This is a genomic window from Williamsia herbipolensis (assembly GCF_036153515.1).
In the GTDB taxonomy this organism is placed as follows: domain Bacteria; phylum Actinomycetota; class Actinomycetes; order Mycobacteriales; family Mycobacteriaceae; genus Williamsia_A; species Williamsia_A herbipolensis.
On the sequence record NZ_CP108021.1, the window covers coordinates 2,763,721 to 2,819,971 of the forward strand.

The 56,251-nt window shown below is 68.9% G+C and carries 60 protein-coding genes (2 of these 60 running past the window's edge); 27 read left to right on the forward strand and 33 right to left on the reverse strand.

Annotation, left to right across the window (positions count from 1 at the left end; all coding sequences use genetic code 11):
- Positions 1–181 carry the 5' end (the start) of an MFS transporter gene (locus OG579_RS12410; protein WP_408068672.1) on the reverse strand. 1,244 nt of this gene lie to the left of the window's left edge, so only the first 181 of its 1,425 coding nucleotides appear in the window; its start codon is at positions 179–181; its stop codon lies off the left edge, out of view.
- Positions 182–311: 130 nt separating this feature from the next.
- Between OG579_RS12410 and OG579_RS12415 the strand changes: the two genes are divergently transcribed.
- Together OG579_RS12415 and OG579_RS12420 are read left to right on the forward strand one after the other, a co-directional pair.
- The gene (locus OG579_RS12415; protein WP_408068673.1) at positions 312–974 is read left to right on the forward strand and encodes a YqgE/AlgH family protein; all 663 of its coding nucleotides are present in this window, start codon (positions 312–314) and stop codon (positions 972–974) included.
- Between the two features lie 5 nt (positions 975–979).
- Complete coding sequence (locus OG579_RS12420; protein WP_328856173.1) at positions 980–1,894, forward strand: 2-dehydropantoate 2-reductase; 915 nt, start codon at positions 980–982, stop codon at positions 1,892–1,894.
- Positions 1,895–1,924: 30 nt separating this feature from the next.
- Here OG579_RS12420 and OG579_RS12425 read toward each other — a convergent pair whose 3' ends face one another.
- On the reverse strand, positions 1,925–3,304 hold the full coding sequence (locus OG579_RS12425; RefSeq protein WP_328856174.1) for an HTTM domain-containing protein: 1,380 nt from the start codon (positions 3,302–3,304) through the stop codon (positions 1,925–1,927).
- 224 nt (positions 3,305–3,528) lie between these two features.
- On the opposite strand from OG579_RS12425, the gene OG579_RS12430 reads away from it, so the two are divergent.
- Both OG579_RS12430 and OG579_RS12435 read left to right on the forward strand, forming a co-directional pair.
- Positions 3,529–4,089, forward strand: a complete 561-nt coding sequence (locus OG579_RS12430) for a molybdenum cofactor biosysynthesis protein (RefSeq protein ID WP_328856175.1) — start codon at positions 3,529–3,531, stop codon at positions 4,087–4,089.
- 49 nt (positions 4,090–4,138) lie between these two features.
- A complete protein-coding gene (locus OG579_RS12435; RefSeq protein ID WP_328859231.1) occupies positions 4,139–4,570 on the forward strand; it encodes a nuclear transport factor 2 family protein in 432 nt (143 codons plus the stop codon).
- Between the two features lies 1 nt (position 4,571).
- Here OG579_RS12435 and OG579_RS12440 read toward each other — a convergent pair whose 3' ends face one another.
- The 6 genes from OG579_RS12440 to OG579_RS12465 all read right to left on the reverse strand — a co-directional run bounded on the left by OG579_RS12440 (position 4,572) and on the right by OG579_RS12465 (position 11,167).
- Positions 4,572–5,921 (reverse strand): FAD-binding oxidoreductase, encoded by a 1,350-nt coding sequence (locus tag OG579_RS12440; RefSeq protein ID WP_328856176.1) that lies wholly within the window; start codon positions 5,919–5,921, stop codon positions 4,572–4,574.
- Positions 5,918–6,943 (reverse strand): hypothetical protein, encoded by a 1,026-nt coding sequence (locus tag OG579_RS12445; protein WP_328856177.1) that lies wholly within the window; start codon positions 6,941–6,943, stop codon positions 5,918–5,920. Before OG579_RS12445 ends, OG579_RS12440 begins: the two co-directional genes overlap by 4 nt.
- Positions 6,940–7,344: a RidA family protein gene (locus OG579_RS12450; RefSeq protein ID WP_328856178.1), complete on the reverse strand. Its 405-nt coding sequence runs from the start codon at positions 7,342–7,344 to the stop codon at positions 6,940–6,942. Before OG579_RS12450 ends, OG579_RS12445 begins: the two co-directional genes overlap by 4 nt.
- Positions 7,341–8,447 (reverse strand): alpha-hydroxy acid oxidase, encoded by a 1,107-nt coding sequence (locus OG579_RS12455; protein ID WP_328856179.1) that lies wholly within the window; start codon positions 8,445–8,447, stop codon positions 7,341–7,343. The genes OG579_RS12450 and OG579_RS12455 overlap by 4 nt, the downstream gene beginning before the upstream one ends.
- A complete protein-coding gene (locus tag OG579_RS12460; protein WP_328856180.1) occupies positions 8,444–9,895 on the reverse strand; it encodes an amino acid permease in 1,452 nt (483 codons plus the stop codon). The genes OG579_RS12455 and OG579_RS12460 overlap by 4 nt, the downstream gene beginning before the upstream one ends.
- A 78-nt stretch (positions 9,896–9,973) precedes the next feature.
- Entirely contained in the window at positions 9,974–11,167 is a 1,194-nt protein-coding gene (locus OG579_RS12465; RefSeq protein ID WP_328856181.1) for an MFS transporter, read from the reverse strand.
- Between the two features lie 102 nt (positions 11,168–11,269).
- Between OG579_RS12465 and OG579_RS12470 the strand changes: the two genes are divergently transcribed.
- The 4 genes from OG579_RS12470 to OG579_RS12485 all read left to right on the forward strand — a co-directional run bounded on the left by OG579_RS12470 (position 11,270) and on the right by OG579_RS12485 (position 14,676).
- The gene (locus OG579_RS12470) at positions 11,270–11,869 is read left to right on the forward strand and encodes a TetR/AcrR family transcriptional regulator (RefSeq protein WP_328856182.1); all 600 of its coding nucleotides are present in this window, start codon (positions 11,270–11,272) and stop codon (positions 11,867–11,869) included.
- Positions 11,870–11,977: 108 nt separating this feature from the next.
- Positions 11,978–12,694, forward strand: coding sequence for a TVP38/TMEM64 family protein (locus tag OG579_RS12475; RefSeq protein WP_328856183.1), 717 nt, complete (start codon positions 11,978–11,980; stop codon positions 12,692–12,694).
- A gap of 85 nt (positions 12,695–12,779) precedes the next feature.
- On the forward strand, positions 12,780–13,913 hold the full coding sequence (locus OG579_RS12480; protein ID WP_328856184.1) for an epoxide hydrolase family protein: 1,134 nt from the start codon (positions 12,780–12,782) through the stop codon (positions 13,911–13,913).
- A gap of 40 nt (positions 13,914–13,953) precedes the next feature.
- Complete coding sequence (locus OG579_RS12485; RefSeq protein ID WP_328856185.1) at positions 13,954–14,676, forward strand: DsbA family protein; 723 nt, start codon at positions 13,954–13,956, stop codon at positions 14,674–14,676.
- A gap of 16 nt (positions 14,677–14,692) precedes the next feature.
- Here OG579_RS12485 and OG579_RS12490 read toward each other — a convergent pair whose 3' ends face one another.
- Positions 14,693–15,358 (reverse strand): peroxiredoxin-like family protein, encoded by a 666-nt coding sequence (locus OG579_RS12490; RefSeq protein ID WP_045824895.1) that lies wholly within the window; start codon positions 15,356–15,358, stop codon positions 14,693–14,695.
- Between the two features lie 107 nt (positions 15,359–15,465).
- Here OG579_RS12490 and OG579_RS12495 point away from each other — a divergent pair, with 107 nt between their 5' ends.
- On the forward strand, positions 15,466–16,107 hold the full coding sequence (locus tag OG579_RS12495) for a TetR/AcrR family transcriptional regulator (protein ID WP_328856186.1): 642 nt from the start codon (positions 15,466–15,468) through the stop codon (positions 16,105–16,107).
- Here the strand turns inward: OG579_RS12495 and OG579_RS12500 are convergent.
- The gene (locus tag OG579_RS12500; RefSeq protein WP_328856187.1) at positions 16,096–16,728 is read right to left on the reverse strand and encodes a TetR/AcrR family transcriptional regulator; all 633 of its coding nucleotides are present in this window, start codon (positions 16,726–16,728) and stop codon (positions 16,096–16,098) included. The genes OG579_RS12495 and OG579_RS12500 overlap by 12 nt on opposite strands.
- Positions 16,729–16,847: 119 nt before the next feature.
- Between OG579_RS12500 and OG579_RS12505 the strand changes: the two genes are divergently transcribed.
- Positions 16,848–18,248, forward strand: coding sequence for a serine hydrolase domain-containing protein (locus tag OG579_RS12505; protein WP_328856188.1), 1,401 nt, complete (start codon positions 16,848–16,850; stop codon positions 18,246–18,248).
- Here OG579_RS12505 and OG579_RS12510 read toward each other — a convergent pair.
- Together OG579_RS12510 and OG579_RS12515 are read right to left on the reverse strand one after the other, a co-directional pair.
- Positions 18,199–19,191, reverse strand: coding sequence for a bile acid:sodium symporter family protein (locus tag OG579_RS12510; RefSeq protein WP_328856189.1), 993 nt, complete (start codon positions 19,189–19,191; stop codon positions 18,199–18,201). The genes OG579_RS12505 and OG579_RS12510 overlap by 50 nt on opposite strands.
- Positions 19,192–19,209: 18 nt before the next feature.
- Positions 19,210–19,671 carry an SdpI family protein gene (locus OG579_RS12515; protein WP_328856190.1) on the reverse strand — a complete coding sequence of 154 codons (462 nt, stop codon included), beginning with the start codon at positions 19,669–19,671 and terminating at the stop codon, positions 19,210–19,212.
- 64 nt (positions 19,672–19,735) lie between these two features.
- Here OG579_RS12515 and leuS point away from each other — a divergent pair, with 64 nt between their 5' ends.
- Both leuS and OG579_RS12525 read left to right on the forward strand, forming a co-directional pair.
- Positions 19,736–22,561, forward strand: coding sequence for a leucine--tRNA ligase (leuS, locus tag OG579_RS12520; protein WP_328856191.1), 2,826 nt, complete (start codon positions 19,736–19,738; stop codon positions 22,559–22,561).
- A gap of 8 nt (positions 22,562–22,569) precedes the next feature.
- Positions 22,570–23,271 (forward strand): YoaK family protein, encoded by a 702-nt coding sequence (locus OG579_RS12525; RefSeq protein WP_328856192.1) that lies wholly within the window; start codon positions 22,570–22,572, stop codon positions 23,269–23,271.
- 4 nt (positions 23,272–23,275) lie between these two features.
- On the opposite strand, the gene OG579_RS12530 is transcribed toward OG579_RS12525, so the two are convergent.
- Positions 23,276–23,611 (reverse strand): TfoX/Sxy family protein, encoded by a 336-nt coding sequence (locus OG579_RS12530; protein ID WP_328856193.1) that lies wholly within the window; start codon positions 23,609–23,611, stop codon positions 23,276–23,278.
- A 20-nt stretch (positions 23,612–23,631) separates the two neighbouring features.
- Entirely contained in the window at positions 23,632–24,747 is a 1,116-nt protein-coding gene (locus OG579_RS12535) for an alpha/beta hydrolase (protein ID WP_328856194.1), read from the reverse strand.
- A gap of 56 nt (positions 24,748–24,803) precedes the next feature.
- On the opposite strand from OG579_RS12535, the gene OG579_RS12540 reads away from it, so the two are divergent.
- From OG579_RS12540 to OG579_RS12555, 4 genes are all read left to right on the forward strand, one after another.
- Complete coding sequence (locus tag OG579_RS12540; RefSeq protein ID WP_045824887.1) at positions 24,804–25,133, forward strand: ArsR/SmtB family transcription factor; 330 nt, start codon at positions 24,804–24,806, stop codon at positions 25,131–25,133.
- The gene (locus OG579_RS12545) at positions 25,133–25,813 is read left to right on the forward strand and encodes a cation transporter (RefSeq protein WP_328856195.1); all 681 of its coding nucleotides are present in this window, start codon (positions 25,133–25,135) and stop codon (positions 25,811–25,813) included. The genes OG579_RS12540 and OG579_RS12545 overlap by 1 nt, the downstream gene beginning before the upstream one ends.
- A gap of 64 nt (positions 25,814–25,877) precedes the next feature.
- Entirely contained in the window at positions 25,878–26,579 is a 702-nt protein-coding gene (locus OG579_RS12550) for an SDR family oxidoreductase (protein WP_328859232.1), read from the forward strand.
- A gap of 26 nt (positions 26,580–26,605) precedes the next feature.
- Positions 26,606–27,028: a tautomerase family protein gene (locus OG579_RS12555; protein ID WP_328856196.1), complete on the forward strand. Its 423-nt coding sequence runs from the start codon at positions 26,606–26,608 to the stop codon at positions 27,026–27,028.
- Between the two features lie 57 nt (positions 27,029–27,085).
- Here OG579_RS12555 and lon read toward each other — a convergent pair whose 3' ends face one another.
- Both lon and OG579_RS12565 read right to left on the reverse strand, forming a co-directional pair.
- Positions 27,086–29,404: an endopeptidase La gene (gene lon, locus OG579_RS12560; RefSeq protein ID WP_328856197.1), complete on the reverse strand. Its 2,319-nt coding sequence runs from the start codon at positions 29,402–29,404 to the stop codon at positions 27,086–27,088.
- 165 nt (positions 29,405–29,569) lie between these two features.
- Positions 29,570–29,773, reverse strand: a complete 204-nt coding sequence (locus OG579_RS12565; RefSeq protein WP_328856198.1) for a hypothetical protein — start codon at positions 29,771–29,773, stop codon at positions 29,570–29,572.
- A 25-nt stretch (positions 29,774–29,798) separates the two neighbouring features.
- Here OG579_RS12565 and OG579_RS12570 point away from each other — a divergent pair, with 25 nt between their 5' ends.
- Positions 29,799–30,344 (forward strand): CGNR zinc finger domain-containing protein, encoded by a 546-nt coding sequence (locus OG579_RS12570; protein WP_328856199.1) that lies wholly within the window; start codon positions 29,799–29,801, stop codon positions 30,342–30,344.
- Here the strand turns inward: OG579_RS12570 and OG579_RS12575 are convergent.
- From OG579_RS12575 to OG579_RS12585, 3 genes are all read right to left on the reverse strand, one after another.
- Positions 30,341–31,000 (reverse strand): hypothetical protein, encoded by a 660-nt coding sequence (locus OG579_RS12575; protein ID WP_328856200.1) that lies wholly within the window; start codon positions 30,998–31,000, stop codon positions 30,341–30,343. The two genes, OG579_RS12570 and OG579_RS12575, sit on opposite strands and share 4 nt — an antisense overlap.
- 218 nt (positions 31,001–31,218) lie before the next feature.
- The gene (locus OG579_RS12580; RefSeq protein ID WP_328856201.1) at positions 31,219–31,710 is read right to left on the reverse strand and encodes a hypothetical protein; all 492 of its coding nucleotides are present in this window, start codon (positions 31,708–31,710) and stop codon (positions 31,219–31,221) included.
- A gap of 73 nt (positions 31,711–31,783) precedes the next feature.
- The gene (locus tag OG579_RS12585) at positions 31,784–33,001 is read right to left on the reverse strand and encodes a hypothetical protein (RefSeq protein WP_328856202.1); all 1,218 of its coding nucleotides are present in this window, start codon (positions 32,999–33,001) and stop codon (positions 31,784–31,786) included.
- A 427-nt stretch (positions 33,002–33,428) separates the two neighbouring features.
- Here OG579_RS12585 and OG579_RS12590 point away from each other — a divergent pair, with 427 nt between their 5' ends.
- Complete coding sequence (locus tag OG579_RS12590) at positions 33,429–34,352, forward strand: S1 family peptidase (RefSeq protein ID WP_328856203.1); 924 nt, start codon at positions 33,429–33,431, stop codon at positions 34,350–34,352.
- 33 nt (positions 34,353–34,385) lie between these two features.
- Here OG579_RS12590 and OG579_RS12595 read toward each other — a convergent pair whose 3' ends face one another.
- Positions 34,386–34,967, reverse strand: a complete 582-nt coding sequence (locus tag OG579_RS12595) for a TetR/AcrR family transcriptional regulator (RefSeq protein WP_052689130.1) — start codon at positions 34,965–34,967, stop codon at positions 34,386–34,388.
- A 110-nt stretch (positions 34,968–35,077) separates the two neighbouring features.
- Between OG579_RS12595 and OG579_RS12600 the strand changes: the two genes are divergently transcribed.
- Together OG579_RS12600 and OG579_RS12605 are read left to right on the forward strand one after the other, a co-directional pair.
- Positions 35,078–36,034 carry a DAPG hydrolase family protein gene (locus OG579_RS12600; RefSeq protein ID WP_328856204.1) on the forward strand — a complete coding sequence of 319 codons (957 nt, stop codon included), beginning with the start codon at positions 35,078–35,080 and terminating at the stop codon, positions 36,032–36,034.
- Between the two features lie 45 nt (positions 36,035–36,079).
- The gene (locus tag OG579_RS12605) at positions 36,080–36,580 is read left to right on the forward strand and encodes a DUF427 domain-containing protein (RefSeq protein WP_328856205.1); all 501 of its coding nucleotides are present in this window, start codon (positions 36,080–36,082) and stop codon (positions 36,578–36,580) included.
- A 13-nt stretch (positions 36,581–36,593) separates the two neighbouring features.
- Here OG579_RS12605 and OG579_RS12610 read toward each other — a convergent pair whose 3' ends face one another.
- The 4 genes from OG579_RS12610 to OG579_RS12625 form a co-directional block, all read right to left on the reverse strand.
- Complete coding sequence (locus OG579_RS12610; protein ID WP_328856206.1) at positions 36,594–38,192, reverse strand: SulP family inorganic anion transporter; 1,599 nt, start codon at positions 38,190–38,192, stop codon at positions 36,594–36,596.
- A gap of 72 nt (positions 38,193–38,264) precedes the next feature.
- Positions 38,265–38,954 carry a cysteine hydrolase family protein gene (locus tag OG579_RS12615; RefSeq protein ID WP_328856207.1) on the reverse strand — a complete coding sequence of 230 codons (690 nt, stop codon included), beginning with the start codon at positions 38,952–38,954 and terminating at the stop codon, positions 38,265–38,267.
- Positions 38,951–40,342: an allophanate hydrolase gene (locus OG579_RS12620; protein WP_328856208.1), complete on the reverse strand. Its 1,392-nt coding sequence runs from the start codon at positions 40,340–40,342 to the stop codon at positions 38,951–38,953. The genes OG579_RS12615 and OG579_RS12620 overlap by 4 nt, the downstream gene beginning before the upstream one ends.
- A 70-nt stretch (positions 40,343–40,412) precedes the next feature.
- Entirely contained in the window at positions 40,413–41,087 is a 675-nt protein-coding gene (locus tag OG579_RS12625) for a GntR family transcriptional regulator (RefSeq protein WP_328856209.1), read from the reverse strand.
- Between the two features lie 157 nt (positions 41,088–41,244).
- Here OG579_RS12625 and OG579_RS12630 point away from each other — a divergent pair, with 157 nt between their 5' ends.
- Positions 41,245–42,114: an LLM class F420-dependent oxidoreductase gene (locus OG579_RS12630; RefSeq protein WP_328856210.1), complete on the forward strand. Its 870-nt coding sequence runs from the start codon at positions 41,245–41,247 to the stop codon at positions 42,112–42,114.
- A gap of 3 nt (positions 42,115–42,117) precedes the next feature.
- Here OG579_RS12630 and OG579_RS12635 read toward each other — a convergent pair whose 3' ends face one another.
- Both OG579_RS12635 and OG579_RS12640 read right to left on the reverse strand, forming a co-directional pair.
- The gene (locus OG579_RS12635) at positions 42,118–43,263 is read right to left on the reverse strand and encodes a GGDEF domain-containing protein (RefSeq protein WP_328856211.1); all 1,146 of its coding nucleotides are present in this window, start codon (positions 43,261–43,263) and stop codon (positions 42,118–42,120) included.
- Positions 43,264–43,316: 53 nt separating this feature from the next.
- Complete coding sequence (locus tag OG579_RS12640) at positions 43,317–44,423, reverse strand: GGDEF domain-containing protein (protein ID WP_150116644.1); 1,107 nt, start codon at positions 44,421–44,423, stop codon at positions 43,317–43,319.
- 162 nt (positions 44,424–44,585) lie between these two features.
- Between OG579_RS12640 and OG579_RS12645 the strand changes: the two genes are divergently transcribed.
- Positions 44,586–44,957: a nuclear transport factor 2 family protein gene (locus OG579_RS12645; RefSeq protein WP_045824856.1), complete on the forward strand. Its 372-nt coding sequence runs from the start codon at positions 44,586–44,588 to the stop codon at positions 44,955–44,957.
- Positions 44,958–44,982: 25 nt separating this feature from the next.
- Here the strand turns inward: OG579_RS12645 and OG579_RS12650 are convergent, their stop codons facing one another.
- The 3 genes from OG579_RS12650 to OG579_RS12660 form a co-directional block, all read right to left on the reverse strand.
- Complete coding sequence (locus OG579_RS12650; protein WP_328856212.1) at positions 44,983–45,660, reverse strand: SDR family oxidoreductase; 678 nt, start codon at positions 45,658–45,660, stop codon at positions 44,983–44,985.
- Positions 45,661–45,694: 34 nt separating this feature from the next.
- Entirely contained in the window at positions 45,695–46,321 is a 627-nt protein-coding gene (locus tag OG579_RS12655; protein WP_052689127.1) for a TetR/AcrR family transcriptional regulator, read from the reverse strand.
- 100 nt (positions 46,322–46,421) lie between these two features.
- Complete coding sequence (locus OG579_RS12660) at positions 46,422–47,120, reverse strand: YceI family protein (protein WP_045824875.1); 699 nt, start codon at positions 47,118–47,120, stop codon at positions 46,422–46,424.
- 103 nt (positions 47,121–47,223) lie between these two features.
- Between OG579_RS12660 and ggh the strand changes: the two genes are divergently transcribed.
- The 4 genes from ggh (at position 47,224) to OG579_RS12680 (ending at position 51,427) form a co-directional block, all read left to right on the forward strand.
- A complete protein-coding gene (gene ggh / locus OG579_RS12665; RefSeq protein WP_328859233.1) occupies positions 47,224–48,564 on the forward strand; it encodes a glucosylglycerate hydrolase in 1,341 nt (446 codons plus the stop codon).
- An 83-nt stretch (positions 48,565–48,647) separates the two neighbouring features.
- Positions 48,648–50,042, forward strand: a complete 1,395-nt coding sequence (locus tag OG579_RS12670; protein ID WP_328859234.1) for a hemolysin family protein — start codon at positions 48,648–48,650, stop codon at positions 50,040–50,042.
- The gene (locus OG579_RS12675; protein WP_328856213.1) at positions 50,039–51,052 is read left to right on the forward strand and encodes a hemolysin family protein; all 1,014 of its coding nucleotides are present in this window, start codon (positions 50,039–50,041) and stop codon (positions 51,050–51,052) included. The genes OG579_RS12670 and OG579_RS12675 overlap by 4 nt, the downstream gene beginning before the upstream one ends.
- 48 nt (positions 51,053–51,100) lie before the next feature.
- Positions 51,101–51,427: a hypothetical protein gene (locus OG579_RS12680; RefSeq protein ID WP_328856214.1), complete on the forward strand. Its 327-nt coding sequence runs from the start codon at positions 51,101–51,103 to the stop codon at positions 51,425–51,427.
- Between the two features lie 12 nt (positions 51,428–51,439).
- Here OG579_RS12680 and OG579_RS12685 read toward each other — a convergent pair whose 3' ends face one another.
- Positions 51,440–52,597 (reverse strand): acyl-CoA dehydrogenase family protein, encoded by a 1,158-nt coding sequence (locus tag OG579_RS12685; RefSeq protein WP_328856215.1) that lies wholly within the window; start codon positions 52,595–52,597, stop codon positions 51,440–51,442.
- 153 nt (positions 52,598–52,750) lie between these two features.
- Here OG579_RS12685 and OG579_RS12690 point away from each other — a divergent pair, with 153 nt between their 5' ends.
- The gene (locus OG579_RS12690) at positions 52,751–53,128 is read left to right on the forward strand and encodes a hypothetical protein (protein WP_328856216.1); all 378 of its coding nucleotides are present in this window, start codon (positions 52,751–52,753) and stop codon (positions 53,126–53,128) included.
- Between the two features lie 15 nt (positions 53,129–53,143).
- On the opposite strand, the gene OG579_RS12695 is transcribed toward OG579_RS12690, so the two are convergent.
- From OG579_RS12695 to OG579_RS12705, 3 genes are all read right to left on the reverse strand, one after another.
- A complete protein-coding gene (locus OG579_RS12695; protein ID WP_328856217.1) occupies positions 53,144–55,228 on the reverse strand; it encodes a PhoX family protein in 2,085 nt (694 codons plus the stop codon).
- Between the two features lie 112 nt (positions 55,229–55,340).
- A complete protein-coding gene (locus OG579_RS12700; RefSeq protein WP_328856218.1) occupies positions 55,341–55,730 on the reverse strand; it encodes a thiol-disulfide oxidoreductase DCC family protein in 390 nt (129 codons plus the stop codon).
- Positions 55,727–56,251, reverse strand: the 3' portion of a protein-coding gene (locus OG579_RS12705) for an LLM class F420-dependent oxidoreductase (RefSeq protein WP_328856219.1). It continues 285 nt past the right edge of the window; the window shows 525 of its 810 coding nt (coding positions 286–810); its start codon lies beyond the right edge, outside the window; it ends in the stop codon at positions 55,727–55,729. The genes OG579_RS12700 and OG579_RS12705 overlap by 4 nt, the downstream gene beginning before the upstream one ends.

A 56,251-nucleotide genomic window follows, 5' to 3' on the forward strand; every position in this document is an offset into this window, starting at 1 on the left:
CGCCGGCGACGGCCAGCGGGTCGGCGTGCCGCTCGGGATTGAACAGGATGGCGCTGCCGAGAGCGGCCTGGAACAGCCCGTCGGTCACCTGACTGCTCAGGCGCACGGCCAACAGCCGCCCCAGTCCGGGGCGGCCGTGGAAGGCGCGCAAGAAAGTCACCCGACCGAGGGTACAAACCATGCGGACGGGGCGCGGGGCCGCGAGCTGTGAGAATCCTGACGATCGCCGACGAGGTGACCGACGAACCTCGACATCGGCCGGGACGTGCGAGCCGACCGCCCTCGGCGCCCGCGCGTGCCATGATGGTGATGTGGCCAGGTCAGATGACCCCGAGGACGTTCCCGGTGAGGGTTCCCGCGAGCACGATGCGGTCGGTGGCGGGTTCGACGCGAGCTGGGACACCGTGGAGGCAGGGCGAATTCGCGCGGGCAGCCTGTTGATCGCGGCGACCACGCTCACCGAACCCACGTTCCGGCGGTCGGTCATCTACATCGTCGAACACAACGACGCGGGCAGCCTCGGGGTGGTGGTCAACCGGATGAGCCAGACCGCCGTCCACAATCTCCTGCCGCAGTGGACCGACATCACCGCGGCGCCGCCCGCGGTGTTCATCGGTGGTCCGGTCAAGCAGGACTCCGCGCTGTGCCTGGGAGTGGTGCGGCGCGGCGTCGACGTCGACACCGTCCTCGGGGTGCGACCGGTCGACGGTCGCGTCGTGCTCGTCGACCTCGACGCCGACCCCGAACAGCTCGCCGACGTCCTGGAGGGCATCCGCGTGTTCGCCGGCTACTCGGGCTGGGGTATCGGCCAGCTCGACGACGAACTCCGGCACGATTCGTGGCTGGTCGCCTCGGCGCTGCCGGGTGACCTGATCGCCCCGGCCGGGTCCGATGTCTTCGCCGACGTGCTGCGTCGGCAGCCGTGGCCGCTTCCCCTCCTCGCCACCCACCCCATCGACGTCGGCCGGAACTGACAGGCGTGCGCACACTCGTCGTCGGGGCCGGCGCGGTCGGTGGATTCTTTGGAGCGCTGCTCCTCGACGCCGGTCGCGATGTCACCTTCCTCGTCCGCCCCGCCCGCGCCGAGGTGCTGGCCGCCGACGGACTGGTGGTGCGCGACGGCGAGACGACGACGGTCACGCGCGCCCCGACCGTCACCGCCGATCGACTGGCCGACACCTCATGGGACCTGGTGCTCGTGACGGTGAAGGAACAGGCGCTCGACGCCGCCATCGCCGACATCACGCCCGCAGTCACCGCCGGCACCGTGGTGCTTCCCCTGCTCAACGGGATGCGTCACCTCTACCGTCTGCGCGACACCTTCGGCGAGGCCGTGCTCGGTGGGGTCGCGGTCGTCGCGAGTCAGCTCCGCCCCGACGGATCGATCGACCTCCTCGGACCCGACCGGTTCATGCGCTACGGCGAACTCGCGGGCGGTCGGTCGGCGCGCATCGACACCGTCGACGCGACGCTGTCCGGGGCGGGCTTCGACACCGTGTGCTCGGCCGACATCGTCACCGACATGTGGGACAAGTGGATCTTTCTCGCGTCGGCGGCCGCGCTCACCACGCTGCTGCAGGCCGCGGTCGGCGACATCACCGCCACCGAACACGGCCCCTCGGTCGCCCGCGCGGTGATCGACGAATGCGCGTCGGTGGCCGCGGCATCCGGCGTCACCGTCCGCCCGCGGGTCATCGACGGAGCCCGTGCACGGCTGATCGCCGAGGGCTCACCGTTCACCGCCTCGCTCTACCGCGACATGGTTGCCGGCCGCGACGTCGAATCCGACAGTGTCATCACCGATCTGGTCCGCCGTGCCGACCGGCTGGCGGTGTCGGTGCCACTGCTGACCGCGGCGTCGGTCAACCTGTCGCTCTACCGGCATCGGCGGTGACCCGGCGCGCGGCCCGGTGTCTCCAGCGAGTCACCCGCAGTCACCGTCGTCGCGCGGCCGTACGTCCTTGAAGTGCGCCAGTTTCTCGGCGAGCGTCTGTCCCGGCTTCGTCGCGGTGGGCCCACGCGATCGGGTGACGGCACCATCCGCCCCCGCCTCCGACCACGTGACCTCCGCGCGAGGGTGTGATCGCAGGTAGCGGTTCAGCTCGAACCGGGTGAGCTCGGTGCCCGAACTCGTCCGGGCGGCCAGCGCGGGATCGTCGGTCGCGACCACGGTGACCAGCCGATCCTGGAACCCGAAGACGCGCACCGACTCCGGGATCAGCACGTGGTTCCAGGCGCCCTGCTCGGTGCGCAGGTTGCTGAACATGGTGAAAGTGCTCTCCGATCGCAGTCCCAGGTAGGGGCAGGCGGCGTTCGCGAGCAGCAGCGCGACCGCGACGACGAGGATCGGGTGGCCGAGACGTCGCCCCGATCGTGGGCGGGCGTACTCGGCGGCGCCACCGCGGCGTCGACCGATCACGAACGCGAACCCGGCGAGACCGACCATGACGACGATGGCGACTCGGGCGAGGCCGCCGAGTCCCTCGGACCACGACCACGGGTCGCGGCCGAGGACCTGCGCGGCGCCGAGCCAGAGACCCACCCCGACCGCGAACAGGACCACCGACGCGGTCGGTGTCGCGACGACCCGTGTCATCGCTCGCAGTCGTCGGTGTCGGAGCAGGACACCGTGCAGACCCGAGACGGTGTGCGTCGGCAGGAACGCGACGTAGAGCGCGAGCGCCAACGCCGAGAACGGGACGTTGCCCGCGAGCGCGAGCACCACGTGGAACGCGCACCCGAGAACGAGCGCGACCACCCGCGTCCGGGGGACCGCGAGGAGGATCGGCAGCGCGATCTCGATCGCGACAGTCGCCCAGATCGACGGCGTGATCCGCCATGTCCCGCCGATCAGTGTGGGGTCGAACCAGATGATCTTCTGTGACATCGGGCCGGCGCAGCTGGTCTGCGGGTCGAGGAAGTCGGTGTTGAGCTTCGACAGCGCCGCGGCCGCGTAGACGATGATCAGCTGCAGCCGGAGGAACGGCGCGATGGAGTCGAACAGCTCGCCGGCCGCGGGCAGGCGTCGGCTCCGGAGGAGGGTCCAGCCCAGGAGGACGAGGACCGCGAGGCCGGTCACGAACACGACGAGCGTGTGGTCGCCGACGTAGGGCAGGTCACCGACCACCGCGACGACCTCGGCGGCCAGCATCATCGCGAACCGGACGACCGACGTCGGCCGCACGAGCAACCACAGCGCGGCGAGGACGACCACGGCGTGCAGGGAGTTGGTCTCGAGGCCGTCCCACCACAGCTGGTGCAGGATCAGCGACACCGCCAGCAGCGTGGCGAACAGACCGAACAACCATCGACTGCTCAGTTCCCGAACCCGGGCGTCGCCCGCAGTCCCCGTCAGGGGCGGTCCCGATGACAGCGTGCGGTCTCGGTCGCGGTGACCTCGCGCGATGCCGGTGCCGCTCACCCCGGGTCGAACTCGCCGCGGGGCAGGCCGAGGAGACACGCGCCCGATGCGCGGCTTCGCACGTCTCCGGATGCCGTCACGTCCATCAGTGTGCCAGCGTGGAGGGTATGGATCGCGAATACCGCTTCGAGGTGGTGACGCTGCTGGTGTCACCGGGGCACGCCTACTTCGGACGCGCCAAGGACGGTCCGGCCGAGGATGTACCCACCGCGCTTCCCGGCCATGTGGAGATCGCCGCCGACAAGGGCATCCGCGGGGACCGGTTCTTCGGGGTGCGGGCGCACACCGAGGCGGCGGTGACCTTCCTGGCGCTCGAGGCGTGGGAGGCCGCCGCCGGGACCGCCGACCCCGTGGTCGCCCGCCGCAACGTGATGGTGCGCGGACTCGAGCTCGATCCCCTGCGCGGCGAGGAGTTCGAGATCGACACCGGTGACGGCCCGGTGCGGTTCCGGGGAGGACGGCCCGCGCACCCGTGCTCGTGGATGGACACCATGGCCGGCGAGGGATCCCGCAAGGCGCTGATCGGACGCGGCGGTCTGCGCGCGCAGCCGCTCGGCGACGGCGTCCTTCGTCTCGGCACCGCCGTCATCCGGTGCTCGGTGGAGCTCGATCCGTCCCGTGCCGCCGATCAGGTTCGCCGCGCCCAACCCATCGCCGACGGGAGATGATGGGCACGTGACCGCACCCGAGCCCCGTCCGCCGCTCCCCCCGTTCACGATGGACACCGCCATCGCCAAGGTCCAGGCCGCCGAGGACGCCTGGAACACCCGCGATCCGGAGAAGGTGAGTCTGGCGTATACGCCGGACTCGGTGTGGCGCAACCGCGACACCTTCCTGACCGGGCGTCCCGCGATCGTGGAGTTCCTGACCGCGAAGTGGGAACGCGAACTCGACTACGTCCTACGCAAGAGCCTGTGGGGCTTCCGGGAGAACCGGATGGCGGTGCGGTTCCAGTACGAGTGGCACGACGCCGACGGGGCATGGTTCCGCAGCTACGGCAACGAGCTCTGGGAGTTCGACGAGAACGGACTGATGCGACGGCGCGAGGCCAGCATCAACGACGTGCCCATCGCGGAGTCCGACCGTCGGTACTTCGGGCGCCGACCCGACGACGAGCGCGGTCCGGGTTACGACATCGTGCTGGAATGAGTCAGAGGTCGAAGATCTTGCCGGGGTTGAGGATCCCGAGTGGGTCGAGCGCCGATTTCACCGCCCGCATCACATCGACGGCGCCACCGTGCTCGGCCGCCAGATACCGCTTCTTGCTCAGCCCGATGCCGTGCTCACCGCTGGCCGTGCCCCCGACCGACAGCGCGTACTCGACCATCCGGTCGGAGAACGCACGAGCGCGGGAGTAGGTCTCGCCGCTGTACGGGATGACGACGTGGACGTTGCCGTCACCGATATGGCCGGCGACGGTGATCCCGACGCCCAGTTGCGCCGCACAGCGGTGCGCCGCGTCGACCGCGCCTGCGATCTCGGACAACGGTACGGCGGTGTCGGTGACGAGGAAGCGATGTCCGGGATGCGCCGCCTTGATGGCGAAGAACAGATGATGTCTGTTCTCCCACAGCGCCGTTCGCTCCGTCGCGGTCCGAGCGATGTCGATGCCGGTGCATCCGCACTCCCTCGCCAGTTCGGCGACGAGCGCGGTCACGTCGTCGAGCACGGCCCGCGTGGGCCCGGCGGCGTCGACGAACAGGGTGGGTCGCTCGGGGTAGCGGGTCTGTCGGTAGCGGTTGATGGCCGCGATGCTCGCGGCGTCGACGAGCTCGAGACGCGTCACCGCGACAGCGCTCGACAGCATGGCGACCGCAGCGGACACGGCGTCGGAGATGCTGTCGAACTGCAGGCGCAGTGACGCCATCGCATCGGGGACGGGATGGCAGCGAACGGTCAGCTCGGTGATCACCCCGAGTGTGCCCGCCGACCCGATGAGCAGGTCTTTCAGGTCGTATCCGCTACTGGTCTTGGCGACCGGGCGGCCGAGGCGATGGACGGTGCCGTCGGCGAAGACCACCTGCAGCGCAGCGATATTCGGTCGCATGCCGCCATAGCGCACCGAGGTCGTGCCGCTCGCGTTGGTTGCCGCCATCCCGCCGAGGGTGGCGTCGGCGCCCGGATCGACCGGGAACTGCAGACCGTGTGGCGTCAACGCCGCATCGAGCTGTGTCCGTGTCACGCCGGGCTCGACGACCGCGGTGAAGTCGAACGGCGACACCCGCGTGATGGCCGTCATCGCCGACAGATCCAACATCACCTCGTCGCCGCGGGCGAGCAGGTGCCCCTCGAGGCTGGTCCCCGCGCCGACGGTGATGACCGGTGTCCGTGTCGCAGAGCACCACCGCACACACTCGACGACGTCGTCGAGTGTGTGGGCGTGCACCACCGCCCGTGGCGGGCGACCACCGCGACCGGTCTCGTCGCGGGTGAACCCATCGAGAACCGCGGCGCGGGTGTCGATCTTGCCCGGCAGGGCGTCGGCGAGCGTGGCGGTCATCGGGAATCGGCGGACCGCTCGAGGATGCTGGTCACGAGCATGGTGTGGTCGGAGTGCCGTTGTGTGAGAGTCCATCCGAGGTCGGCGAACGCCGTCTCGTACTCGGCGTCGCTCCACAGTTGGACGCCGGTGATCGCGTGGTAGATCTCGTAGGTCGGTGAGAACCACGGTTGCCCCGTCCATCGCGGCGCGGTGAGTCGGATGCCGTCGCCGATCACCAGCCGGGTCAGGTTGGGGAACCATTCCATCCACCTCGCGAGCACGGGCGCGATCCCGCCACCGTCGCTGGCCAACTGGTGCAGCAGGAAGAACGACATGGCCGTGGTCACCGCCTCACGATCCACGTCGTCGAGCCAGGCGGGCATCTCGGCACCGGGTTGCACCGAGCCCGCGAGCAGGCGCACTCGGTCCGACAGCCCACGCGATCCCATCTCGGCGGTCGCGTCGGCGATCACACCGTCCTCGATGTCGACTCCGATGAACGTCTCCTCGGTCGCGATCTGCGACAGCAATGCGATCCGCCCGGCATCGGCGCATCCGAGGTCGATCGTGATCCCGGGGGTTCCCGCCGCGATCGCACCTCCGACACCGCTGAGGATCTCCGGGCATCGTCGGGCGATGTCGGTACAGCCGCGAGCGACATCGCCGGGCTCGGTGGCCGCGGGGATGTGGTCGGCGCCGCGCTGTGCCGACAGCTGTCGGAACGTCGGTTCCCAGCCGCGGACGGCGACGCGCACGAAGCCACGATTGTGGGCGACCTCTCGGCCGGCGTCGGTCAGCAGGATACCGGCCGGTGAGCCGGCGAGCAGTCCGGCGCGGATCAGTCCGTCGGCGACGACGTTCTCGATCGCCGAGGTCGGCTGGATCGGAGTGTCCGCGAGCAGCGTTGTCCACCAGTCGTAGTCGTCGGCTGCGACGATCAGATGGCCGGCGGTCTGGCCCTCGATGACGTCTCGGAGGGTGACGGCGGGTGACTGTGTTCCGGACGTGGCGGTGTCGGTGATGGGCGTGGTGATCGTCATGATGTGGTCTCCTTCGAGGTGCGTGCGATGGCGTGGATCTCGATGAGCAACCCGTCGATGGGCAGCGTGGTGATGGTGGTGGTGCGGGCAGGGATGCCCGCACCGGTACTTCCGGCGACGCTGCCGAGGAAGAATGTGGCGAACGCCTGGTTCCAGGCGGGGAAATGGGTGCGCTCGGCGAGGAAACAGTCCAGCTTGACGACGTCGAAGCGGCTGCTGCCGCTGTCGGTGAGCGCGGCGTCCAGCTGGGCGAGGACGTCGGCGCACTGCGCGTCGAAGTCGGAGCTGGTGGGGGTCAGGGTCGACGGGTCGACGGCGGCCAGTCCCGAGGTGTACACGGTGTCGCCGTGGCGGACGGCCTTCGGGAAAACCGGTGCCGACGACGCGGTGTCGGTGGTCATGACCGCACCTCCATCAGGCGGTCGGCGGTGATGTCGGCGACGGTCGCGGCGCCCGAGAGCGTCATCAGGACCCGCAGTTCCTCGGCAATCAGCGTCAACACCCGGTGCACACCGGCCTGTCCGGCCGCGGCCAGCCCGTAGATCGCCGCGCGACCGATGATCACGGCATCGGCACCGAGGGCGAGTGCGACGAAGACGTCGGCGCCGGTACGGATCCCGCTGTCGACGAGGACGGGGACGTCGGGTCCGACGGCTGCCCGGATGGCGGGCAGGACGTCGAGGCTGGCGGGGGCGGGGTCCACCTGCCGTCCACCGTGGTTCGACACCACCAGCGCGGATGCGCCGGCCGCGAGTGCTCGGTGGGCGGCCGTGGGGGTGAGGATTCCCTTCGCGATCCACGGCAACTGGAAGTCGCGAGCGGCCGCCGCCAGATCCCCCCAGCTCCAGGCACTCTCGCCGCTGCCCATCAGCTGCCCCATGACCTCGGCCACCCGCGGACCGTCGCCTGCTTCGCCCGGGCCGTCCGCGACCACGACATTGCCGCTGAAGGCGAACAGGTCCGGCGAGAACCGATTGCGCATGTTGCGGGTGCGGAACCCGCCCATGGGGCAGTCGACGGTCACGCAGATCGCGTCGTAGCCGGCGTCGGCGATCAGATCGGCCACGCGCGCGGCATGCGTGAAGGGATGCAACTGCGCGATGCGGGCGGCCCGCGGGGCGTCCTTGCGCACCTGCGTGTAGGAGAAGCTGCCGGCCTCGGGGACGATGTCGACGGTCCCAGCGTCCGCGGCGGCGGTGGCCACGGCGCGGTGTCCGTCGGGATGGAACAGTGCGTCGCCGCCGAACGGCGCGGTGAGAACGGGCAGGTCGATCCCGATCCCGAGGATCTCGGTGGCGGTGGACGGATCGCCGACGCCGTTCATCGGCTCCGGGAGGATGGCGTACCGCTCGAACGCAGACCGGTTGCGGCGCAACGTGGACTCGGTACCGGCACCGCCCTCGAGGAAGTCGGCGACATCGGCGGGCAGGACGGCGAGCGCCGCGTCGCGGATCTCGTCCAGGCTCCCGAAATCGACTGTGGTGGAGTACATCGTGTCGGTCATGCGGGGACTCCCGGGGTGTCTGTGGTGACCTCGGTGGCGTCCTCGGTGCGGCCCGCGACCGAATGGTGATGGCTGTAGCCGACGTAGACGGCGATGCCGACGGCGGTCCAGACCGCGAAGCGGATCCAGGTCAGTGCCTCGAGGGTGGTCAGCAGCCAGACACACCCCGCGATGGCGAGGACGGGGACCAGCGGCATGAGCGGGACACGGAAGCTGCGCGCCCGCTCGGGTGCGGTGTACCGCAGGATCATCACGCCGATCGCGACCACCGCGAAGGCGAACAGCGCGCCGATGTTCACCAGTTCTGCGACGGTGTCGATGGGCAGCAGCCCGGCGATCACCGCACCGACGATGCCCAGCGCGATGCCCAGGCGCTTCGGGGCTCCGCGGCGCGTCGTCACCGACAACGCCCGCGGCAACATCCCGTCGCGACACATCGCGAACACCAACCGAGTCTGACCGTAGAACAGCATCAGCAACCCCTTGGTGAGCGCGATGACCGAGGCGACCAGGATGACCTTCCCGATCCATCCGGCGCCGACGGCCGCCAGCGCGGTGGCGACGGGCGCCTCGTTGTTCAGCGACGGATACGGTGCGACACCGGTCAGCACAGCGGACACACCGACGTAGAGCACGGTCGCGATCACGACGGAACCGATGATGCCCCAGGGCATGTCACGACCGGGGTTCTTGGTCTCCTCGGCCGAGGTGGCGACGATGTCGAAGCCGAGGTAGGCGAAGAACGCCAGCGCGGCGCCCGCGGCGATGCCGTGTGCCCCGAACGGCGCGAACGGTGCCCAGTTCGAGGTGTGCACGTGCGGTGCGCCGATGATGACGACCAACACGAGTACCGCGATGGTGAGTGCTACCAGCGACTTGACCACCGCAGCAGTCAGTTTCACATCGAGTACGAGTACCGCGACGATGGCCGCGATGATCAGCACAGCCGGGAGGTTGACGACGCCACCGGCGCCGGGCCCGGCGGTGATCGCGGTTGGCAGGGTGACGTCGAACAGGCTGTGCAGCGTGGCCGTGAACAACCCCGACCACCCGATGGCCACCGCGGAACCGGCAACCACCAGCTCCAACAGCAGATTCCAGCCCACCAGGAACGCCGACTGCTCGCCCATCGACTGGTACGTGTAGGTGTACGCGCTCCCCGAAACCGGGGTCATCGACGCGAGTTCGCTGTAGCAGAGCGCGACGAGCACACAGATCACCCCGGCGAGCACGAACGAGATCATGATCGCCGGGCCCGCCTTCGTGGCCGCCGCGACGCCGGTGGTGACGAAGATCCCGGCTCCGACGATGGCGCCGACACCCATGGCGATGAGGTCGAGCCGACCGAGCCTGCGGTGCAGGACGCGATCCCCGCCGGCTTCGGAGGTCGGCACGGTCGGTGTCCGTCGGCGCAGTGAGCGGACTTGCGGGCGAAAGGTGGTGGCCATGTCGGCTCCTCGAGATATGACGGTGCACCGGATCCGACTGCGGCACTGCAGAGGGAATCCGTTGCGGGTGTGGACGGATCAGACGAGAGCTTCGGAGACGCGTTCCGGCGACGATGCCGATGTGGTGGTGTGGCGTGCGCGGGTGACCGCGGCGATGGCGAGGATCAGGGTGAGCAGAGCCGCGGCGGTGAGCACGGCGGTCGACATCGACGCCGTGGTGGCCACGACACCGAACCCGACGGTGGCGATGGCGGCGAACAGGTAGGCGACCGCGGCATAACGCGACGCAGCCCTGGCGTGGTCTCCCGGTTCCGTTGCTGCACTGACGATGTGGAGACCCGAGCGGTAGGACAGGCCCTGTCCGACTCCCGCCACCACTCCCCCCACGACCAGGACCGCGAGGCTGGGAACGACCGGAACCAGCGCGGTGACGGCCACGCCGACGATGATGATCGCCTGTGCCATCAGGGGATGGGCGAGCAGTGCGGTCGGCCGGACGGCGCGCTGTGCGAGCCAGGCGCTGACCAGGTAGATGGTGACCGGCAGGGCCAACAGTGTCAGGTTGCGGGTGGAGAGCAGCTCGGCGCCGTAGCTGGGGAGCAGGGCGACGACGAGCCCCGCCGACACCCACGCGGATACACCGCAGAGGTAGCCGACCAGCGGGCGTTCGGCGATGCGGGGACGCGATGCATGGGCGGGCTCGGTCGTGGCTGCGACGGTGGATCGCGCAGAGGGGGCGACGACGCGGGCTCGGTCGGCGCAGACCGCTGTGGCCAGGATCGCCAGCAGCACCGCGTGCACCAGGTAGACGGTGACGCGCGGCGCGGGGAGGTACTCGGCGAAGCCGGCGGCGGCCATCGTCCCGATCGCGGACCCGAGGACGGTCGCCGTCGCCATGGCGGTGCGTCCCCGCTCGCCGAGTCGCTCGAGGATCAACCCGGCCACCGACCCGGTGACCAGCCCCACCGATACGCCGGCGGCGATGCGCGCGACGCAGGCGATCGGGGCCGACTCGGCCGAGGCCATCACCACGTCGGCGACGACGCTCGCGGTGCAGCCGGCGGCGATGCGCCACCACCATCCGGTGCGGGCCCGCGGCCTCCCGATGGTCGCGAGTGCCGGGACCAGTGCGATGAGGTAGGCGGCGAAGATGACCGTGATGAGGATCGGGCGCAGATCCCAGCTCGAGCGGTACAGCGGCATCATGCCGGTCGCCATGTTCGGCTGTGCCATCACCAGGACCAGCAGCGCGCCGGGGAGCAGGGTTCGCAAGGCTGGCCTCCGATCACTAAGTGGGAAGTTCTTGTCACTTAGGCGGCAACCGTAGCGGATGATCGGCGAATTGGGAAGAACTTCTCGGATACCATCGGAACCATGGACGGCGCACAGCAGCGGACCCACACCCGGAGCGATGCGGTGCGCAGCCGTGTCGCGCTCACCGACGCGGTGGAGCGGTTGCTCCGCGAAGGGCGCGTCGATTTCTCGATCCCGGAGCTCGCCAGTGAGGCCGGACTCGGCGTCGCCACCGCCTACCGGCACTTCCCCGCACCGTCAGATGCGTTGCACGCCTACTACGCCCGTGCTGCGGGCGAGTTGGTGGAGGCGTTGCGCGACATCGATGTCGACCTCGATCCGGTGCGGCGTTTCGAGACGCACTGCCGTGAGTGGATCGCGCAGGCGCAGACGTGGGGCCCAGCGGTCCGCCACATCCGCAGCCATGAAGGGTTCATCGAGCGTCTCGACAACGGCGATCCGTCGATCGTCGCGTTGTACTCGGCGTTGGATGCGGTCCTGCAGGCGTTGGTCGACGCCGGGCACATGCCGGCGGGTGACCGGCGCGTCGCGGTGCTGCTGTGGATCACGATCTTCGACGAGCGGGTGGTCTACGACCTCGAGCACCACCACGGCTGGACCGCCGAGCAGATCGTCGAGCACCTCGGACAGGCCGCCCGAGGTGCGCTCCGCATCACCTGACCGCGCGTGGGGCCCTCGTCCCCGCCCGTCGGGCCGTTGTGACCGCGGGTTCGGCGCAAGCGAGCAGCGAATCGGGCACTACGCTGAGCATCGACCCCGGGGAGAGATGTGGACGACACCGTGCCGATCGGCTCGAGCAGCCGATTCAGCCATCGTTGGAAGGCTGCTCTCCTCGTCGCGATCGTGGTCGCCGCTGTCGTCGTCGCGGTGACCGTCGACATCCCCGATCCGCAACCCCTGCGTGACCGTGTCGACTCGGCCGGAGCCTGGGGCCTCGTGCTGTTCGTCCTCATCTACATCGCGGTGTCGCTCACACCGTTTCCCGCGAGCGCTCTCACCATCGCGAGTGGACTGCTCTTCGGGCTCCTCGAGGGCACGATCGTGGTGATGGTCGCGGCGACCATCGGTGCATGGTTCGGGTTCCTGCTCGCCCGATGGCTCGGGCGCGACGGTGTGGCCCGACTCGGATGGGAACGCATCGCATCGATCGACGCGATCCTGCGGCGTCGTGGACTCATCGCGATGGTGCTGATCCGCCTCATCCCGTTCCCGTTCGCCGTCGTCAACTACGCCGCCGGCCTCAGCGCGATCCGGGGACGCGACTACCTCATCGGCACCGTCGTGGGCATTCTCCCGTCGGCGATCGGGTACACCGCGGTCGGCGCGTACGGAACCTCTCCCCTGTCGTGGCCGTTCGTCGGCGCGCTGGCCGCGGTCGCGGTCATCGCGATCGTCTCCGGTGTGGCCGCACGGCGCCTGCGTCACCCCGAGCCGTTGCCCGACGGTGCCGCGGGAGAACCGGTGGACGGCGTCGTCGGGCACTGACCTCGGCAGCTCGCCGCGCGTCCGCGCGTCCGATCTCCGCGATTCAGGACTGCGGCTGACCTGGTTCGTTGTCATGGTGTGGGGCATGGACATCACACCGTTCCTCCTGAATGTTCCCCAGCATGACATCGACGATCTGGCGGACCGGCTGGCACGCACCCGGTGGCCGACCCCGCTCCCCGGCGATGACTGGGACACGGGCACACCCGTGGCGTACATACGGGCTCTCGCCGACTCGTGGGCACACCGGTTCGACTGGCGTGCGGCGGAAGCGCGCCTCAACGCCCACCCGCAGTTCGTCACCACCATCGACGGCACCCCCATCCATTTTCTCCATGTGCACTCCCGGCACTCCGGCGCCGTTCCGCTCCTTCTGACCCATGGCTGGCCCGGCTCGGTGTTCGAGTTCATCGACATCATCGAGCCCCTCACCGATCCCGACGACCCGGCCGACGCTTTCGACGTGATCATCCCCTCGCTGCCCGGTTTCGGGCTGTCCGGACCGACGTCGGAACCGTGGGACACCGACCGGATCGCGCGCGCGTGGGTGACGCTGATGGACCGGCTCGGCTACTCCCGCTTCGGTGTCCAGGGAGGAGACATCGGCGCCGCCGTCTCTCCCGCAGTCGCTCGCGCAGCACCCGATCGAGTCATCGGGGTGCACGTGAACGGGTCGCAATCCTTCGTGCCACCCGACTCGCTCGACGACGACACCAAACGTGGCCTGAGCGAACTCGAGCGCGACCGCCTCGACCGCATCGGTGCCTTCATGCAGGTTGAATACGGTTACATAGCAATACAGTCCACTCGACCACAGACCCTCGCTTTCGGACTGACCGACTCACCGGTGGGGCAGCTCGCATGGATGGTCGACAAGTTCAAGGCGTGGACGTGGCCGTCGGAATACGCACCGGAGGACATCCTCGGCCTCGATCGACTCCTGGCCCACGTATCGCTCTACTGGTTCACCGCGACCGCCGGGACATCCGCCTACACCGGCTACGCCACCACATCCTGGGGACCTGAACCCGAACCCTCCGACGTGCCGACCGGCGCCATCCAGTTCGCCCACGACATCGGCATACGACGGTTCGACGAGCGCACGAACACCATCGTCCGATGGACCGACGTCGTCGATCGTGGGGGTCACTTCGCGGCCATGGAGGAACCGCAGATCCTGGTCGACGACATTCGCAGTCTCTTTCGTGGCCTCCGTTGATCGGAGGTGACCACGTCAGCGGTGTGCTTGTCTGGAAAGCATGACCACCGCCGACATCAACTTCTACTTCGACCCGGTGTGCCCGTTCGCCTGGATGACCAGCAAATGGGTACGCATGGTCCAGCGCGAACGCGACTACTCCGTCGAGTGGCGCTTCATCTCGCTGCGACTCCTCAACTCCCACATCGACTACGACGCCCATTTCCCGCCCGAGTACGAGGCGGGACACACCGCGGGTCTGCGTCTGCTCCGCGCGGCGTCATCGGTGCGCGAGCAGTACGGCCGCGAAGGTGTCACAGCGCTGTACGCGACGCTGGGCGACCACATCTTCGACTCCAATCCGGTACCGGACGAGGATCCCGCGCACCGCGGCACACGCGAGTTCCTCGCCCCGATCCTCGACGAGCTCGGTATGTCCGACGCGCATCTCGATGCCCTCGACGACGCCGGTCGCGACGCGGAGATCCAGGCCGAGACCGACGAGGCCCTCGCCCTCACCGGCAAGGACGTCGGGACGCCGATCATCCATTTCCGGCCGCCGGAGGGTGTCGCGTTCTTCGGGCCGGTGATCAGTCGCCTGCCCGATCCGTCGGAGGCCGCCGAGTTGTGGGACCACGTCGTCGGTCTCGCACGGTTCCCCGGATTCGCCGAACTCAAGCGCAGCCTGCGGGAGATGCCGCAACTCCGCGGGCTCGGCGTCTCCGAGGACGAGGCCGGCGCCACGGAGGACTGGCACGGGGGCTCGCGCCGCCAGAAGCGCTGACGAGCCCCCGTCCGGCTCAGCCGAGCGCGTCGACCGCGGCGAGGATGTCGGCGGTCTCGGTGCGGGTCGTGTAGTTCGGGTGCACGTCGATGAACGCGATCGTGCCGTCCGCGTCGAGAACGACGACGGTCGGGAACGGCAGATCGGCGGTGCCGTCGGCGTTGTGTTCGGTGACGTCGAGGCCGAGCTGCTTCTGCGCCGCGATGGCGTCGGGGTTGTTGGGCGCGATGATCCCGAGGTGGCCCGCGAGCGCGTTGCCAGGATCCGACAACACCGTGAAGGTCAGCTCGTTCGACTCCTGCGCGCTGAGCGAGCCGTCGGGCTTCTGGGGGCTGATGGCGATCAGGGTCGCGCCACGGTCGGCGAGCGCGGGCACCAGTTCGCGCTGGTAGGCGCCGAGTGCAACGTTGCAGTAGGGGCACCAGGCGCCGCGGTAGAACACGAGAACAGCGGGGCGCCCGCTGATCTCGCTGTGCAGACGAGTGGTGGCACCCTGGGCGGTGATGAGCTCGACGTCGGCGACGGTGCTCCCGACCGCGGCCACCCCGGCGGGCGTGCCGGCCGCGTCGAGCCCGTCCCGGTCGGCGGCGAATGCCGCGCTCACCTCGGCGGGGAGTTGGGTGAGCGAACCCTCGAGGGTCGCGGTCAGCTGCTGGGTCATCGAATCCTGCGATGTGGTCATCGTGATTCCTTCACTGGTGTGTCCGATCCCGGGGCACGCCGCCTCGGTGACACCAGACTGTCGAACGAAAAGTGGACTGTCCAATCCAGAAACTCTACGGTGGTGGGATGAGCGTCGACACCCACCGCACGAACACCGGCCGACCGCTGACGGCGAGAGGTCGCGAGACCCGCACGCGGATCGTCACCGCGGCCGCCGAGCTGATGCTCGACACGGGCGTCGCCGGCACCACGATGGAGGACGTCCGGGCGCGCGCGGGCGTCAGCAGTTCGCAGATCTATCACTACTTCGCCGACAAGGACGCGCTCGTGCACGCGGTCATCGAGCATCAGGACGAGACCATCGTCGGCGCACACGAGTCGATGTTCGCCGAGATCGACTCGATCGACGCACTCCGGCGGTGGTGCGCGTGGATCGTCGACTACCAGCGCCTCGGCGGGTGCTCGGGCGGATGCCCGTTGGGATCACTGGGTGTCCAGGTCGCCGAGGTCGACGTCGACGCGCGTGCCGGCGTCGCACGAGCCCTCGGGCGATGGGAGCGGGCGATTCGCCGCGGCTACGAGTCGATGCGTGCGCGTGGGGTGTTCGACGACCGCGCCGACACCTCGGCCCTCGCCATGTCGACTCTCGCAGCGCTGCAGGGCGGGCTGCTCATGGCCCAGATCCAGCGCAGCACAACGGCGTTGGAGGCGTCACTCGACGCCGTCGTGCGTCACGCCGAGCTTCTCGCGGCGCAGTCAGTCGTCTAGTCCGTGGTGGCATTCCCCCGGACACAGGCGGGCGACCGCGTCGGTGAGGGCGTCGACCGCCCATGACCGCTCGGTTGTGTCGGCGTCGGGAAGGAGCTTTGCGGCGAGTCCGTCGACCAGTGCGACGACGGTGAACGCCGCAGCAGCGCAATCCAGATCGGCATCCACCTCACCGCACATCTGACCGTTCTCCAGCGCTGCGCTCACCCGCCGGAGTATCTCGTCGCGTGCGTCGTCGAGGTGGGTACGGATGGTGGCGTCCTCGAGGGACAGGCCGGCGAAGGCGTGCGCGAGGTACACCTCGTCGCGTCGCGTGGGTGAGAGCGGCAGTAGCTGCGCCAGGCCGTCGACGAGCATCTGCTCGATGCGCGCCCCGCGTCGCTCCGACAGCGCGATCTGGTGGTCGACCCGGTCGAGAACGCTCTCGTGCACGGCGCGGAACGCGTCGATGAGGAGATCCTCCTTGGTGCGGTAGTAGTGCTGCACCATGCCGACGGACACGCCCGCGGCGTCCGCGGTTCGTGCGACGGTGACGTTCCCGATGCCCTGCGCACGTGCGACGGCCCGGACGCCCGTGACGATCTGCGCTCGACGTGCGTCTCGATGTTCGGTCGCTGCCATGCCTCGACCCTATCCGCGTGGACGACGCGAAACCAATATGCTTGTATTGCTCCATGCAATACGGTCATATTGAGAATGTCGGACCGTCGCGCCGATCGAGCTGCCTCCGAATACTTGTCGTGGCCGTCCTCCTCGCGCTGTGCGTCGGTACGCCGGCCACTGCATCAGGCAGACCGGCCGACGATGTCGGATCGCGCGTCGACACCTACCTCGATCGCGTGGCCGACGAGCAGTCGATCCCGGGTATGGCCGTTGCCGTCATCGACGGCGAGGCGCCGCCTGTCCACCACTTCCGCGGGTACGACGGAGAAGGGCGCGCCGTCGATGCGCGAACGCCCTTCCTCATCGGGTCGGTGGCCAAGTCGATGACCGCGGCGATCGTGGCGAAGCAGGTGCGGGCGGGATTGTTGCGGTGGTCCGACCGCGTCGGTGATCACCTGCCGTGGTCGGCGGCCGCTGACGCGACGACAGAACAGTTGCTCACGCACACCGCCGGTTTCACGGCGTCCGATGGATTGGCCGTGTCGGAGCGGTTCGACAACTCGGCCGGCGCGATCGACCGCGCAGCGCGGGATCTACACCGTTCGGGTCGTCCCGGGGTCTACCGATACAGCGACGCCAACTACCTGATGCTCGGTGCCCTGATCGAGAAGGTCACCGGGCGACCGTATGCCGACGTCCTGCGCTCGGATCTGCTGGATCCGCTCGGCATGACACACACATCGGCCGCGTCGGCCGAAGTCCGCGATCTGCCTGCAGGACATCGGTTCTGGTGGGGGCAGCCGGTCCGGTACGACCCCGGCTTCGACGAATCGGGAGCGCCGTACGGCTACATCGCGTCGACGATCGAGGACATGGTCGTCTACGCGCAGGCGCAGATGGGACGAGCTCCCGACGTTCTCGATGCCACGATGCTGGCCGACCTCCATCGTCCACGTGTTCACTCGGGCGACGACCGGTACGGGTTCGGTTGGCGTGTCGCTGATTCCGACGGACGCCGGGTGGTGCACCACACGGGGGCGACGCCCGGCTACTTCGCGCACGTGATGCTCAGGTCCGACGGGAACGGTGTCGTCGTGCTCGCGAATGCGTACAGCGAGGCTCGCGCCCCGGCCCTCGCTGCTGTGGCCGGTGATCTCCTCGCCATCACCGACGGACAGCGACGTGAGCCCGGTTCCGGCGACGCCGTGCTCGGGCTGCTGCCATGGGCTCTGGCGGCTGCAGTGGGAATCGGACTGCTGGCCACGGTTCTCGCGTGGCGTCGCGTTCGTCGCCGCGGACTCCGCATCGCCTGCGCCGTCGCATCGCTCGGTGTCGTCGCGGCCGTGGTGATGGGACCCTGGCTCCTCGGAGCGTCAGCGCGACAGCTGTGGATCTGGGCGCCGGACGCGGCGGTCGGTCTCGTCGCGACCGCAGTGTCGTGGGCAGCCCTGGCTGCGACCCTAGTCGGGCGTACACGCCCCGGATGGATTACGTGGCAGTGGGTGCGGGTGCGTCCTCGCGCTGCGGCTCGCGACTGAGCCGCCCCGCCCACCAGGCGCACATCATGAGCTGCACCTGATGGAACACCAACAGCGGCAGCACGATCAGACCCACCTGCGAGTCGGAGAACAGCACGGCGGCCATGGGCAGGCCGGTGGCGAGACTCTTCTTGGTGCCGCAGAACTGGATCGCGATCTCGTCGGCACGGTCGAAGCGCATCAGGCGCGCCACCCGCGAGGTCAGCCACAGCAGGAAGCCCACCAACGCGACCGATCCCGCGATCAGCACCAGCACCTGCCACCACTGCACCGTCGACCAGATGTGCTGCTGCATGCCCTCGCTGAACGCGACGTAGACGACCAGCACGATCGACCCGCGGTCGACGAGCTTCGTCGGCTTGGCATGTGCGGTGAGCCACGATCCGATCACCGGGCGCGCGAGCTGACCGACGATGAACGGCACGAGGATCTCGAGGACGATCGTCAGGAACGAGCCGGGCGAGATGCTGACGCCGCCGGTGGTCGAGATGAGCGCCACCACGAGCAGCGGCGTGAGGACGACGCCGAGGAGATTCGACGCCGACGCGCTCACGATCGCGCCGGCCACGTTGCCCCGGGCGATGGAGGTGAACGCGATCGACGACTGCACCGTCGACGGCACGAGACACAGGAACAGCACACCGGTGTACAGGTCGTCACCGAGTACGTGCGGAGCGATCGGTCGCAGCGCGAGCCCGATCAGCGGGAACAACACGAAGGTGAACGCCAGGATCGTGAGGTGCAGGCGCCAGTGGGTGAGTCCGGCCAGCGCCTCCCGCGGATGCATACGCGCGCCGTAGAGGAAGAACAGGAGCGCGATCGCGGCCACGACGACCCACGACATCACGTCGGCGAAGCCACCACCGGCGGGGAGGATCGAGGCGATCGCGACCGCGGCGAGGATCGCCAGGATGAAGCCGTCGATGTGCAGACGTGCGAGCACGATGGATTACCCGGCGCGTCAGGAGGTGTGTGCCGAGGCGTCGGCGGAGCCGGCCGCGGTCGGGGCGCACGAGCCCTGCAGCACGCAGCTGCCGCATCCGCCGGAGGTCCCGCACGACGACGACTCCTCATCCCAGTCGGGCACCCGCGCGGCCGCGCGCAGTCCGTAGGAACTCGCCGCGCCCAGGATGACCAGCGCCGCCACCAGCGCGACCAGTGCGAACACCAGACCGGTGACGCTGCCGGCGCCCACGCCGAGCACCGCGCCGAGGGCGAGGATGACTCCCCCACCGATGAGTCCCGGTCCGGCGACGGCGTGCGCCGCGGCGAATGTCTCGTCGGTGCGCAGGGTGACCGGCGTGCGGATACCCACGAACCGGTTGCGCGGCAGTCGCCGGGTCACGCCGAGAACCCCGGACGTGACGAAGACGACCGCCAGGACGGCATCGACCACGGCGATGGTCAGGGCAGCTGCGTTCACGGTGTCGATTCTACGAGCACCTACCGCCCCCGACCGCATCGAGGTGACGCTTTACGCTGGTCAGGTGACTGAGTACCGCTACACCGCCCAGCTGGCCGGCGAGATCGAGGAGCGCTGGCAGGGGATCTGGAACGACCGCCGCACCTACGAGGCCCCGAACCCGGTGGGCCCGCTGGCCGGCGATCTGTCCGCCTTCGGCGCTCCGGACCGGTCGAACAAGCTCTTCGTCCAGGACATGTTCCCGTACCCGTCCGGCGCCGGCCTGCACGTCGGTCACCCGCTCGGGTTCATCGCCAGCGACGTCTACGCGCGCTTCCACCGCATGGACGGCGCCAACGTCCTGCACACGATGGGCTTCGATGCCTTCGGCCTGCCCGCCGAGCAGTACGCCGTGCAGACGGGTACGCATCCGCGGTCGACCACCGAGGCGAACGTCGAGCGCTACCTCGCCCAGATCCGTCGGTTGGGTCTCGGTCACGACGAGCGTCGCCGGGTCGCCACCACCGACGTCGATTTCTACCGCTGGACGCAGTGGATCTTCCTGCAGATCCACGACGCCTGGTACGACACCGACGCCGACCGTGCGCGCCGCATCCCCGAACTGGTCGCCGAGTTCGAGACAGGCGAGCGCGCACCGAAGAACGGCGAGGTCTGGGCCGAGCTCGACGCCCTCGGGCGCGCCGAGGTCCTCGACTCCTATCGCCTGGTCTACCAGTCCGATTCGGTGGTGAACTGGTGTCCCGGTCTGGGGACCGTGCTGGCCAACGAGGAGGTCACCGCTGACGGTCGCAGCGACCGCGGCAACTTCCCGGTGTTCCGGAAGCGGCTGCGGCAGTGGATGATGCGCATCACCGCCTACTCCGACCGTCTGATCGACGATCTCGAACTGCTCGACTGGCCCGACAAGGTCAAGGCGATGCAGCAGAACTGGATCGGCCGGTCCCGTGGAGCGCAGGTCGCCTTCGGTGTGCCTGGTGTGGACAGCCCCATCGAGGTGTTCACGACTCGCCCCGACACCCTGTTCGGCGCCACCTACATGGTGCTGGCGCCTGAGCACGCGCTCGTCGACGCGATCGTCGCCGACGCCTGGCCGGCCGATGTCGACGCCCGGTGGACCGGTGGCGCAACCGATCCCGCGGCCGCCGTCGCGGCCTACCGTGCCGCGATCGCCGCGAAGTCCGATCTCGAGCGGCAGGAGAGCAAGGAGAAGACCGGCGTCTTCACCGGCGCGTATGCCACGAATCCCGTTAATGGGCAGCAGGTCCCGGTGTTCATCGCGGACTATGTGCTCCTCGGTTACGGCACCGGCGCCATCATGGCGGTGCCCGCCCACGACGGACGCGACCACGAGTTCGCAACAGCGTTCGGCCTTCCCATCGTCGAGGTGATCGGGTCCGAGCAGGGCGTCGCCGACGCGGCGTACACCGGCGACGGACCGATCGTGAACTCGGACTTCCTCGACGGTATGCGCGTCGACGAGGCGAAGACGGCGATCATCGACTGGCTCGAGGCCCGGGGCGAGGGAACGGGGACCGTGCAGTACAAACTGCGCGACTGGCTGTTCGCACGCCAGAGATACTGGGGTGAGCCGTTTCCCATCGTCTACGGTGCCGACGGGACCGCGCATGCGATCCCGGAGTCGGACCTGCCGGTGGAGCTTCCCGAGGTCGACGATTTCGCACCGGTGTCGTTCGACCCCGACGACGCCGACAGCGTACCCTCGCCCCCGTTGGCCAAGGCCACCGACTGGGTGAACGTCGAACTCGATCTCGGCGACGGGCTGCAGCACTACACCCGCGACACCAACGTCATGCCGCAGTGGGCCGGCAGCTCCTGGTACCAGCTGCGCTACATCGACCCCACCAACGACGAGGCTCTCTGCGCGCCGGAGAACGAGCAGTACTGGATGGGCCCGCGCCCGGATCTGCACGGCCCGAACGACCCGGGCGGTCTCGATCTCTACATCGGTGGTGTGGAACACGCTGTGTTGCATCTGCTGTACTCGCGGTTCTGGCACAAGGTGCTGTTCGACCTCGGTCATGTCAGCTCGAAGGAGCCCTACCGGAAGCTCTACAACCAGGGCATGATCCAGGCCTTCGCCTACACCGACGCCCGTGGCATCTACGTGCCCGCCGACGAGGTCGTCGAACGCGACGGTGGATTCTTCCTCGGTGACGCACCGGTGAATCGTGAGTACGGGAAGATGGGCAAGTCGCTCAAGAACTCCGTTGCGCCCGATGACATCTGCCGCGACTACGGGGCCGACACTCTGCGTGTCTACGAACTCTCGATGGGTCCGCTCGACCAGTCGCGCCCGTGGGCGACCAAGGATGTCGTCGGTGCACAACGTTTCCTGCAGCGCGTATGGCGCCTGGTGATCGACGAGGAGACCGGCGCGGTCCGCGTCACCGACGCCACGCCGGGTGAGGACACGCAGAAGCTCCTGCACCGCACCATCGCCGGCGCCCGTGAGGATTATGCGGCGCTGCGCGACAACACCGCGGTGGCCAAGCTCATCGAGCTCACCAATCACCTCACCAAGGTGTACGCCGACGGCGCCCCGCGCGAGGTGGTGGAGCCGCTGTTGCTGATGCTTGCCCCGGTGGCGCCGCACATCGCCGAGGAACTGTGGTCGAAGCTCGGTCACCCGGATCCGTTGGCGCGCGGCCCCTTCCCCGTCGCCGACGAGAGCCTGCTGATCGAGAACACCGTCGAGATCCCGATTCAGGTGAAGGGCAAGGTGCGCAGCCGCATCACGGTCGCCGTCGACGCCGACGAGGCGTCGGTGACGGCGCTCGCCCTCGCCGACGAGAAGATCGCGCCGCTGCTCGACGGTGAGCCCCGGAAGGTGATCTTCGTGCCGGGCAAGATGATCAACATCGTCCCGTAGGACCTCCGGTGAGCGGATCGGCGCGGGTCGCCACGGCATCGACGCCGAGGTTCGTGCTGATCCTCATCGGCGTGGGCGGTTTCCTCGACGCGTACACCTACCTCACCCGCGGCGGCGTGTTCGCGAACACCCAGACCGGCAACGTGATCCTGCTCGCGACCTCCGGGGCGGCGGGGGAATGGCATCGTGCCGTCGCGCACCTGTGGTCGATCATGGCCTTCGTGGTCGGCGTCCTCGTCGCCACGGTCCTGCGCACCTGGTGGCGCGACGCCACGAGCGCCGCACTCCTGGTGTCGGTGAACTCCGCGCAGGCACTCGTGCTCGGAGTGGTGGCCGCCGTGCCCGCCGAATGGCCGAATGTCGTGGTGACGGTGCCGATCGCGTTCGTGGCGGCCATGCAGATGGAACTGTTCCGCACCATCGGCGGGATGCCCATCATCACCATCGCGACCACGGGCAACCTGATGCGTTTCGTCGAGTCGGTGCACGCTCTGCTGACGCAGCGCGACGCCGAGAGTCGCCGCCGGTGCGCTCTCTACAGCGCGGTGGTGGCGGCGTTCGCCGGGGGAGCGGTGGTCGGCGCGATCGTCTCGCGTTGGCTGGGCACGCCGGCGGTGGCCGTCTGCGCGGTCGCGATGATCGTCGTCGCACTCTTCGTGGTGCACGACGCCCGCCAGATCGACGCCGACGCCCCCGAACCGGAGGGGTGAGAACTCATTTCTGCGGCAACGTCAGGACGAACGCTGCGGCGCGATCGGTCCAGTCGCCGAGCGCGTCGTCGTCGACGAGGCCCGGCGGGTCGATGCGGAGCCATCCGCGAGCCGGCTTGCCCGACATGATCATCGGTCCGACGTGGTCGCGGGCCATCAGAGCGTCGGCGTCGGCGGGATCGACCCGCACCATCAGGCCCTGCTGCTTGCTGAGGATGACCACGGCCATGTGACCGTCGACGAGGAACGCGAGGCCGCCGAACATCCGCTTCTCGGTGAGGTGCGGCTCGGTCTCCATCGCGTCGCGGATGCGATCGGCGAGGTCCTCGTCGTAGGCCATGGTCTGCGCTCCAGGGCGTCTCAGTGCGTGGCGACGGCCGCGGGGTCGGATTCGATGTGGCGGTGCGACAACTCGCGCAGAGCGCGGAACACCCGACGCGACGACTCGGCCCACGGCATGAGGATCGGGAACACGTGGAACATGCCCTTCTCCTCCATCGCGTACACGGTGACACCCGCGGCCGAGAGGCTCTCGGCGAACTTCCGGATGCCGTCGCGGAACATCTCGTCGGCCCCCCAACAGACGAAGGTCGGTGGGAACCAGGTGGGGTCGGGCTTGGCGTAGATCGCCGACACGCGTTCGTCGTTGGGCTGAACACCCTGCAGGTACGGACTGACCGGCACGTTCCACGGCAGGATGTCGAGCTGGGCGTTGGCGGTGATCGACGGGTGATTGAGGTCCAGATCGACCTCGGGCGAGAACAGCATCACCGCAGCGGGTTTCGCCAGTCCGTGGTCGTGCAGATACGACACCAACGAGGTGGCGAGGCCACCACCTCCGGAGTCGCCGGCGATCACGATGTGCTCGGCGTCGATCCCACGCTCGAGCAGACCGCGGTAGGCGTCGGCGGCGTCGTGCACGCCCGCGGGGAACGGGAACTCCGGTGCCATGCCGTAATCGGCGATGAACACCTCGTAGCCGGTGATGTTGACCAGCGATGCCGCGAAAGCCGAGTACATGATCGGCGACGTGCCGATGTACCCGCCGCCGTGGAGGTAGAGGACCGTGGCGGTGATCGTCTCCTTGTCCTCGCTGTCGTCGACGTAGTCGTCGGAGCTGGCCTTGGCGCGGCACCAGATGCCCTCGATACCGCCGACCGTGTCGTCGGTGAGCTCGACACCGTCGGTGAGGCTGATGAACGGCGGCATCACCACGCGGCAGATGTCGTCGAGGATCTTCTCCATCGACCGGAACTCCTCGATCGGCAACGCCATCGAGTAGCCCATGAACGACCGGATGGTCTGCCGCGTCACCGATTGACCGATGTTGTCGAGCAGCCCGCCCGGTCCCTCCCAGAACCGCCGGAACGGGACACGGGCGAGGCCGTTGAGCATGCTCTCGGCCAACCCGACCATCGCCAATGCGGTCACCGGGGCCGATGCCGTCTGCACTTCGGGACGATCCGCCATCACCATGGGCTCATCCTAGGGAAGCCACCGACAGTACAGCCAACCCTGTATCGTCAGCCGCCATGACCACCGCGCTGCGTCACGACGCCCTCGCCCGATTCGGATATGCGCTGTCCGACGCCACCCGCACCCAGATCCTGATGCGGCTCGCCGACGCGCCGGGCTATCCATCGGATCTGGCGGTCGAGATCGGGGTGTCGCGACAGATCCTCTCGAACCACCTCGCGTGCCTGCGCGGCTGTGGACTCGTGGTCGCGACGCCGGAGGGCCGGCGTACGCGCTACGAGTTGGCCGACGCCCGTATCGGCCGTGCCCTGCACGATCTGGTCGGCGTCGTGCTCGCGGTCGATCCGGCGTGCTGCCCCGGTTCCGACGCGCACGGGTGCTGCTGATGGGGACCGGGACCGAGACGGTGACGCTGCCGGATCGGCGGACGGTGTTGTCGCGGCGGATCCGGTGGTTTGTCGCGATCACCATCACCTACAACGTGATCGAAGCCGTCGTCGCGCTCGTCGAGGGCACGCGGGTGTCGTCGACGGCGTTGATCGGCTTCGGCCTGGACTCGGTGATCGAGGTGTCCTCGGCGGCTGCGGTGGCATGGCAGTTCGCCGGTCGGGATCCCGAGGCGCGGGAGAAGATCGCGCTGCGCATCATCGCGGTGTCTTTCTTCGCCCTCGCCGCCTATGTCGCCGTCGATGCCGTTCGCGGGCTCCTCGGTGCGGCCGACGCCCGGCACTCGGTGGTCGGGATCGTCCTGACCGCTCTCAGCCTGGCGATCATGCCGGTGCTGTCGTACGCCCAGCGGCGGGCGGGCCGCGAACTGGGTTCGGCGTCGGCGGTGGCCGATTCGAAGCAGACGCTGCTGTGCACCTACCTGTCGGCGGTCGTGCTGGTGGGCCTGGTGCTCAACTCGACGCTGGGATGGTCGTGGGCCGATCCGATCGCGGCACTGGTGATCGCCGCCATCGCGGTGTGCGAGGGCCTGAATGCGTGGAGAGGCGATGCGTGTTGCGCCCCGCTGATACCCGGTCGCCCCATGACATCGGATCGCGCCTGCGACTGCTGCGACTGAGGCTTGCGCCGGGATGTCGCGGTTGAGTAGCCTGACTCCAACGAACTAGAGTCAGGAGGTGGCCATGACGAATGTGGCCGATGCAGTGGTTCTGGTGACCGGGGGTCGCCGTGGCCTGGGGGCGGCACTTGTCGACGAGGTGCTCGCGCGCGGCGCTCGAGCCGTCTACTCGACGGCACGCACCGAGTTCGCCGACGATCGACCTGCCGTCACGACCGCTGCACTCGACGTCCGCTCGCAGGATTCCGTCGAGGCACTCGCGGCGAGGGCAACCGATGTCGACATCGTCATCAACAACGCCGGCGTACTCCTCCCCGCGCCCCTGCTCAGCGGCGAGTTCTCCGACATCACGGACACCTTCGACGTCAACGCCTTCGGCCCGCTCCGCGTCACGCGGGCGTTCGCCCCGATCCTCGCGCAGAACGGTGGCGGTGCCGTCGTCACCATCCACTCGGTGCTCTCCTGGCTCGCGGGGAGCGGCGCCTACGGCGCATCGAAGGCCGCGATCTGGTCGGTGACCAACTCGCTGCGTACCGAATTGGCCGCCCAGGGCACTCAGGTGCTCGGGGTCCACGCGGGTTTCATCGACACCGAGATGGTCGCCGACATCCCGATGGAGAAGACGTCGCCGGCGATCGTGGCGAGCCGGATCCTCGACGGCCTGGAGGCGGGGGAGCGAGAGGTGCTGGCCGACGACATCACCGTGGCCGTCAAATCGATGCTGTCCGGACCGGTCGACGACCTCGTCTTCAGCGCTGACCACTGAACCGACACCCGAGGAGGAGAGATCGCATGCCGCTGTGGACCATTCACCACTCGCCGGGCATCTTCACCGACGAGGACAAACACGCTCTGGCCGAACAGATCACCGATCGCTACGAGGAGGTGGGCCTTCCCCGCTTCTATGTCGTGGTGATCTTCCGGGAGGTCGGTGCCGGCGACATCTTTGTCGGCGGGGCATCTGCACCGAAGACCGCGCGGATCGAGATCGCCCACATCGCACGACATCTCCCCGATTCGGCGAGCCGCCGACGCACCGCCCGGTGGGTCGGCGACGTGCTCTCCCCGTATCTCGTTCGCGACGAGATCCACTGGGAGTTCCACATCGACGAGACCAGCGAGGAGTTGTGGATGATCAACGGCCTCGTCCCGCCCCCGGCGCGATCGGAGGCGGAGAAGGCCTGGGCCGCGAACGGTCGTGCCGCGCCCTACTGACCGACGAGCGAGCGACCGGCGCCCCACCGTGTGGTGGGGCGCCGGCCGATCGGTGGCTCAGGCCGCTGCGGTCACGTCGGCGGTGGAGTCCTCCAGCGCCGCGAGGATGATGTCGGCGACATCGGTCATCGGTCGGACCTCGACCGCGTCGAGCACCTCGGCGGGCACGTCGTCGAGATCGGGTTCGTTCCGGATCGGGACGAACACCGTTGTGAGACCGGCCCGCTGGGCCGCGAGCAGCTTCTGCTTCAGCCCACCGATCGGCAGCACGCGGCCGTTCAGCGTGACCTCACCGGTCATCCCGACCTCGGCGCGAACGCGACGGCCGGTGGCCATCGACACCAGCGCCGTCACCATCGTCACGCCTGCCGACGGTCCGTCCTTGGGGGTGGCACCCGCTGGGACGTGGATGTGGATCTTGCGATCCAACGCCGCCGGGTCCACGCCGAGTTCGGTGGCGTGGGAGCGAACGTAGGACAGTGCGATCTGCGCCGACTCCTTCATCACGTCACCGAGCTGCCCCGTGAGGGTCAGACCCGCGTCACCGACGGTCGACGACGCCTCGATGAACAGGACGTCGCCACCCATGCCGGTGACCGCGAGACCCGTTGCCACACCGGGCACGGCCGTGCGCTCCTCCGACTCCGGGGTGAACCGGGGCCGTCCGAGGTAGTCGACGAGGTCGGGTTCGTCGATCACCAGTGCGGTGTCGTCGGCCGCCAGTCTGGTGGTGGCCTTGCGCATTGCCTTGGCGAGGAACCGCTCGAACTGTCGCACGCCCGGTTCGCGGGTGTAGTCGGCCGCGATCTTGCGCAACGCGTCGTCGGTCACGGTGACCTCGTCGGCGGTCAGAGCGGCGCGGTCGCGTTGGCGGGGGAGCAGGTAGTCCCGCGCGATCGCGACCTTGTCGTCCTCGGTGTAGCCGTCGAGGGTGACGAGCTCCATGCGGTCGATCAGTGCCGACGGGATCTGTTCCACCACATTGGCCGTCGCGAGGAACACGACGTCGGACAGGTCGAGGTCCAGATCGAGGTAGTGATCACGGAACGTGTGGTTCTGCGCCGGATCGAGCACCTCGAGCAGGGCCGCGGCCGGGTCGCCGCGCTGGTCGGAGCCCACCTTGTCGATCTCGTCGAGCAGCACGACCGGGTTCATCGACCCGGCCTCGCCGATCGCACGCACGATGCGTCCGGGCAGGGCACCGACGTAGGTCCGACGGTGACCACGGATCTCGGCCTCGTCACGCACGCCGCCGAGGGCGACGCGGACGAACTTGCGACCCAGCGCCCGGGCGACGGATTCGCCGAGCGAGGTCTTGCCGACGCCGGGAGGGCCCGCGAGCAGCATGACCGCGCCGGAACCGCGACCGCCGACGACCTGCAGACCGCGCTCGGCGCGACGGGCACGCACCGCGAGGTACTCGACGATGCGGTCCTTCACGTCCTCGAGTCCGTGATGGTCGGCGTCGAGGATCTCGCGCGCCGAGGCGATGTCGGTCGAATCGGTCGTGGTGGTGTCCCACGGCAGGTCGAGGACGGTGTCCAACCAGGTTCGCAGGTAACCACTCTCGGGCGACTGCTCGCTCGAGCGCTCCAGTTTGCCGACCTCGCGCAGTGCCGCCTCGCGAACGTTGTCGGGCAGCGTCGCCGCCTCGATGCGTGCGCGGTAGTCGTCGGAACCGTCCGGCTCGCCCTCGCCGAGCTCCTTGCGGATGGCGGCGAGCTGCTGACGCAGCAGGAACTCCTTCTGCGTCTTCTCCATGCCGTCGCGGACGTCGCCGGCGATCTTGTCGTTGACCTCCACCTCGGCCAGGTGGTCGGTGGTCCAGGTGATCAGGGTGCGCAACCGCTCCACGACGTCGGGTGTCTCGAGCAGTTGTCGCTTCTGCACGTCGGTGAGGTACGAGGCGTAGCCGGCCGTGTCGGCCAGGGCCGAGGGGTCGGTCAGCTTGTTCACCGAGTCGATGACCTGCCACGCCTCGCGGCGCTGCAGCATCGCCAGGACGAGCTTCTTGTACTCGGCCGCGAGTTCGCGGGTCTCTTCGGTGACGGTCGGCTCGGCGGCCTCGTCGACCTCGACCCACAGCGCGGCACCCGGGCCGGTGGTGCCCGACCCGATGTGCGCCCGCTTCTCGCCCTTCACCACGGCGGCGTGTTGTCCACCGCCGAGGCGTCCGACCTGCACGATCGATGCGATCACGCCGTAGGAGGGGTAGCGGTCGTCGAGCCGGGGCGCGACCAGGAGCTTCTGCGAATCGGTGGCCTGCGCGGCATCGACCGCCGCGCGGGCGGCGTCATCGAGCTCGATGGGGACCACCATGCCGGGCAGCAGGATGGGATCGGTCAGGAACAGGACTGGCAAGCGGGTGTCGCTCATTCTTCCTCCAGGGTTAAGTCTGACTCGCTCAACTGGTCGGAGGGGTTGATCTGTTCCCGCTCAAGTCCGGTGTTCGTTGTGGGCGAAACCGGGTCGCGCGGAGATCGTCCCTCCACGGACCTGCCTCGGGTCATATGCCCGAGGTGACGCTGTACGCGGACGATCTCAGTCACCGAGCGTCGTGCTGACCGCGGTCGGGGGCATGTCGGTGTGTGCGGCGATGTCGACGCGACGGGTGCCGCACTCGCCGCAGCGGACGTAGAGGACGGTCCCGTCGCTGGTGCGGTGTGCGGACTCGGTGAGCCAGGCGTGTTCGTGGGTCTGCAGGGTCGGGCTGAGGGTCGAGTTCTCGGTCGAAGAGGTGTGCATGCGTCCACTGTGATGTCATGGTCATGTGCATCTCAACCCTTACGGCGAATACGCGGTACTCCTGGCGGCCTCGTTGGCCAACGACTGGCCCGAGGACTGCGCCGGGATCGAGGCTCGGGCGCGCGAGTTCGGGATGACGGGTCGATTCGAGACCCGCCCCGACGATCACGCGCGGACCCGCGAGGTGATCGACGAGTGGCTACGGATGGTCGATGCCTCCACCGAGGACGAGCGGGCACGTCTGCTCAACGAGACGATGAGCGTCGCCGCGGCCTATCCGCGGTTGACCAACCACAACGACGAAGGATGGCACCTGCACTATCGCGACCGGAATCAGTCGCTCGCCCACGTCCTCACCGCGGTCATCTCGGTGGGGACGGCGCTGCACCTCACCACCCGCGGCATGCACCGCATCGGCCGGTGTGCCGCCGGCCTGCCCGGTGGCGGCGACTGCGAGATGGTCATCGTCGACGTCAGTCGGAACGGGACCCAGCGGTATTGCTCGGTGCGGTGCGCGAATCGTGCTGCGGTGCGCCGACATCGAGCCCGGACATCGTCGGTTCGGCGCTAGGAGCCGTCGCCGGAGATGATCGCGTCGATCTTCCACCGACCGGATCCGTCCGCCGAGACGTAGAAGGCGTCGCCGCGGGCGACGTCGGCGACGACGGCCGGGGTGCGGACGCGCACATCGACGAGGACGCGTGCGGCCGAGTCGGTGAGGGTGACCCGTGCGCACCACGCGTCGGTTCCCTGGGGCAGCGCGGCGATCCACCGTTGCAACTCGATGACGGTCGGGACGGGCGCGGTGTCTGCGATCGCCGCGCGAGCCGCCACCGGCGACCTGTCGGTGATGGCCGCCGCGAGGAAGGTCGCGATAGCGCCGGTCGGCGAGGTCGGATCCGCGCGCTCGTCGATCGTCGTCACCGCACCATCGGTCCCCGTGGTGCAGAACGGGATCTGCGGACCGTCCGCGGGAGCCGCGTTGTCCTGAGCATCCCCCGTCGAACCCGCACCACTCGATCCGGAGACGGTCGAACCCGTACCGCTCGACCCCGAGGACGTGGCGAGAACGACAGCGCCCGCGACGATTCCGGCCACGACGACCACCGCGCCCGAGATGAGCGCGACACGACGCCGATTGCCGCCTCGAGCCCGCCGCCTCCGCGAACCGCGTACGGCGATCTCCTCGAGTGTCGCCGACCAGTTCGACGACGGATCGGTGTTCATCGGCACCCAGGGGGGCGCCTCCGGCGACCCTCGCGGCGGTCCCGGATCGGCGGCGGTGAACCACGGGGGCTCGGGGGGTGTGACGCGGGGCGGGGGCGTCTCGGTCGGCCCGGGAGCCGACTGCCGTGCGAACGGATCGGTGTCGGGCTCCCCCGGAGGTGATACCGATGGGTCGTGAGGGTGGGGCTGATCGTCCGGTGGCAGTCGGGGATCGTCTGTCACTGATCCACCACGCCCGCGATCCGTACATCACCCGGAGGGCCCGTGACCGTCGCGCGCAGCCGATACTCGTTGGTTCCGCCGGCCGGGGGTTGATAGGTGAGGGTGTACAACACCGTGTCGGGCCGAGTCTGGCGCATCCGCAAACAATAGGTCGTGCCGGGCGGGTAACCCCCGATTGCCTGCGAGATCAGGGACGGCGACGCCATGGCCGCGCCGGTCGCGACGGCGTCGGTCACCCGGGCGGTGTCGCGTCCCGTGATGACCGCCCAGTTGTAGTCGGCGACCACCGCCACCCCCGATTCGTGGCTGCCCTTGCCGTTGGTGACGGTCTCCCCAGGAGCTGCGGTGGTCGGGTCGCACCGCAGCGGGTCGATGGCGGGAATCGCTGCGGCCGAGGTCGATCCGGACGGCATGGTCACCACCGACGCGGCCGGCGAACCGCCGCCACACGCGGTGAGGCCCAGCATCAGCGCGGTGACGGCACACACCACCAGGCCACCCGGTCTCGCCCGGCGGCGAGAGGGTGGCCTGGTGGCGTGATCGCACGTCGTCACGTGGCTGTCACTGTCGGTGTCGGCCCCCGGTCGGCGCGCCGACGTACTGCGGGTAGGCGATCTCCAGGCCCGGGAACGCGCGCTGCGCCTCCTTGCCGAAGTTGATCACCGCGGCCGTCACCGAGTCACGGGCGGTCTGGGCGAACACCCCGGCTGCCTTGAACGGTGCATCGGCGGCGTCGTGATCGATGCTGATCGGCACGTTCACCGCGCCGATCTTCACGGTGCCGGTCACATCGCCGTTCTTGGCGACCACGTAGTCGACCTTGTCGCCACCGGGCAGGTTCGACCGATCGAGGTGCAGCTCGTACTGGTTCGCATCGGGGTTCGGCGGAGCCGGCTTCGACTTCCGCGGATCCTCTTGCGTGGCCCCGCCCAGCGGTGCGTTCGGATCGGCACCCGGATCACCGGCACCGATGGCAGTGCCGATCGCGCCGCCAATCAAGCCGCCGACTGCCGCGCCGACCAAGCCGCCGCCGGCCGCGCCGGCAATTGCTCCGACGGCTGGGCCTGCTGCGAGGCCGATCAGAGCGCCTTGGCCTGCGAACAACGTTGCAGTTGCTGGTGCGGCGGGCCCACCGACTACCGCGCCCGTGATGGCGCCGGCAGCGGCACCGACGCCCGCGCCGACGGGGAGGCCGATGATCGCACCTGCGGCGGCGGCCGGGATGCCAACTGCAAGTGCGCCTGCCGTGCCACCGACGAGGACGCCGAGGGTGGTCGAGGCGGCGGTACGTGCGGCCTGGTCCTTCGGGAATCCGATGGACTCGTAGTAGGTCGCGGTGCGCGCCTCGATGGTCGCGGCCTGGCCGTTGAGGTTGCGGGCGTCGGCGTCGGAAAGCCACGCCGGCTGCGGGGTGCGGAAGTTACCGAGCTTGATGACGCCGGGCCGGGGCAGCACGGGGTTGACCGGCTTCGTCGGCTTCGGCGCGGTCAGCACCGGCGGGAGGGGGTTGTAGTTCCCCGAGTAGACCGGCGGCGTGTAGCCGGGCGAGTCCTCGTAGATGACCGGCGCGTCATAGGTCGGCGCCGGGATGATGCTGCGTCCCTGCACGGGCGGAGGCGTCGGCGCGGGCGGCGGGGGAGGCGTCGGTGTGGCGGGGGCGATACCCGGCGCCATGTCCGTCGACGGGGGAGCCGTTCCGGGGGGTGCGGCGAACGCCTGGCCGGCGGTACCCGCGGCGATGGCTGCGGCGAGCATCACGCCTGCGGTCGTCCGGGTCACCCTCTGCGGATGGTGAAGCGACACGGTCACTCTCCTGTGATCGGTCAGGCGCCGGCGAGGCCGGCGACGGCGGGTCGAGCGAAAAAGATACACGGCGGCGTGTGGCCTCTCCGTGCCCGTATGTGGGCACGAAAATCCCGGCGGGTGATCGATGGACACCCCTCCGAGAGCGCCTGGACAGCTCTCGGGAATCACCACGTCGGAAGCTTGTGCAGGGAAGTCAACCATGTGTCCAGTTGGTGCTCAACACGACCCTGTGCATAAGTCCGAATACGGATCGTGGTGATCGGATCCGGTGGGCTGCGGCCGAGATGTCCGTCTGTTCCGCGGGACGTGTAGGCGACCTGTTCGAACGACGGCGGCCCGCCGTAAGGTCATCATTAGCGTAGCGAATGGCCGCATGATCGGTGCATCAGTCGGAGGTGTGATGGAGAAGATACGTCGGATGGCGACACGGGTCCGGATGCTGCGGGCGGCGGTGGTTCTGGCGGCCATCGCGCTGGTGATGTCGACCGGTCCGACGGTCGCGTCGGCGATGTCGAACGGTGTTCCCGTACAGGCCGGTTCGGCACCATGGTTCGTGTCCATCACCTTCACCGAGGGATCCCGCGTCGTCGGCCAGACGGTGACCGGCTCCCGATTCGACCGTCTGCACTGCGGCGGCGTATTGATCGATCCGGTCACGGTGCTCACCGCTGCGCATTGCGTTGCCGACCCGGCGACGCTCGCGACCTCACCACGGCGCGCGTTGGCGCCCTCGGTGTTCGGGGTGACCCTCGGCGATGCGCCGACGGGCGAGAGCTCGGCTGTCGAACGGACCGTGCGCCATATCGACATCGCACCCGGCTTCGGGCTGGTGGCCAATCCTCGTGACCCGGCGAACCTCGACATCGCCGCCGCGCACGACGACGTCGCGCTGATGACCCTCGCGGCGCCCGTGCCGCGGGCGCGCACCCTCGCGGTGTCGGCGGCCCCGGCGGTCGCGGGCACGTCGGTCACGCTCCTCGGCCACGGTTACACGCCTGCGGGGTCTCGTTCGGATCAACTGCTCCGCGGGTCGCTGTCGGTGATCTCGGCCGGGCAGTGTGCGCGGCAGACGTTCGTCGAACCGGTGCGCGCCGGGATGCTCTGCGCGCAGTCGCGGCCCGGGGTGCCGTCGGTGCAGGCGGGATACGGCGACAGCGGCGGGCCGATGGTGATCGGTGGCGGCGCGCAGGCCCGACTCCTGGGCATCTTCAGCTTCGGGACCGAGACCGTGGCCGACCTCTTCACGCCGGGGTTCAACGCCGCGTCCGATGTCCGGGTCGCGGCCCTGCGCTGGCCCGCCCTGCGGGTGCATCTGCACCTGTGACGCGGGAAGGGCGGTGCGGGTCGGGATCGGGGATCAGCGAGGGACGATCAACTGCGCGATCTCGAGCACCTGATCGTCGGTGAGCGGAATGGTGCCGTACATGGTCTGACGGTTCATCAGGCCGTCGATCGCCATCCGGAACAGCTCCGCGGTCACATCGCTCGTCGGTCGCCCGGCCGCCTCGAACCCTGCGCGCGCCAGCTGGACGAATCCGGTCTGCTGTCGGTCGAAGGCGTCGCGCAGCTCGTCGTTGGTGCGGGCCTCCCCACGCAGGTGGTGGCGCGCGATGATGCGGTTGCGGTTGGCGTCGGAGGTCATCTCGGTCACGAATCCGACGAGTGCGCCCACCACGGCCTCATGAGTCCAGCGCTCGATGGCGAAGTGGCGCGCAGCGGTCTCGAGGTCGCGGCGGAACACCTCCTCGAGGGCGAGCGACAGCAGCCGGGCGCGCGACGGCGCGTGATAGTTGACCGCGCCGGCACCCAGGCCGGCCGCGGCGTCGACGGCGCGATGGGTGAACCCGCGGGGCCCACGCTCGGCGAGAACGGTCACCGCGGCAGCCATGATCACGTCGCGGCGCCCGGGCCGCTCGGTACCGCTCTGGGCTTCCTCCACGTCACGAACTTACGGTCCGAGATCGCCCACCGACAATGCAGGATCGCGTGCGCTGCACGTGGCCGACGGATTTCGTTGACCAACTCGGCACGGAGCCTTAGGCTCAACGGATGTTGAGTAAGTGGAATCCGAACAGGCGATCCCTCCTCGGCGCGGCCGGTGCCGGCGTGGCGGCGGCCGCGATGACCCTGGGCCGGGGGCCGATAGCCGCGGCGGCGCCGACAGGGTCCTCGGAGGGGCCGATCACGCAGAGTTGCTCGGAGCGCTACGTCGGGTACCGCGAGGCCGACCGGGCCAAGCCTTACGCGAAGTACTTCACGCCCCACACCGATCCCGCGCCGCAGGTGGTGCGGACCGCCTTCGCCGGTCCGCCGCTGCCGCCGGCATCGATCCCGGATTTCGGACGTCTCACACGGGATCTCGGTCCGTCGGGCTACTCGCCCATCGAGGTCGGATACGGCCAGCGGACCGATGGGGTCCTCTTCGTCGCATGCCGCACCGAGATGCCCCGCGTGACCGCCGCGATGTGGGACTGGTGGTTCGGGTGGCACTCCATCGAATCGGCCCGCTACAAGCTCTGGCACCCCGACGCCCACGAGTACGCGGCCCTGCGGGAGAACCGCACGACCTCCCCGATCCCCGACAAGGCCAAGTACATCGGCAACACCAGTTACGTCGACGAGCTCGTAGGGCCGAAGCTCCAGCAACTGGGGATCGACTTCCGCGATCCGGTCGCCAACGGGTTCACCGTCCCGGCCGACCAGACGATCATCTACGGACGGGTCGGCAGCAGCATCGCGCCGGTCGACCTCGGCTGGCTCGCCCACCAGGTGCGTCCGATCCCCGGCGGCGCGGAGATGCGCAGCCGGTTCTACCTCAACATCCGCGGTCTGCACGTCCCCGATCTCCCGCAGGCGGCATGCGCCGTGGCCCGCGGTGCGTCGGTCGACCCGAGCGACCTGTTCCTCGGCATCGATCTCGCCCGCAACCTGTTGATGCACTGCGGCCAGGAGATGAACCACCTCGCGCAGTTCCTGCCGGAGATCTACCGGGAGTTCCGCGTCTGAATCCGACCCCCGGTCGACGGGGGTGCGCGTCCGTAGAGTGGTCACATGATGCGTCGACCCACGCCCGACAAGCCCGCTCCCGGACAGGAATCGGTGTGGGATTACCCGCGGCCCCCGCGGCTGGAACCGTTCTCGGGATCGATCACCATCTCCCTCGGCGGCATGGAGATCGCCTCGACGACCACGGGGTGGCGCGTACTGGAGACCAGTCACCCGCCGACGTACTACCTCCCGCGCGAGGCGTTCGTCGACGGCGTGCTCCGCGAGACACAGGGTGCGTCCTGGTGCGAGTGGAAGGGTGAGGCGTCGTACTTCGACCTCGTCACCCCCGAGGCCGGCGCCCCGCGCGCGGCGTGGACCTATCTCGACCCGACCCCGGGTTTCGTCGATCTGCGCGGAGCGATCGCGGTGATGGCCGCCCAGGTCGATCGCGCAACGGTCAACGGCGAGACCGTGACCCCGCAGCCGGGCGGCTTCTACGGCGGCTGGGTCACCAGCACCGTCGTCGGACCGTTCAAGGGCATTCCCGGATCGATGGGGTGGTGACCACCTCCCACCCCTACTCGGCCATCACGTCGGATTCGTCGATCTCCACCTTGTCGCGTGCACCGGGCAGGAACCAGTAGCCGACGCACACGAGCCCGAAGAACAGGTAGCCCAGGGCCACTTGCGGATTCGCCGCCCAGGCGACCTCGGGTGCGTGGATCAACCCGATGAAGGACAACACCGCGCCGACACCGGACGCGATCGCGGCGTAGAGGAACTTCTTCTCCAGGACGAACGTGACGATGGTGCCCAGGATCAGACCGACGAGGACCGCGCCCTCGCCGAGGGTGCGCATCCCGTCGTAGATCACGCCTGCGTTCTCCAACGCGGCCTCGCCCACCTTGCTCGACGTGGTCCCCGCCGCGCTCAGCGCGTTGTCCATCAGGCCCGACCCCCACTGTGCGAGGTTGGGAAGGATTGCCGCGACGACGGCGACCGCGTGCAACCGCGGTACCGCCTGGAACGCCTGGGCGCCGATGAGCAGACCGATGTAGAGCAGGATCGGGACGATGGCGGGAACCGGCAACAGTTTGTCGAGGACTCCGAAAAGGCCCAGGAAACACAGTAATCCGATGACCACGCCACTGCCCAGCGAGTATCCGGTGCGCCCACCGGCGTCCTTCCAGCCGGGGTGACCGATGTACACCGCGGGCGGGAACGGTGAACCGAACGCCGACCCGATGACCGCACCGGCACCATCCGCCAACAGGACGCTGCGCAGGTTGTAATTGTCACCGGCCGCGGCGGCGCTCTCGACGTTGCTCATCGCCTCGGTGAAGTTGTAGACGCCCAACGGTATCGCTGTGCCGAGCAGGGGAGCGAGGTCGCCGAGCCCGGTGAACAGCATGTCGAAACGCTGATCGGGGATGCCGACGGCGATGTCGGACACCGCCTGCGACACATCGGGTGCCGACATGTAGCCGCCGATCCAGCCGATCGCACTGCCGACGAGCAGGGCGGCCAGTCCGACCGGGATGTTGCCGGGCAGGCGGACATCGGTGAAGAACCCGATCAGGATGATGGCGAGCACGGGCAGACCGATCCAGGCTGCATCCCACATCTGTGCGGCCGGGCGCATGGAGATGAACGTCAACGAGATGCCGGCAAGGGTGCCGAGCATCGCCGCACGGGGTGTGAGCTTCCGGATGTAGGGACCCACGAACGCGCCGATCATCACGATGATCCCGATCATGAACGCCCACGCGAGACCGGCCTGCCATGCCTGCAGCGGGTCCTTGGTGTTCAGGTACACCGGGAGCATCACGACGAAGACCACGATGAACATGTGCGGCACGCTGGGCCCGTAGGGCAGGGCGGTGACGTCGGTCCGGTTCTCGCGCTTGGCGAGTCGACGCGCCAGCATCGTGTAGTAGACGTTGCCGAGGATCAGGGCCACGCCGAGGGCGGGCAACACGGTCCCGAGCACGTCACCGGTGGGCAGCTTGATCACGCCGATCATCAACCCGGTCAGGGTCAGGACGTTGACCAGGATGTTGAAGCCGAGCCCGAAGAAGGCGTTGGTGTCGCCCCGCGTCCACCACGGTAGGGACACCGGGGTGGGTTCCGGGGCCTGCGGCGTGTCCGACGTCTGTGCGTTCACGTCAGTGCTCATGGTGGGTCCTCTCGGAGATGCGGGGCGGGTGAGGGTGGACGGCGAGACGGTGGGCCAGGGCGAGACGGCGGGCTAGGGCGAGACGGATGCGGCCGCGAGGGCGTCGATGACGGCGCCCGATTCCGCGACCCATCCGAAGATGCCGCCCTGGGCGCTGATCATGTCGATGCCGACTCGGTGAAAGTCGGGGAAATACGAACCACAGCAATCGGATACGACGAGGCAGTCGAAACCGCGGTCGTTCGCCTCGCGTGTGGTCGTGTGGACGCAGACCTCGGTGGTCACCCCGGTCACCAGTAGCTGCGTGATCTCGCGGGCGGCCAGCACGTCGGACAGTTCGGTCGCGTAGAACGCACCCTTGCCGGGTTTGTCGATCACCACCTCGCCGGCGTGCGGTGCGAGCTCGTCGATGATGTCGTGCCCGTATTCGCCGCGGATGAGGATCCGCCCGAAGGCGCCGGGATCGCCGATCCGTTTCGACGGAGCGCCTCGTCGCAGTTTCGCCGGAGGGCAATCGGAGAGATCCGGCCGGTGCCCCTCACGGGTGTGGATGATCGGCATACCCGCGGCCCGTGCCGCAGCCAACAGCTTCGCCAGACGTGGCACCACCTGGGCCAGCCGGCCCACGTCGTTGCCGAGTGTCTCGCCGAAACCACCGGGCAGGAGGAAGTCCCGCTGCATGTCGATGATCACCAGGGCCGTGTGCGCCGGATCGAAGGTGAAGGGGGCCGGTGCGGCTGTCGCAACCGTCACCTCGGTCACGACGCGTCCTCGACCGCGCGGAATGCGCGGGATTGATCGAGGATCTCGGCGGCGAGCTGCAGTGCGGTGTCGTCGCGACGGGCGGCCGACAGCACCGTCACGCCGGCCGGACGGCCGTCGGACGTGGTCCCGATCGGGATGGCGACGCCGAGCAGATCGAGGAGGTTGCCGAAGTGTGTGTAGTGACCGAGGACGGTGTTGCACTCGATCGGCCGGGCGAGGACCTCGTCGACGGTGAAGGTCGTACCGATGGTCGGGACGACCAGCACGTCCATCCGGTCCCACAGACGACCGACCTCGGCGCGCAGTTCTGCGAGGCGTTGCATCGCCGCGAATGCGTCGACGGCGGTGTACTTCTCACCACTGCGCAGGATGTCGCGGACGACGGGGTGGATCGATTCGGGTCGCTCGGAGAGGAAGTCGGCGAACTCGACCAGGCGCTCGGCCACCCAGGGCCCCTGGTACAGCAACTCGCCGGCGGCGAGAAACGGCGCGAGGGACACCTCCACGATGTCCGCGGTGTCGACGAGGCTCGCCCGGAACGTCATGTGGGCCTCGGCCGCGGCGTCGTCGCCGAAGAACTCCAGCTCCGCCGCAGGGGGTAGCCCGACTCGGATCGGGGCACCCGACCAGCGCGGACCTCTGTCACGCGACCACGGATCGGCGTCGTCCCGGCCGGCCATCACCTCGAAGGCACGGTCGGCGTCCTCGACCGTGGCGGCCATGATGCTGATGCAGTCCAGGGAACGACATGCCGGGACGAGCCCCACGGTGCTGATGAGTCCGCGTGACGGCTTGAAGCCGATGACCCCGTTGAGCGCGGCGGGAACTCGACCGGAGCCGGCGGTGTCGGTCGCGACGGCGAACGGGACCTGACCCAGGGCCACCGCCCGTGCCGACCCCGAACTCGAACCGCCCGAGATCATCTCGTCTCCGAAGACACTGCGGGGGATGGTGTACGGGGTGCGGGTCCCGTTCAGTCCGGTCGCGAACTGGTCGAGGTTGGTCTTGCCCACGTACAGTGCGCCGGCGTCGAGGAGTCGCTGCACGGCGGGCGCGGTCGCCGTGGCGGTGTAGGCGTAATCCGGGCACGACAGCGTGGTGGGCACCCCGGCGACGTCGATGCTGTCCTTCACGCCGAACGGCACCCCGTAGAGCGGGAGGGTGCGGGCCGAGGGCCGGGACTCGATCTCCGCGGCCGCTGCGATCAGCTCGTCGCGCGGCACGAGCGACAGCCACGTCCCGTCGTCGCCCGCCTCGGCGATCGCGTCGGCGACACGTGCGGCGGTGGTCGTGGGTGACGCGGAACCGACGGCGTGCGATTCGAGGATCTCGGCCACGGAGGGGCCGGTCGACGGTCCTCGGCCGGGAGGCGCGGTGAGTTGCATACCGTCGATTGTCGACAGAAAAATGGCGCTCGCGGATCGACTGTGTGTCGATCGTGTTAGGAACTCTCGGTCAGGCGGGATCGCCGAGATCGAGGTGGTCGAGGTGCCCGTGGTCGCGCAACGCGGCGAGCACCGCGGCGCGATCGTTGGTCCGCAGCGCGGCGACGATGGCCTCGTGGCGCCGTATCCCATCGGCGGGGCGGCGGTGCTTGCGCGCCTCCGAGCGAAGGTTGACCGCCATCGGCAACTGCAGCTTCAGCAGAATCGGTTCGAGGGCGAGATCGAGTTGCCGGTTGCCGGCCAGACCGACCACCGCCGCGTGAAAACGCCGGTGCGCGTCGTCTCGGCTCAGGTCGTCGGGCGCGTGGCGCATCTCCTCGAGGGCGGCATCCACCGTCTCGAGTCGCCCGTCGACGTCGTCGAGTGGGACGGCGATCTCGATCGCGTGGCGTTCGAGGACATGACGCAGTTCGAACAGCTGTCGGATGTCGGTGGGTGACCATTCCGCGACGCGTGTCCCCTTGCGCGGGGTCTGCACCACGAGGCCCTGTTGGGCCAACAGCCGGAGGGCCTCGCGGAGGGGTGCCCGGCTGATCCCGAGAGCTCCGCAGAGTTGTTCCTCCACGAGTTTCTCGCCGGGGCTCAGGGTGCCGCCGAGGATCGAGTTGCGGACGCGGGCATGTGCGACGTCCACGAGGCTGGCCGGAAGCGCGTCCGCCGAGGCGAGGTGATGCGGCATCGCCATCAGCTGAGGTACTCCCGGGTCGAGGTGCACGTGTGTGTGCTCCCGACTCTAGTTGACCGCGCCGGTCTCGAACCTCGCCCGCAGTCGCAGACCGCGCGGTCGTGGGCGATGGCACAGTGGGGGTGGCACCCACCGCGTCGACGTCCGGAGCCCCGAAGTGAAACTCGCTGTCCATCTCGCGAACATGACCCTGCCCGGCGGACCGGCTGCACTGGGCCCGGCACTGGCGGCCGCGGCGCGCGCGGCCGATCAGGGCGGCATCGAGACACTGACCGTGATGGACCACTGGTTCCAGATGGAGAACCTCGGCGGACCGGACGAGCCGATGCTCGAGGGCTATTCGGTGCTGAACTTCCTCGCCGGTCAGACCGAACGGATCCAGCTGGGCACCCTCGTCACCGGCGTCACCTACCGACACCCCGGGCTGCTCGCCAAGACGGTGGCGACACTCGACGTGCTGTCGCAGGGGCGCGCGCTCCTCGGCGTGGGCGCGGCCTGGTACGAAAGGGAACACCACGGTCTCGGGGTGCCCTATCCGTCGACCGCGGAGCGGTTCGAGCGTCTCGAGGAGACGATCGAGATCTGTCGGCAGATGTGGAGCGCCGACGCCGGCCCGTACGAAGGCACCCACTATCGCCTCGCCGAGACGCTCAACAACCCGCCGACTCTGTCGCAGCCGGGACCCCCGTTGATGATCGGTGGCAGCGGCGAGAAGAAGACGTTGCGTCTCGTGGCCCGATATGCCGACATGTGCAACCTCTTCGCGACCGGTGTCGACGAGGTACGCCACAAGATCGATGTGCTCGACGGCCACTGCGCCACCGAGGACCGCGATCCCTCGACGATCCTGCGCACCATCATCACCGCCACCGATCCCCTCACCGACACCGACGCGTTCCTCGCCGAGATGGAGCGATACGCCGCGCTGGGTGTCGGTCAGGTGTTCGTCGGGCCCGCGTCCGACGACCCGGCCGGATGGGTCGAATCGGTTGTGCAGCAGGTCAAGCCGAGGCTCGACGCGATCTGACTCTCAGCCCGCGCACGAGCCGGCATCGTCGGTGTCGGTGTGCAGGCGCACCCGGTTGCCTCCAGAGCGTTTGGCGTCGTACATCGCGCGGTCGGCCGACCGGATGAGGTTCTCGACCACCGTCTCGGCGCTGTCGGCCGACATCGACTCGGCGTCGGCCCAGGCGACCCCGACGCTCGCCGTCACGCGCAGGCCCTGGTTCGGCGCGAGCACGGCCGAGCGGATGCGCTCGGCCAGCACGGCCACCTCGCGCAGTGGTCGCCGGCCCACCACGACGAACTCCTCGCCGCCCATCCGGCAGGGGATGTCGGTGTCGGCGATGGCCGCAGCGAGCCGGCGTGCCGTCTCGGCGAGAACGAGGTCTCCGCATTCGTGTCCGCGGGCGTCGTTCACGCGTTTGAAGGCGTCGAGGTCCAGCACGATCGCGACCACGACGTCGTCGGATACCCGCGGCCGATAGCGGCCCACCGACGACACCGCCTGCTCGAGGCCGCGTCGATTCGGCAACTGCGTCAGTGGATCCAGGCGCGACTCCACCGAGTCAGAGCTGAGCATGCCGAGAAGGATCTGGGAGGTCACCGGGATGACCATGTTGGCGAGCAGCACCACGATGCCCTTGCTCACCGCCATCGCCGGATCGCCGGCGAGGGCGGTCATGACGGCCAGGGCGAGGGTCACCAGCACCACCGCGGCGACGTGTGTCACGAGGACACGGGTCCCGTGGAAGAACGCGCAGTAGCCACCGATCACGGCGAAGACCGTCGCGCCGGCCAGCCCGGCGAGCGGGGCGCTGTCGCTGACGGTGCCGAGGGCGATGAGCACGTCGGCGGCTGCGACGAACGCGATGGACCTGCGTCGATCGGGCCACGACGTCGTCACCCACATCAGTGCGAGAGCGGTGCCACCGACACCGGCGACGGTGGCGGTGGCGTAGCGCACGGGGTCGGTCGCCCCGTCGGGGCTGGCCATGTTGATGAACGGGATGCTCGAGATGAGGACGGTGGTGAACGCGACGGCGATGCGAACGAATCCGCGTAGGCCGTGCATCTCGAGGTAGTCGGAGAACCACTGGAAACGGTCGGGCTCTCGCCAGGCCGCTGCAGCCAGATGCACGACGGTGCGGCACATCTCCCCCACGGCGTTGCGCACCCGATGCACGCTACGCCGTGCGATGCCCCCGATCGAGGTGATTCAGCGGTCGGTCACGCGTCCGGACCACCGGCGACCACCGGAGGAACGGCACTCCAGTCGATCTCCACGCGATCGCCGCCGGCGTCCTGCGCGGACTGCATCGCGACACCGGCACGGTGCAGCAGGTCATCGATCGGGGTCTGCACATCGGCCGCGTCGATCGGCGTCGGCGTGAACGCGACGCCGACGCTGGCGCTCACGGGCACCGGGTCGTCGACGTCGAAGACGAGCTCGCGGAAGCGGTTCGAGAAGATCTCGACGCCCTCGTGGGTGACGCCGGCCAGGGCCGAGAACTCGGCGTCGCCGGTGCGGGCGACGAAGTCGCCACCTCGCACGCCTTGCGCGAGCCGACCCGCGACCCGCTTGAGGACCTGCTCGCCGCGCTCGTGTCCGTCACCGACCGCGATGTCGTGGAACTGGTCGAGGTGCACACGGACCACCACGAGGTAATCCTTGCGATTGAGGGCCGTCAGACCGGTCGACGCAGCGGAGTACAGACCGTGTCGTGTGAGGACTTCGGTCAGTGGATCGCGCATCGGCTCACCTCTCTGGGTCAGGTGCCTGTTCCCGGCCACCGCGAACCCATGATGCAGTATCAGCGGCAAGACGATGGCGGCCACCGCCGCCTCGACGGCGAAGGGTGCCAGATCGCCGGCGGACGCCGCGGACTGCGAGACGCCCACCACCGCCGTGATCACGACGATCGCCGCCGACGCCGCTGCCTGGCCGTACACCACGACGCTGACCGAGAAGGCCGCCGTGAACGTCCCCAGGAACACCAGCGTGATGGTGGCCGCGAGACCGACCCGCGGGTCGGCCGGGGACAGCGCCGCGACCAGGGTGGCGAGGTCGGCGACGACGATGAACGCGAGGAGCGCGCGACCCGACGTCAACCGGCGGGTCGCCCAGAGCGCGGTGGCGGCGACGGCGATGACGATCGCGGCGACCGCACCGATCACGCGCAGCCCCGAATCGGGACCGCCGGGGGCGGTGGCGGCGACGGTCCAGCCCACCGCGGCGAGCAGGCACAATGCCGCGATCCCGGTCGACAACGCACGGGCGCGCCCACCCGGATCTATCGGTCCCCCCGACAGCGATCCCCCACGGTTTGTCGGCACGACCACGATTGTCTACGACGTCGTGGTCTTTTGGGGCTCTTAACACGAAGCAGTCGCGGTCGGAGGGCATCCCCGAGGGCGGATCGGGTCGAATCGGGGCGGTCGGTGATCTACTCTGCTCGCAAAGGTAGAACACGTTCTAGTTTCGACGAAGGGTGATCGATGAGCAGCGAGCAGATCGCGAATGCGGTGAAGGCGTACGTGGAGCTGGTCGGATCGGGGACCGCCGAACAGGTCGTCGACCTCTACGCGGACTCGGCGACGGTGGAGGATCCGATCGGCAGCGACATCAAGTCGACCCGGGAGGCGCTGCTCGAGTTCTACGGCGTCATCGCACAGCTCGAACGCTCCACCGAATTGAAGTGGATGCGTATCGCCGGCGACACCGCGGTGTTCGAGTTCTCCCTGGTGACCGCCGCGGGCGACGCGAAGTTCGAGGTCACCCCGGTCGACATCATGCGGTTCGACGACGAGGGTCGCGTCGTCAGCATGCGGGCGGTGTGGGACCCCGCATCCGACCTCAAGCAGATCTGACCCGTCGCCCGATCCGGACCGGGCGTCAGCGGCGGCCGGTGGGGCGCAGCACGATCTCGGTGGGATGCGCGTCGCGCGGTGTGGCGATCGCCTGCGCCACCGCCGCGGCGACGGTCTGCGGCGCGAGGAACCGGGTGGCGTCGTACTCGCCGCCCTCGATGTCGACGAGTTCGCGCTGCATGTCGGTGTCGATGCGACCGGGGAACACCGAGGTGACCCGGAGGTCGGGTTCCTCCTCGCGCAGCGACTCCGAGAAGGCGCGCAGAGCGAACTTGCTCGCGGCGTAGGCGCTCCAGCCCGGACGGGCGGTGCGGCCCGCGCCGGAGTTCACGAACACGATGTGCCCGTCCACCTCGCGCAGCGCGGGCAGCAGCAGTCGTGTCAGCTCCGCGGCCGCGATGAAGTTGACCTCCATGATGCGGCGGTACTCCTCGGCCGGCGTCTCCTCGACCGGGGAGATGCCGCCCACCCCGGCGTTGTGGACGAGGACATCGAGCGAGGTGATCGCCTCGGTGGCGGCCTCGACCTCGTCGTGGTCGGTCAGCTCCACCGACCACGTCGACGACCCCTCGAGCTCCATGGCGAGATCGTCGAGTTCGGCCGAGGGGCGACCGCCGAGCAGGAGGTCATGGGTGGGGGCGAGGGCGCGTGCGATGGCGGCACCGAGGCCGCGGCTCGCACCGGTGATGAGGGCGGTGGGCATGCGCCCACGATAGGCACGGCTGCGGGGCGTGCGGTCAGGCGTCGGCGGTCTGCGTGCGCGCCAACCCCACGACGGCGGTCACCGCCTCGACGGCGACCTCGACGATCTCGGCGACGGGGCGGTTGTCCTCGACGACGAGCGCCGTCATCTCCTCGACCCCGCCGACCAGGAATCGGGCCGTGTCGACCGACAGCGGGTGGAATCCGGCGGTGCGCATCTCGTCGGTGGCGCTGAGTCCGACGAGCAGGTTGATGAACTCGTCGCGGGGGCGGCTCGCGAGGGTGACCGCGGGATCGCCGAGCGACGGCAGTTCGCGTACCCAACTGCGGATCACCGCGGGGTGTGCGGCCACCGCGGTGAAGTAGGCGGTGACGGCCTGGCGGATCTGCTCCTCCCAGCCCGATCGCGGATCGACGGCGGCGGCGACCTCGGCCAGCATCACCGAGTGCACCGAGCGCAACAGCGCGAAGTAGCAGTCGTCGCGATCGCGGAACTCCTCATAGAAGGTGCGACGCGAGGTGTGTGCCCGTTTCACGACGTCGCCGATCGTGACGTCGCGATACGGCGACGCCGCCAACGCCTCGGCCATGCCGTCCATCAGTCGACGCCGGTAGCCGGTTCGTCGGGTGTCGGTGGGGTCGGCGTCAGGCGTGACGGTCACGGATGTCCTCTCTCAGGTGCCGGTGGGCGGCCGTCGGCAACGGTCGCTGATCGCGCCCACGCTACCGAGACCTCGGCCTCGACAACGGTGACGCGGACGGTCATGACCTGGACAGATTGACCAGGAACTCGATGCTGCCCGTTTTGTCCACAGTCACGAAGCTGCCGATCGACGGCGCCTCGACCCCGTAGTCGGACCACGTGACCGGGATCGAGCCCTGCACGATCACCGACGATCCCGAACGGGCGACGGCGAGGTCGGTGGTGACCGGACGCTCGACGCCCTTGATGGTCATGGTGCCCGTCGCCGACACCGTCGCGCGGGCGCCCGAGGCCGGGACGCCGGAGATGTCGACGGGCCGGGTGATGGTGAACGTCGCGGTGGGGTGTGCGGCGGTGTCCATGATGTTGGTGCCCCGGAATCGGTTGTCGCGGGACGAATCCGGGCTGCGGATGGAGGCGACGTCGACGGTGATGGTGCCCGATTGGAGGGTGCTCCCGGTGACGGTGATGCCGCCGGACACCTCTGTCGTGCGCCCGTTGACGGTGATGTTCTCCCCGCGGAGCACCTCGTCGACGCGGTATCCGGCCTGGGTGCGCGCGTCGTCGGTGCTCGGGCCCGCAACCACGCTCCAGTTGCCGGCGACGTCCACGGTGGCGCCCTGGGTCTGCGACGGCAACGCGAGCTCGGCGTCGGCGTCGGTGACGATCCAGTTCTTGTAGACCCACGGTCCGGCCGCGAACGCGACGATCGCGATCACCACCACGATCCCGGCGGCCCACAGCAGCTTCTTCTTCATCGTGCTCACATCCGTCGTTTCGGGTGTGGCAAACCTTACCTAAGCAACCTGTGAGCGGTGTGTGACGAGCGAGCGGGCGATGAGTCCGGGCAGAATGTGCGAGGTGGCGAACCTCGGCTTCACCCCGACCCAGCTGTCGGCGCGCGCGGCATACCTGTTGCGTGGCAACGACCTGGGCACGATGACCAGCGCCGCACCGAGGCTCTATCCCCACATGTGGAGTTGGGACGCCGCATTCGTCGCCGTCGGGCTGGCACCGCTCAGCGTCGAACGCGCCGTCGTCGAACTCGACACCCTGCTCTCGGCGCAGTGGTCGAACGGGATGATCCCGCACATCGTCTTCGCAGGGGGCCGCGACGGCTACTTCCCGGGACCGGCGCGCTGGGAGGTCGCCCGCCTCGCGAAGCACGCACCGACGACGGCGGACACCTCCGGCATCACCCAGCCCCCGGTCCACGCGATCGCGGTGCAACGCATCCTCGATCAGTCGCGCCGGCGTGGACGGACCACCCGACAGGCCGCCAACGAGTTCATCGACCGCCGATGGGGGAACCTGATGCGGTGGCACCGGTGGCTCGCCCACGCGCGTGATCCGCAGGGACGTGGACGGATAACGCTGTTCCACGGGTGGGAATCGGGCATGGACAACTCGCCTCGGTGGGATGCCGCCTACGGCAACGTCGTTCCCGGCGCCGACCTACCGCCGTACACCCGCGCCGATCTCCTCCATGTCGCCGACCTGACGATGCGTCCGACCGACCTGGAGTACGACCGCTACCTCTGGCTCGTCGAACAGATGAAGCGGGTGAACTACGACGACGCCCTGCTGCCGTCGGTGATGAGTTTCGCCGTCGAGGACGTCTTCGTCAGCGCCATCTTCGCCGTCGCGTGCGACGTGTTGGCCACGATCGGTGAGGACTACTCGAAACCCCGCTCGGACGTCCGCGACCTGCGGGCGTGGGCCGACCGGTTCCGCGCCGGCGTCGTCGCGGCGACCAGCGAGCGCACCGGTGCCGCGCGCGATTTCGATCTGCGCGCGGGTCGATGGATCAACACCGAGACGATCGCGTCGTTCGCGCCGTTGCTGTGCGGCGGATTGCCACGGGAACGGGAGCGGGCGCTGATGCGGATGTTCGAGGGGCCGCGCTTCTGCGGCCATCCGGACCTCAAATATGCGGTGCCGCCCTCGAACTCGCCGATCGCCGCGGACTTCAAGCCGCGCGAGTACTGGCGCGGGCCGGTGTGGCCGGTGATGACGTGGCTGTTCTCGTGGGCGTTCGCCCGACGGGGGTGGCCCGAGAAGTCGGCGCGTCTGCGCGAGGAGGGCCTGCGGCAGGCGCAGGACGGGTCGTTCGCGGAGTACTACGAACCGTTCACCGGCGAACCGCTGGGCAGCATGCAGCAGAGCTGGACCGCGGCCGCGGTGCTCGACTGGCTCGACTGAGATCCCGACGCGGTCGAGTCGATGGTGGCGCGGCGGGCCGATGAAGGGTAAAGGAACTTTTACCCGAGGTCGCTCGTAGAACAATCGTGACGATCCTGGGAATCCTCGCCGGCATCGTGGTGGTGCTCATCATCACCGCGTTCACCGGGTATTTCGTCGCGCAGGAGTTCGCCTACATGGCGGTCGACCGGTCGCGACTGAAGGCGGCCGCGGCCGCCGGTGATCGTGCCGCACAGCGCGCACTCGGCGTGACCCGCCGCACCTCGTTCATGCTGTCCGGCGCTCAGCTCGGCATCACCGTGACCGGACTGCTCGTCGGGTACGTCGCCGAGCCCCTGATCGGCGAGGGGGTCGGTGAGCTGCTCGGCGGTATCGGGTTCGGCGCGGCCATCGGTGTCGCGATCGGCACCGTGGTCGCGGTCGTCCTGTCGACTCTGGTGCAGATGCTGTTCGGTGAGCTGTTCCCGAAGAACCTGGCCATCGCCCGTCCCGAGCCCGTCGCGAAGTGGCTCGCCCGGTCGACCACGCTGTACCTGTCGATGTTCGGCTGGCTCATCTGGCTGTTCGACCAGTCGTCGAACGTGTTGCTGAGGGTCCTCGGCATCAAGCCGGTCCACGACGTCGAGCACTCGGCGACCCCCCGCGACCTCGCCCACATCGTCGCCGAGTCGCGCGCCACCGGAGAACTCGCACCGGACCTCTCGGCGCTGCTCGACCGCATCCTCGACTTCCCCGGACGCACCGCGGTCCACGCGATGGTCCCGCGGTCGCGGGTCGGCACCGTCTCCGCCGACGAGGATGTCGCGACCGTGCTGCGGCGGATGGGCACCGGTCACACGCGGTACCCGGTGATCGGCGATCGCCCCGACGACCTGCGCGGTGTCATCACCCTGCACGACCTGCTGGTCGACGAACCCCACGGCGTCGCCGGTGATCATCTCCGACCCGCGGTCATGGTGCCGACGACGCTGCCGCTGCCCGCGGTGCTCACGACGCTCGACGGCGCCGACGCGGAGATGGCGATGGTGATCGACGAGTACGGCGGCTTCGCCGGCATCGTCACCGTGGAGGACATCGCCGAGGAACTCGTCGGTGACATCGCCGACGAGCACGATGCCGACCACCCCGTGCAGATCACCGGCTCGCCGTCTGACGGATGGTCGCTACCCGGCGGGATGCCCATCGACGAGGTGGAGCGCATCATCGGATACCGCCTGCCCGCAGGCGATTACGAGACCCTGGCCGGCGCCGCGATCCACGCCGCGGGGGGCTTCCCGGAGTGCGGCAGCACCGTGGAGATCGAACTACCCGGCGACGCGGCCGATCTCGTCCACGACGACGTTCCCCCGGTGCGCGAGCTGGCCGTCACCGTGGTCGCCGTCGAACGCATGGTCCCGGCCCGGGTCCACGCCCGGCTCGTCGTGCGCGACGACACCGACGACGCCGACCAGACCGGCAGCATGGAGACGACACGATGAGCAATCCCTGGGTACTCGTTGCGGTGACCGTCGGTCTGATCGCCGCCAGCGCGTTCTTCGTGGCGATCGAGTTCGCGTTGATCGCGGCTCGGCGCCACCGTCTGGAGGACGCGGCGGTCGACTCCCGCGCCGCCCGGGCCGCCCTGCGCAGCGCATCGGACCTGTCGGTGCTGCTCGCCGGTTCGCAGCTCGGCATCACCGTGTGCACCCTGGCGCTGGGCGCCGTCACCAAACCCGCTGTCCACTACTGGCTCACGCCGCAGTTCGAGAGTCTCGGTGCCCCACTGTGGATCGCCGACGTCATCGGGTTCGTGCTCGCGCTGATCATCGTGACCTTCCTGCACCTGGTGGTCGGTGAGATGGCACCGAAGTCCTGGGCCATCGCCCACCCGGAGCGGTCGGCGACGCTGCTCGCGATCCCGATGCGCGGCTTCATGTGGTTCACCCGCCCGCTGCTCGTCGCCCTGAACTCCGCGGCCAACTGGTGCCTGCGACGTGTCGGTGTCGAGCCGGTCGACCAGACCGACGGCACCCAGGACACCGACGGGCTCCGGCACCTGGTGGAGCACTCCGGCACCGTGGGCACACTCGACGAGCGCTACCACGGACGTCTCATCAGTGCCCTGGAGATCGAACGCCTCACCGTCGGCGACATCGTGGGCGAATCGGTGCCCGCCACCGTCGACGTCGGGTCGCCGATCTCCGAGATCCGTTCGGCGGCACACACCACCGGGCATCTGCGGCTGCTGGTGTGGGCGGCGGGCAAGATCGTCGGCGTGGTGCACGTGCGCGACGGGCTCACCGCACCCGAGGGCTCCACGGCCGGTGACATCATGCGCTCGCCGCTCTGGGTCGACGCCGCCGAACCGGTGCACCAGGTGCTGCGCACCATGCGCGAATCCCGCACGCACCTCGCGATCGTGCGGTCACCCGAGGGCGACGCGGTGCGTGGGATCGTCACCCTCACCGACGTCGTCGACCGCCTCCTGCCCGCGACGCCGGCCGCCTGAGTAGTTTCCCCGATTCGACGGCCGACGCTGCGGGGCAGTCTCGACCGCATGGAGATCTGGATCGAGACGCGGACGGTGTGGCGAGCCCTGGCCTTCGTCGGCGTGGTCGCGGGGTGGACGCTGTTGGCCTACCCCTGTGTGGTCATCGGGGTACTCCTCGCAGCGGACTCCAGTTGCGACGGCGGTGAACCACGTGCGTCCGCATCGGGAGTGTGGTGGGTGATCGCGACCGTCGCCGTGTGGGCGAGCCCGTTTCTCGTGTTCGCGGGATACCGACGGACTCGGCTGACGATCGCCGCCGCTCTGCTCGCGGTCATCGTGGCAGTCGTGGTCGTCGCCGCGGTTGCCTATAACCCCGGCGAGTTCTGCTTCTGAGCGGAAGAGTCGTCAGCGCAGCAGTGCGCGCGCCATCACCACTCGCTGGATCTGGTTGGTGCCCTCGTAGATCTGGGTGATCTTGGCGTCACGCATCATCCGCTCCACCGGGAAGTCGCGGGTGTAGCCGGCGCCGCCGAAGAGCTGCACGGCATTGGTGGTGACCTCCATGGCGACATCGGAGGCGAAACACTTCGACGCCGACGCCTGGAAGGCCAACGCCGACTCGCCGCGTTCGGCGCGGGCGGCGGCGGAGTAGACCAGCAGACGCGCGGCCTCGATCTTCATCGCCATGTCGGCGATCATGAACTCGACGCCCTGGAACTGGGCGATGGCCTTACCGAACTGCTTGCGGTCCTTGACGTAGGCGATGGTGGCGTCGAGTGCGCCCTGCGCGATGCCGACGGCCTGCGCACCGATCGTCGGGCGGGTGTGATCCAGCGTGGTGAGTGCGGTCTTGAACCCGGTGCCGGGTTCACCGATGATCCGGTCGCCCGGGATACGACACTTCTCGAAATAGATCTCGGCGGTCGGCGAGCCGTGCAGGCCCATCTTGCGTTCCTTCGGCCCGACCACGAACCCTTCGTCATCGGCGCGCACCATGAACGACGAGATCCCGTTGGCGCCCTTGTCGGGGTCGGTCACCGCCATCACGGTGTACCAGGAGGCCTTGCCGCCGTTGGTGATCCAGCACTTGGCGCCGTCGAGTACCCAGCCGTCACCGTCGGCGCGCGCACGGGTCCGCATGGCCGCGGCGTCGCTGCCCGCCTCCCGCTCCGACAAGGCGTAGGCGGCGATGGCGTCGCCCGACGCGACCGACGGCAGCACCTGGTTCTTCAGGTCGTCGGAGCCGCGGAGGATGAGACCGGTGGTACCCAGCTTGTTGGCGATCGGGATCATCGACGACGCCGCGCAGACGCGAGCGACCTCCTCGATCGCGATGCACACCGCGACCCCGTCGGCGCCTTGGCCGCCGAACTCGTCGGGGACGTGCAGAGCGGCGAAGCCCGCCGCGCTCAGTGCCGCCAGCGCCTCGTCGGGGTAGCGGGAGTCCTCGTCGACCTCGGCGGCATGGGGCGCGATCTGCTTCTCGGACAGATCCCGGATGGCCTCGCGGAGCGCGACGTGCTCCTCGGGGAGTGCGAACAGGTCGAAGTCGGTGGTGGTCATGGCGGGCTGCCCCCTCGGGTTCGCGGACTCCGATGCACGAGCAATCGGTTAATCGATGCTAACCGGAATCGGGGGCCGTCTGAGTCCTACGGTCGCCGCGGGCGCAGTTGTATCGTCAGGCCCATCTGATCCACGAGCATGCGAGGGGGAACCGTGTATCTGCCGACTGTCCGAACCGCCACCGCGACCTGGTTGGCGGGCACCGCCGCCGCGCTCGTCGTGCAGGGCGTGTTCCCGGAGAAGTTCGCCGAGACCACCGCGTGGGGCGTCAACGCCGGGTGGCAGCGCGAGATCGCGATATGGAACCTCGGCACGCTCGTCGCCGGTGGCGCCATCGTCGCCGGCGACAGCGATCCGATCCGCGCCCAGCTCCGTGGTCTCACCGTGCTGTCCGCGCTGTTCGGAACGAATCACGCTGTCGCCGCGCTCCGTTCGGGCAGACCCGGCAACATCGCGTGGGCGGTCATCAACGGTGCCGGGGTCGTGTCCTCGCTCGCCGCACTCTCGCGACGCGAGACCCCGGCGCGCTGACGGCCCGCCCGCGGGTCACACGCCGATCTTGCCGCCGGTCTTCCACACCGCGACCACCGACGGTCGCGGTTGGGCCGAGCCGCCGTCGGGCCAGTTCGATGCGGGCGCGTCGGCACTGGCGTCATCGGTCTCACCCGGATGCTGGACGCACACGATGATGCGGTCCTCGGTGATGATCGGCCCGCACGTCTCGGCACCCTTGGGCACGGTGAGGAACTGCTTGGTCTCACCGCGATTCGCACCCTCGAGCGCGACGGCGAACAGCCCGTCGTTGCTCTTCAACGCGTTGCCGTCGGTCGAGATCCACAGGTTGCCGTGCGGATCGAAGGCGACGTTGTCGGGGCACGAGATGGGGCTGACCTTCGTCTTGTCGAACCCGCCGTAGTAGGTGTCGGCCGCGGCGGGATCGCCGCAGACCAGCAGCAACTCCCAGGTGAACGCGGTACCGGCGTGATCGTCGGTGAACTCGATGATCTGGCCGTTCTTGTTCTCGTTGCGCGGGTTCGCCTCGTCGGCCGCCGCCTTGCCCTCGGTACCGCGCTTGGTGTTGTTGGTCAACGCGCAGTACACCTTTCCGGTCTTGGGGTGGGGTTCGATGTCCTCGGGACGATCCATCTTGGTGGCACCGGCCTTGTCGGCGGCGACGCGGGTGAACACCGCGACCTCGGCGGCGGTCATATCGTCGATCCGCGACTCCGACGTCCCGTCCTCGTTCACCGTCATCAGCGGGAGCCACGTGCCCGAACCGGCGAACTTGCCGTCGGCGGGCAACTTCCCCGAGCCGTCGATGCTCTGCGGGGAGTCCCCGGTCAGCTTCGCGACATAGAGGGTGCCGACCTCGAGGATGCGCATGTTGTCCCGTATCGCCGAATTGCCGCTGCCCGAACGGATCTTGCGGCTCGAGACGAACTTGTAGATGTACTCGAAGCGCTCGTCGTCACCGGTGTAGGCGACGACGGTGCCGTCGGAGGTGACGAAGATGTTCGCCGATTCGTGCTTGAGCCGTCCCATCGAGGAGTGCTTGATCGGCGTCGACGACGGATCGTGCGGGTTGACCTCCACGATGTAGCCGAACCGGTTGGCCTCGTTGGGATTCTTCGACAGGTCGAAGCGCTGTTCGTAGCGCCCCCACTGGTGGTAGTCCGACTCGTCGGCGAAGCTGTACCGGTCGAGTCGATCCCTGGTGGCCTTGTCGGTGATGCCGTCGGCGCCGGCGAAGTAGTTGTTGTAGTTCTCCTCGCCGGAGAGCATCGTGCCCCAGGGCGTGAGACCGCCCGAACAGTTCGCGATGGTGCCCAGGATCGTGGTCCCGGCCGGATCGGCGGAGGTCTTCACGAACTCGCTGCCCGCGGCGGGGCCGGTGAGGGTGAACGGCGTGCTCGCGGTGATGCGCCGATTGCGTTTGCCCACCACCGGGGTCAGCTTCCCGCTACCCGATTCGGCGGCCACCTCGACCACGGTGATCCCGTGCGCCGCCATCGACACACGCGCCTGGTTCTCGGTCGGGTTCTTCGCCGTGTAGCCGGCGAACATGAACTCTTCGGTCGTGTACTCCTGGTTGCACACCAGATAGAACCGGTTGGGCTCACCGTCTATCGCGATGAGACCGGCGAAGTCGTTGTTGAAGCCGAACTGCTTCTCCTGCGCCTCCGGAGTCTGTGCGGTGAAGTCGAATTCGGGAGCCCCGGGGATCACCGGGTCGCCCCACCGGATCACCACCGACTGCTCATAGCCGGCCGGGACCACGACGGCGTCGGTGGTGTTGGGGGCCACCGCGGCGAAGTTCATACCGTCACCGGTCCCAGTCCCGGTGACCGGCGGCGTCGAGGGTGCCGGTGTCGCCGAACCGCCGTCGTCACCGCAGGCGGCGAGCGCCGACGCGGCACCGAGACCGATCGCGGCGGTCGCCGTGCCCTTCAGCACCGACCGTCGCGACACCATCGACCGGACGACGTCGCCGAAGTACTCGTTGTCGCTGCTGTTGCCGGGCTCATGGAAGCACGCGTCACCGCACTTGTACTGGCAGGTCACATGCGCGCGACTCGACGAACCGGGTGCAGAGGAGGCAGGGGTGAACAGGGGCAGCGCGATGCGGACCACGGAAACTCTCCCAGGGCTGTGGGGGATGGGTGGGACGGCAGAACGCTACGCAGCCCAGGTAAAGAGATCCCGTTACGAAGGTAAATGGATGGCAAAGTGCCTGGCGACAGCCTCAGCGGCAGTCGCCGGGGGCCTCCTGGCAGTGCGGGGTGACGCCCGGAAAGTACTGACGGTGGGTGGCCACCCAGCGGTAGGCCGCCTCCTGCACCTGGTGCACGCCGGGGATCCGGTAGACGCGCAGAGGTATCGACGTCCCGATGGCCGCCGCGACCGCGGCGTTGGCGGCCTCGGCCGCGGAGTACACGGTGCCGTCGTCGCCCAGCCACCAGACCGATTCCATCAGCGAGTCCTCGGTGGCGCCGACACGATCGGCGGTACCCGGCGACTGCAGGGGTTCGGTGCGCACCCTCCCGGTCCGATTGAGTCGCTGCAACAGGTCTCGGGCGCGCGTGCACATGCCGCAGTCGCCGTCGAAGTAGAGGACTCCCGGTGTCGGGCTCACGTCAACGAGTCGCGCCAGCGGCAGAGTTCGGCGACCGGTGCGAGTTCGTAGTCGGGGCCGCCGACGCCGACGGTGAAGAACGTGACGCCCTCGGCGTGCAGTTGCTCAGCCCGCTCGACGACACCCTTCAGGCCCTCGGCGAGCGCGGCCTTCGGGTCGAACTCGACGCCGGCGGAATGCTCGATCTCGGACGGGTCGCGGCCGATGTCGGCGCAGTGCGCCTCGAGCACGCCCGACTTGTGGCGGTAGGACTCCGGGTCGACGAAGTAGTGCCACGTGTGTGCGTAGCGCGCGACGTGCTTGAGGGTCTTCTTCTCGCCACCGCCGCCGATGAGGATCGGGATCTCGCGGGTGGGCGCCGGGTTCAGCTTCGACCACCGGTCGACGATGCGGGGCAGGGCGTCACCGAGAGCGTTCAATCGCGAACCGGCCGTGCCGAACTCGTAGCCGTACTCGGTGTAGTCACGCTCGAACCAGCCCGAACCGATGCCCAGGATGAGCCGGCCGCCGGAGATGTGGTC

Excerpts from the sequence above, each read along its gene's own strand:
- OG579_RS12440 (WP_328856176.1), bottom strand. The coding sequence starts at position 5,921 with ATGACCGCCACGCTCGCCGACGCCCTGCCGGGCAAGATCGACACCCGC.
- OG579_RS12470 (WP_328856182.1), top strand. The coding sequence starts at position 11,270 with ATGGACGGCGCACAGCAGCGGACCCACACCCGGAGCGATGCGGTGCGC.
- OG579_RS12430 (WP_328856175.1), top strand. The coding sequence starts at position 3,529 with ATGGATCGCGAATACCGCTTCGAGGTGGTGACGCTGCTGGTGTCACCG.
- OG579_RS12500 (WP_328856187.1), bottom strand. The coding sequence starts at position 16,728 with ATGGCAGCGACCGAACATCGAGACGCACGTCGAGCGCAGATCGTCACG.
- OG579_RS12495 (WP_328856186.1), top strand. The coding sequence starts at position 15,466 with ATGAGCGTCGACACCCACCGCACGAACACCGGCCGACCGCTGACGGCG.
- OG579_RS12600 (WP_328856204.1), top strand. The coding sequence starts at position 35,078 with ATGTTGAGTAAGTGGAATCCGAACAGGCGATCCCTCCTCGGCGCGGCC.
- OG579_RS12575 (WP_328856200.1), bottom strand. The coding sequence starts at position 31,000 with ATGAACACCGATCCGTCGTCGAACTGGTCGGCGACACTCGAGGAGATC.
- OG579_RS12540 (WP_045824887.1), top strand. The coding sequence starts at position 24,804 with ATGACCACCGCGCTGCGTCACGACGCCCTCGCCCGATTCGGATATGCG.
- OG579_RS12445 (WP_328856177.1), bottom strand. The coding sequence starts at position 6,943 with ATGACGATCACCACGCCCATCACCGACACCGCCACGTCCGGAACACAG.
- OG579_RS12590 (WP_328856203.1), top strand. The coding sequence starts at position 33,429 with ATGGAGAAGATACGTCGGATGGCGACACGGGTCCGGATGCTGCGGGCG.
- OG579_RS12610 (WP_328856206.1), bottom strand. The coding sequence starts at position 38,192 with ATGAGCACTGACGTGAACGCACAGACGTCGGACACGCCGCAGGCCCCG.
- OG579_RS12650 (WP_328856212.1), bottom strand. The coding sequence starts at position 45,660 with ATGCCCACCGCCCTCATCACCGGTGCGAGCCGCGGCCTCGGTGCCGCC.
- OG579_RS12605 (WP_328856205.1), top strand. The coding sequence starts at position 36,080 with ATGATGCGTCGACCCACGCCCGACAAGCCCGCTCCCGGACAGGAATCG.
- OG579_RS12530 (WP_328856193.1), bottom strand. The coding sequence starts at position 23,611 with ATGGCCTACGACGAGGACCTCGCCGATCGCATCCGCGACGCGATGGAG.
- OG579_RS12450 (WP_328856178.1), bottom strand. The coding sequence starts at position 7,344 with ATGACCACCGACACCGCGTCGTCGGCACCGGTTTTCCCGAAGGCCGTC.
- OG579_RS12490 (WP_045824895.1), bottom strand. The coding sequence starts at position 15,358 with ATGACCACATCGCAGGATTCGATGACCCAGCAGCTGACCGCGACCCTC.
- OG579_RS12555 (WP_328856196.1), top strand. The coding sequence starts at position 26,606 with ATGCCGCTGTGGACCATTCACCACTCGCCGGGCATCTTCACCGACGAG.
- OG579_RS12620 (WP_328856208.1), bottom strand. The coding sequence starts at position 40,342 with ATGCAACTCACCGCGCCTCCCGGCCGAGGACCGTCGACCGGCCCCTCC.
- OG579_RS12645 (WP_045824856.1), top strand. The coding sequence starts at position 44,586 with ATGAGCAGCGAGCAGATCGCGAATGCGGTGAAGGCGTACGTGGAGCTG.
- OG579_RS12680 (WP_328856214.1), top strand. The coding sequence starts at position 51,101 with ATGGAGATCTGGATCGAGACGCGGACGGTGTGGCGAGCCCTGGCCTTC.
- OG579_RS12675 (WP_328856213.1), top strand. The coding sequence starts at position 50,039 with ATGAGCAATCCCTGGGTACTCGTTGCGGTGACCGTCGGTCTGATCGCC.
- OG579_RS12435 (WP_328859231.1), top strand. The coding sequence starts at position 4,139 with ATGGACACCGCCATCGCCAAGGTCCAGGCCGCCGAGGACGCCTGGAAC.
- lon (WP_328856197.1), bottom strand. The coding sequence starts at position 29,404 with ATGAGCGACACCCGCTTGCCAGTCCTGTTCCTGACCGATCCCATCCTG.
- OG579_RS12480 (WP_328856184.1), top strand. The coding sequence starts at position 12,780 with ATGGACATCACACCGTTCCTCCTGAATGTTCCCCAGCATGACATCGAC.
- OG579_RS12460 (WP_328856180.1), bottom strand. The coding sequence starts at position 9,895 with ATGGCCACCACCTTTCGCCCGCAAGTCCGCTCACTGCGCCGACGGACA.
- OG579_RS12455 (WP_328856179.1), bottom strand. The coding sequence starts at position 8,447 with ATGACCGACACGATGTACTCCACCACAGTCGATTTCGGGAGCCTGGAC.
- OG579_RS12485 (WP_328856185.1), top strand. The coding sequence starts at position 13,954 with ATGACCACCGCCGACATCAACTTCTACTTCGACCCGGTGTGCCCGTTC.
- OG579_RS12625 (WP_328856209.1), bottom strand. The coding sequence starts at position 41,087 with ATGGCGATGCCGCATCACCTCGCCTCGGCGGACGCGCTTCCGGCCAGC.
- OG579_RS12550 (WP_328859232.1), top strand. The coding sequence starts at position 25,878 with ATGACGAATGTGGCCGATGCAGTGGTTCTGGTGACCGGGGGTCGCCGT.
- OG579_RS12545 (WP_328856195.1), top strand. The coding sequence starts at position 25,133 with ATGGGGACCGGGACCGAGACGGTGACGCTGCCGGATCGGCGGACGGTG.
- OG579_RS12535 (WP_328856194.1), bottom strand. The coding sequence starts at position 24,747 with ATGGTGATGGCGGATCGTCCCGAAGTGCAGACGGCATCGGCCCCGGTG.
- OG579_RS12685 (WP_328856215.1), bottom strand. The coding sequence starts at position 52,597 with ATGACCACCACCGACTTCGACCTGTTCGCACTCCCCGAGGAGCACGTC.
- OG579_RS12565 (WP_328856198.1), bottom strand. The coding sequence starts at position 29,773 with ATGCACACCTCTTCGACCGAGAACTCGACCCTCAGCCCGACCCTGCAG.
- OG579_RS12660 (WP_045824875.1), bottom strand. The coding sequence starts at position 47,120 with ATGAAGAAGAAGCTGCTGTGGGCCGCCGGGATCGTGGTGGTGATCGCG.